Genomic DNA, 57,671 nt, shown 5'->3' on the forward strand with positions numbered 1-57,671 from the left:
CGCCCGCCACCACGATCTTCGCGCTGGTGGTTGAGCGGGCTGCACCGCCGCTAGAGCTTGCGAAGTCCACTGAGCACCCTTTCGAGCAGTGTCACGTCTGGCTGGCCACCGGCGGTCTCGTCGCCGCCGGGCTGATGGATGGCGACAAGTCCGGCCTCCGCCAGGTCGGCTACGAGGATCCGGGCGACGCCCAGAGGGATGGAGAGGAGCGCCGAGATCTCGGCGACCGATTTGATCTCGAAACAGAGCCGGCAGATCCGCTGGTGCTCGGGCAACTGCCCATGGAGCTGGGACGGATCGGCCGTCGTGCTGACCAGTGCCTCGATGGCGAGCTGGTACCGCGGCCTCGTCCGGCCGCCGGTCATGGCGTACGGACGGACCAACGGGTTGTGCGTATTCATGGCGGGAGCGGGCTGCTCCTGGCCGTGCCGCGGCGGTACCGGCTGGATACGGGGCCGCCGCGGCCGCTCGTACGGCTGCCGCTGAGGCGGTTCGTACGGCTGCTGCTGGGAATGGTAAGGCTGCTGCGGGCGTCCCGCGCCCTGCCCGGATACCTGACCGCTCGGCGCGGAGGGGAAGTTGAAGCGGTTCCGCGCATGCTCGCCCGGGGACCGCTGCACACCGTCGTAGTCATAGGGATGTCCGTCCGGGGGTGTAGCCACGTTTCCTCCTCCGACTGCCGGTCGCCGGGCCGATGCTGACGGGCCTGTGGGGCCGCGCCACCGCACCTTAATGGTGCGGTGGCGAGCAGCGCACTGTCTGTCAGTTGAGCAGACTTCCCTGGAGCTCGGCCCTCAGATCCGGGGTGAGGACCGTACCCGCCCGGTCGACCAGAAGGGCCATCTCGTATCCCACCAGGCCGATGTCGGCCTCCGGGTGGGCCAGGACGGCCAGGGAGGAACCGTCCGAGATGGACATGATGAAGAGGAAGCCCCGCTCCATCTCGACGACGGTCTGGTTGACCGCACCGCCTTCGAAGATCCGGGACGCCCCCGCGGTCAGCGAGGTCAGACCGGACGCCACGGCCGCGAGCTGATCGGCGCGGTCACGCGGGAAACCTTCGGACATGGCCAGCAGGAGTCCGTCGGCGGAGACCACCACCGTGTGGGACACCCCGGGGGTGTTGTCCACAAAGTTGGTGATCAACCAGTTCAGATTCTGCGCCGCCTGGCTCATCGGGCTCACACTAACGCTCCTGGTTGTAGGTACTACCCGGGCCATGGCCCGGTCCGTTCGTGTCCGCTCCCGCCTTGCGGCCCCGCTGGACGCCCTGCCGCAGGTTGCTCAACCTGCCGCGGATGTCCTCGGGGGCCCGGGAGACCTGGGTGCCGCCCTGCGGGGTCTGCTCGGCCGCTCCCTCGATCAGATTGGCCTTGGGTACCCGGCGGGGGAGACCGGACGAGGTGATTCCGCCCGCCTTGGGCTCACGGAGCTTCTCCGCCCGGTGCCAGCGCTCGTCGTTCCTCGAACGCCAGTCGTCCGAACCGGCCGCCTCGCTCCGCCCGTTGCCCTGAGCACCGCTGGGCCCGCCGCCAAGGCCGTCGCCGGGACCGTTCGACGGAGTCGGGGTGGCCGCCGGTGCGGACGGTCCGGCGTCCTGCCCCGTCGGCTGCCACTGCTGCTGTGGCGGCTGGCTGCCGCCCCGGCGCGGCAGACCCGCGTCCGTCAGTGTGTGACTGCTGCTCGGGGACGGGCCCGGACGGTCGAAGCCTACGCGGTCCTGAGCGATCTCGGGAGCGTCGGCGACAGATTCCGCTTCCGTTCGCCGCTCGGTCCCGTAGGTGTCCTGATACGTGCTCTGACCGGCCCACTCGTCCTGATGGGGCTGCGGGGCGAAGGCGTTCTCGTAGGACGCCTCGGGGCTCGGCGGCTCCGGGTGGACGGCCTCCGCGTACGGCTGGCCCTGGGGCTGCTGGTACGCGCCGTAGCCGGAGTCGGGTCCCGGGTATCCGGCGGCGGGGTCGACGGGCTGCTGGGGCGCGTACCCCTGCTCGTACGACGCCTCCTGGGGCACGTACTGGCCGTCGACCTCCTCGCGGTAGTGGCTGTCGGCCCTCTCGCCGAAGACGGGCTGTCCGTCGTCCGCGGGGCCGCCCAGGGCCGCCCGCCGCTCCTCACGCCTGAGTGTGCGGTTGACGGGGTCGAGGGCGCGGTCGCCGTCGGCCGGCCGGCCGGTCTGGTCCTCGTACCGCGAGTCGTCGAAGCCCAGTTCCGCGGCGGTCAGCATCGGGGCGGCGCTCTGGAAGACCGGCTCCTCGGCCGGGGCCCGCTGGTCCGGGATGAGCTGCGAGACGGTGAAGTCGTCGGCCGGAAGCGGTTCGCCGCCACCGCCGTGGGTGATCGCGTCCGGGAGCATCACCAGCGAGGTCGTACCCGCCTGCTCGCCCGAGGGGCGGAGCTGGACCCGGATACCGTGCCGGTCGGCGAGACGGCCGACCACGAAGAGCCCCATGCGCTGGGAGACGGTGGCGTCCACGGTCGGCGGGTTGGCCAGCTTGTGGTTGATGTCCGCGAAGTCCTCGGCGGTGAGGCCGATGCCCTTGTCGTGGATCTCGATCATCACCCGGCCGTCGGGCAGCCGGGTCGCGGTCACCCGGACCTTGGTCTGCGGCGAGGAGAACGTGGTGGCGTTCTCCAGCAGCTCGGCGAGCAGATGCACCAGGTCGGTCACCGACTGGCCGTGGATCTCGGTCTCGGGGACACCGGTCAGCTCGATACGCGCGTACGACTCCACCTCGGAGGAGGCGGCGCGGAGCACATCCACCAGCGGCACCGGCTGGTTCCAGCGGCGGCCCGGCTCCTCGCCCGCGAGGACGAGGAGGTTCTCGCCGTTGCGGCGCATACGGGTCGCGAGATGGTCCAGCCGGAAGAGACTCTCCAGCTGGTCCGGATCGCCCTCGCTGTTCTCCAGCTCGGAGATGAGGGTCAACTGCCCCTCGATCAGCGACTGGTTGCGGCGGGAGAGATTGGTGAAGATCGCATTGACGTTTCCGCGGAGCATCGCCTGCTCGGCGGCGAGCCGGACCGCCTCGCGGTGGACCTGGTCGAAGGCGCGGGCGACCTCGCCGATCTCGTCGCGGGAGTCGATCGGGATCGGCTGCACCCGGGTGTCGACCCGGCCGGGCTCGGCGCGGGAGAGCTGGTCGACCAGCATCGGCAGCCGCTGCTCGGCGATGCCGAAGGCGGCGGTGCGCAGCTCCCGCATCGAGCGGCTCATCTGCCGGGCCATCATCCCGGCCAGGACGAAGGCGGCCAGCAGGGCGATCACCACGATGGCGCCGTTGGTGACCGCGTCGTTCCTGGCGTTGTCCGAGATCTGGGCCGCGTCGGCCACGGCCTTGTCGACGAGGTCCTTCTCCAGGACCGTGTAGCCGTCGAACTTGGCGGTGGAGGCGGCCATCCAGGCCTGCGGCGTGACCCCGCGCTGCGCGAGCCGCTCGGGGCTGTCCCCGGTGGCGATCGCCGCCACCATGCCGTCCAGGACGGAGCCCTCCTGGCTCGGCGGGGCGGTGAAGTCCTCGCCCGCGGCGGCGGCCTGCTGCTGGGCCGCCGCGAGCTTCCTGGCTCCCTCGGCCGCCTTCTGCGTCATCACGTCCTGGAGCCTGACGGTGTCCTCCGCCGTGCCGCCGGAGACGTACTCGCCGACGGCGATGTCCTCCAGATAGGCGTACGAGGAGAACGCGACCGTCTGGCCGTTCCTGACGTCCTCCTTCTGGCTGGGCCGGACCAGGAGGTGCATCCCGATGGAGCGCTGGAGCGACTCGGCGGCCTTCGCGAGCTGGATCGCGTAGACGGTACGTCCGTAGCTGGTGATGTTGCCGGTGCCGAGCCCCAGCTCGTTGGCGAACTCCATGAGGGAGTGCTGCACCAGCACATAGCCCTCCTCGGTCGCCACGGGACCGCCCTTGCCACCGCTCTTGTCGGCGGTCTCGACGGCCTCGATGTACGCGCTCTTCCTGATGGCCACGAGCTTCGGCTCCTCGGCCCTGAACAGGCTGAGACGGCGCTCCAGACCCTGCTTGGCGGGCATGTCCCGGACCGCCACGTCGAACTTCTTCTTCGCGGCGTCGGTGGCGGCGCGGGCCTGGACGACGACCGGTGCCTCGCTGTCGCCGGTCAGCAGCGGCTGAGCGGTGAGATCACGCTCGTCGAGCAGCGCCTGGCCGTACTCCGAGGCGGCCCGCACGACCAGCGCCGTGCGCTCGGCGTCCTGCGCCTCCTGCCAGGTGTCGATGGAGGCCTTGACCTGGAAGCCGCCCATCACGAGACCGACCAGCACGGGGATGAGGAGAATGGCGTTCAGCCGGGTGGGCACCCGCCAGTTCCGTGGCGAGAGCGGGCTGGTGCTGCCGGTGCTGCTGCCTGTGCTGCCGGGTGCCGGCGGTGAGCCGGTGGTGGCGGCGGCAGGCGGCACCGCTGCGCGCGGCGGCGGGGTGAAGTTGCCCCGCGCCTGCTGCTCCGCGGAGCTCGTCTTGCTTCGCCTCACTCGACCAACAACCTCTCGGCGTCGGCACCTACGTTTGTGCCGTGTTCTGTTCAGGGCCGTACTTCGGGAGTTGTCGAATTGCAGCACGAGGACAGGTCCCATTCCAAACAGCAGGAATCAGCCATTCCGAGTGGTCCAAGCCTCACGTAAAACGGGCATAAAGAACGAGCCCCGCCAAAAGACGGGGCTGACGTGAGCGCAGCGGCACCGGGCGAGTGCGTCGGGTGTCCGGAGTCCGTGAATTCTCTGTCGAAATGTTATGAACATGGAGGCGGGCTGTGTCGAAGGACATAGCCCGCCTCCAGTGGTTCCTACGGCAACTGCCGTACGCGGACGTCTACTTGAGTCGTGCCATGAGGGCGTGTTCGACGAGGGTGATGAGTCCGCTTTTGGCGTCGGCGCGGTGGCGTGCGTCGGTGGTGATGATGGGGGTGTCGGGGCCGATCTGGAGTGCTTCGCGTACTTCGTCGGGGGTGTAGGGCTGGTGTCCGTCGAAGCCGTTGAGGGCGATGACGAAGGGGAGTCCTGAGTTTTCGAAGTAGTCGACGGCGGGGAAGCAGTCGGCGAGGCGGCGGGTGTCGACGAGGACGACGGCGCCGATGGCGCCGCGGACGAGGTCGTCCCACATGAACCAGAAGCGGTCCTGTCCGGGGGTGCCGAAGAGGTAGAGGATGAGGTCTTGGTCGAGGGTGATGCGTCCGAAGTCCATGGCCACGGTGGTGGTGGTCTTGTCTCCGGTGTGGGTGAGGTCGTCGATGCCTGCGGAGGCGCTGGTCATGACGGCTTCGGTACGCAGCGGGTTGATCTCCGAGACGGCGCCGACGAACGTGGTCTTGCCCACGCCGAAGCCGCCCGCCACCACGATCTTCGCGCTGGTGGTTGAGCGGGCTGCACCGCCGCTAGAGCTTGCGAAGTCCACTGAGCACCCTTTCGAGCAGTGTCACATCCGGCGTGCCGCCGGCCTCTCCATTGCCCGGCTGATGGATCGCCACCATGCCGGCCTCCGCCAGGTCGGCCACGAGAATGCGGGCGACGCCGAGCGGCATCGTCAGCAGGGCCGACACCTCCGCCACCGACTTGACCTCACGGCACAGGTGGCAGATCCGCTGGTGCTCGGGGAGCAGGGTGGCGAGATGCGCCGGGTCTGCTGTCGTACTGACCAGCGCCTCGATGGCGAGCTGGTACCGCGGCCTCGTCCGGCCGCCGGTCATGGCGTACGGACGGACCAGCGGCTGATCGCCCTCAGATCCGTACGACGCGTCCATTGAGGCGCCGTACGGATCGTGAGAGGCGGGTGGCGGGGTCATGAATCCTCCGGGCGTGACAGCAAGATGTCTGCGTGCCGTCTGACTTGGCCGGTGGGGGGCCGGTTTGGCGGCCTGACGGTGATGGAGCTGGGGCGGTGCCTGGGGAGCCTCAGTGCAGCAGGCTTCCCTGGAGCTCGGCGCGCAGGTCCGGCGTGAGGACCGTACCGGCGCGATCGACCAGGAGGGCCATCTCATACCCCACCAGGCCGATGTCGCACTCGGGGTGGGCGAGCACGGCCAGGGAGGAACCGTCCGAGACGGACATGAGGAAGAGGAAACCACGCTCCATCTCGACGACGGTCTGGTTGACCGGGCCGCCTTCGAAGATCCGGGACGCCCCCGCGGTCAGCGAGGTCAGACCGGACGCCACGGCCGCGAGCTGATCGGCGCGGTCACGGGGGAAGCCCTCGGACATGGCCAGCAGAAGTCCGTCCGCGGAGACCACCACCGTGTGGGACACCCCGGGGGTGTTGTCCACGAAGTTGGTGATCAACCAGTTCAGATTCTGCGCAGCCTGACTCATCGGACTCAACTAACGCTCCTGCTGGTGAGAGGTGCCGAGGTTGAAGCTGCCGGTCGCCGGGCCGGTGTTGCCCGCCTGACGACCCTGCTGAATACCCCGACGGAGATTGGTCAGCCGGCCGCGTACGTCAGCGGGCGCACGCGAGACCTGCGGACCGGCCTGGTTGTTCTGTTCCTGCGCGGTACCGGGCACCAGGTTGGCACGCGGCACCCGGCGCGGCAGGCCGGAGGTGGTGATACCGCCGGCCTGGGGCTTCTTGACCCGCTCGGCCTGGCGTACCAGCTCGTCGTTGGGTGACGTGCGCCAGGACGAGGTGACGCCCGCGCCGCCCCCGCCCGAACCGTTGGCACCGTCGAGACCGGGGAAGCCCGAACCGTTGGTGCCTGAGCCCTGGGAGGGCTCGCGCCGCGGGATCGGATCCCGCCGCGACTGCTGAGGCTGCTGTGCGTGGGGCTGCTGCTGTGTGTGCGGTGCCTGGTACTGCTGGCCGCCGCCCTGCTGCGAACCGTGACCGTGGAACCAGTTGGTCTCCAGGTTGTCGTACAGCGGGGTGCGGCCGTCACCGGGACCGGCCGGCGGCAGCGCCTCGGGCTGCGGCTGCGGCGGCAGACCCGGCGGACGGTAACCGCCCTGCGGGGCGGACGCCGGGGGCCGCGGAGCGTTGAAGTCCTGCTGACCGTTGTAGTCCCGCTGCGGAGCGTTGTACTCCGGCGGGGTACGGAAGTCGGACTGGGCGCCGTAGTTCTGCGGGGAGTTGTACCCCGCCGGGGCGTTGAAGTCCGGACGGGGGAACTGGGCCGTGGCCGCCGCGTCCTGCGGGCCGCCGCGTCCGGTGTTCAGGTCGGGCCGGGGCCCGTCGAAGTCCGGGCGCTGGAACTCGGCCGTGGAGCCGGGTCCCTGCTGCTGCTCGCCCGGCGGCCGGACGTACAGACCGGAGGAGTCGTGCTCCTCGTGGCCGCGCGGGACGTCCAGCGAGGGACGCTGACCGGACTGCTGGTCACTGCCCCAGCTGGTGGTCTGCGGGCGCTGCGGCTGCGGGTTGCCACCGGGCAGTTCGGCGCGCGGTCCGCCGGGCGGCGGGAGCTGCCGGCCGCGGTCGGGGGCGCCGCCCTGCTGGAAGGCGTTCTGGGCACGTCCGCTGAAGCCGTTCTGGCCACCGCCCTGACCGGACCTGGCGCCCGGTGCGGGCTGGCCGTTCTGGCCGGCCGGGGCGCCGGGGTGGTCCGCCCAGCCCTGGCCCTGGTTGCCCTGAGCCTGACCGCCGCCCTGGCCCTGGGCGCCGCCCTGGCCCTGACCCTGGCCCTGGGACGGACCGTTGAACGCGTTCTGGCTGAAAATGCTGGACTGTCCCGAGCCCTGTCCCTGTCCCTGGCCTTGCCGCTGCGGGTCCTGCGGTCCGCCCTGCGGGCCGCCCGAGCCGTCACGGGACGGCAGCGCCGCACGCGGGCTCGCGCCCGTGAGCAGACCGGCGCCACCGCCGGGGCCCGCGGCGATACCGGGACGGGCGCCACCGGCCGCACCGGGACCGCCGGTCAGCTGGCCGCCCGCGGCGGGGGCCTGGCCCGCGCCGTTCTGGCCGCCGGGACCGCCGACCGCTCCGGGCCTGCCCGCGGGCGCCTTCTTGCCGCCGTGCGCGACATCGACCGGCAGCATGACCAGGGCGGTCGTACCACCGGAGTCGGAGGGGCGGAGCTGAATCCTGATGCCGTGGCGCAGGGACAGCCGGCCGACCACGAACAGACCCATGCGGCGCGACACCGAGACATCCACGGTGGGCGGCGACGCGAGCCGCTCGTTGATCGCCGCGAGATCCTCGGGCGACAGGCCGATACCGGTGTCGTGGATCTCGACGAGCACCCGTCCGTCGGGCAGGGCGTGACCGGTGACCCGGACCTTCGTCTGCGGCGAGGAGAACGACGTCGCGTTCTCCAGCAGCTCGGCGAGCAGGTGCACGAGGTCGTTGACGACACGTCCGGCGACCTCGGTCGCGGGGACCGAGGCCAGTTCGATGCGCTCGTACTGCTCCACCTCGGAGGCGGCGGCACGGAGGACGTCGACCAGCGGGACGGGCCTGGTCCACCGGCGGCCCGGCTCCTCACCCGCGAGGACGAGGAGGTTCTCGCCGTTACGGCGCATACGGGTCGCGAGGTGGTCCAGCTTGAACAGCGAGGAGAGCTGGTCCGGGTCGGCCTCACGGGACTCGAGTTCCGAGATCAGGGAGAGCTGACGCTGGATGAGGCCCTGGCTGCGGCGTGAGAGGTTGGTGAACATCGCGTTGACGTTGCCCCGCAGCAGAGCCTGCTCGGCGGCGAGGCGGACCGCCTCGCGGTGCACGTCGTCGAAGGCCGCGGCGACCTTTCCGATCTCGTCCCTGGAGTGCACACCGACCGACTCGACGGAGGTGTCGACATCCTGCGGGTCCGACTCGGAGAGCTGCTTGACCAGCTCGGGCAGCCGGTCCTGGGCGACCCTGGTCGCCGTGTCCTGGAGCCGGCGCAGCGAGCGGATCATGGACCGGGCCACCACGAAGGCGCCGACCAGCGAGACACCCAGCACCAGCAGGATGACCGCACCGTTGATGAACGCGTCGCGCTGCGACTGGTCACGCAGTTCGCGGGCCTTGCCCTCCATCTCGCCCAGCAGCGTGGCCTCGATGGTCTTCATCGCGTTGATCCGGGTGGACGCCTGGTCGGTCCAGTCCAGATACGAGCGGTTGGGCTGCTGCGCCATACCGTCCGGAGTGCCCAGCACCCGCTCGGCGTACTTCTTGGCCTGCGCGATCTCGGGGTTGCCGTTGCCGTTGAGCGGAGCCATCAGCTCCTCGGCGTCGCCGCCCATGGACTCGTACAGCGAGCTGAACGAGGTGAGGGCGTTCTGCTCCTTGGTCGCCGCGGCCAGACCGTAGAGGCGGTCGCTGTCGGTGAGCTTGCCCTTGGTCCGCAGATCGGCCGGCAGCGCGGCGGCGATGATCGCCCGCTGGATGGAGGCGTACTCCTTGGCGGACGAGAAGGCGGCCAGCGCACGGGTCCGCTTGATCATGTCCGGGTTGCTGGTTGCCTGTGCCATGTCCTGGGAGAGGCTCAGCAGCGAGTCGATCAGTCCGCTGTACGCGTCGACGGTCAGCGAGTCCGACGCCGACGTGTACGCGCCCTTGCGGATGTCGTTGATCTTGTTGACCTGGGTGGCGATCTGGTTGACGTTGGAGCGGATGCTCTCCAGCGCCTCGTCGCCGTCGGTGTTGCCGATGGCGACCGTGGCGTCGAGGAAGGCCTCCTTCGCGCGGTTGGTCTTGGCGCGGCGGTCCTTGACCTTGTACTCGCTGGGCGATGTGCCGTTGGTGAGCGGACCTGCCGACTCGTCACGTTCCGCCTGGAGCGCGGCGGCGAGGCTGGTCGCCTCCTTGGTCATCTTCGTCAGCAGCTGCATGTGTTCCAGCTGCTGCATGTCGTTCAGCGACTGGTTGATACGGAGCCCGCCCAGCGAGGTCGCGGCGACCACCGGCAGGGTCAGCAGCGCCACCAGGCGAGTGCTGATGCGCCAGTTGCGCAGCGCCATCCGTGATCCGACGTCGCCCGGCACCGAGTTGGACAGGGCCGGGGGCACGGCCGAAGCCCCGCCACCACCGCCCCCTGCCGTTCCCGTGGACCCGCCTCTGCCGCCACTCTCCCCCGAGGGTGCCGGGCCCGGGTTCTGGGTGTGCTGGGGCGAGGAGCCGCGGTCGGTTCCGCCGCGGGGCTCCTGCTCCGCCGCGGCACTGCTATCCCTCTTGAAACGTCCCTGCACTAGCGTCGCAACCTCTGGACCAGGCGCCCCTCCGCGAACGGCGGGGCGGTGTCGGCGTCTTGGGGGCAGAACGCTCCCCATGGTGGTCGTGAGTGACCGGCGCTGCTCCCCTTCCCCGCCGCCACTCGGCGCTGCGTTGCGCCCCTGTGCGCCGGCTTGTAAACCCGCGGCGGTGGGGGGAATTCCAGCACAGTGCAGGATCTCCAACAAGGGCCGTGGGGTGGCGAGTGGCTTGAATGACGCGGTGTGAGCGCCGTATCACCAGCCGTAGAAATGGTTCACGGAGGAAACGGACTTTTATTGACGAGCCGCTTACGGGTGGGGGGTGTCCCAGTCCGGATGATCAGGAGCGGAATGTAACGTTCAGTAACGCAATGTCCGTTTCCATGACCATCATATGATCGTCGATCGCTGACCGTAATGGGGGAAATGCCCGGCGAGTCGTGAGCAAACTCACATGGAGATCGCTGATGGATCCCGGCTTCGGCGGGGAATCGGATGTTTAGCCTGGCGCTTTACAGAGACGGCACATCCGACAAGTGGCGCCCCGGCGCCCGTACTCCCGACAAGGTCTGACACCACAGATGAAGACGACGATGATGTTCCGCACCACCGCCAACCCCCGGCGCACCACGCTGGCGCATCTGAAGGACGCCGAGGAACTGGCTCCCGCGGAACGGCAGGAACACCCCGTCGCCCTGCCGAACCGGACCGCCAACCCCCGTCGTACGACTCTCATGGACGCACCCATCGCGCCGTAGGTTCCCGAGCGGCGCGATCATTGATCCACTTCTGCCCGCACTGTAGTACGTGAGGTGGCCGCCCCCGGTACACGAGGCGGCCACCTCACGCGTGAGAGGGCCGGCGGCCGTCGCGGGACGGCCACCACGCGCCCCGCGCTAGCCTGGAGCGTCAGTCTCCAGCAGTACGAGCAAGCAAGCAGAGGGGCGGCAGCATCCCGTGCGCATCGCCAGATTCTCCATCGACGGCAATGTCGCCTTCGGCGCGGTCGAGGGCGAAGGCAGCGACCCCGCCGGCCTTGTCCTCGACATCATCAAGGGCATCCCGTACGCCGACTTCGAACTCTCCGGCACCAAGGTCCCGCTGAGCAAGGTGCGCCTCCTGCCGCCCGTGATCGGCAACAAGATCCTGGGCCTCGGCCGCAACTACGCGGACCACGCCAAGGAACTGGGCAACGCGGTCCCCGAGGTCCCCGTGGTCTTCCTCAAGCCCACCACCTCGCTGATCGGCACCGGCGACGCGATCGAGTACCCCGCCTTCTCCGACGAGGTGCACTACGAGGCCGAACTGGCCGTCGTCATCGGCCGGATGTGCCGCGAGGTCCCGCGCGACCGCGTCAAGGACGTGATCTTCGGCTACACCTGCGCCAATGACGTCACGGCCCGCGACGCCCAGCGCGCCGAGAACCAGTGGGCGCGGGCCAAGGGCTTCGACACCTCGTGCCCGCTCGGCCCCTGGGTGGAGACCGAGCTCGATCCCTCGGACCTCACCATCCAGTGCACCGTCAACGGCGAACAGCGCCAACTCGGCCGGACGAGCGACATGATCCGCTCCGTCGAGGACATGATCGTGCACATCACCGAGGCCATGACGCTGCTCCCGGGCGATGTCATCCTCACGGGCACCCCCGCCGGGGTCGGCCCCCTCAGCGTCGGCGACGAGGTCGCCGTCACCATCGAAGGCATCGGCACTCTCACCAACAAGGTGATCAAGCGTGGCTAACGGACCCGTCCGTGTACGTTTCTGTCCCTCGCCGACCGGCAACCCCCATGTGGGCCTGGTCCGCACCGCGCTGTTCAACTGGGCGTTCGCCCGGCACAGCGGCGGCACCCTGGTCTTCCGTATCGAGGACACCGACGCGGCGCGCGACTCCGAGGAGTCGTACGGGCAGCTCCTCGACTCGCTGCGCTGGCTCGGGCTCGACTGGGACGAGGGCCCCGAGGTGGGCGGGCCGCACGCGCCGTACCGGCAGTCGCAGCGGATGGATCTCTACCGCGACACCGCGGAGAAGCTGCTCGCGGCGGGGCACGCGTACCACTGCTACTGCACCACCGAGGAGCTGGACGCCCGCCGCGACGCGGCCCGCGCGGCCGGCCGCCCTTCGGGGTACGACGGCCACTGCCGCGATCTGACCGAGGAGCGGAAGGCGGCGTACGAGGCGGAGGGGCGCACCTCCATCGTCCGCTTCCGGATGCCCGACGAGCCGGTCACCTTCACGGACCTGGTCCGCGGCGAGCTGACCTTCACCCCGGAGAACGTCCCGGACTACGGCATCGTCCGCGCCAACGGCGCCCCGCTCTACACGCTCGTCAACCCGGTCGACGACGCGCTGATGGAGATCACCCACGTCCTGCGCGGTGAGGACCTGCTCTCCTCCACCCCGCGCCAGATCGCGCTCTACAAGGCGCTGATCGAGCTGGGCATCGCCAAGGACATCCCGGCGTTCGGGCATCTCCCCTATGTGATGGGCGAGGGCAACAAGAAGCTTTCCAAGCGTGACCCGCAGTCGTCGCTGAACCTCTACCGGGAGCGCGGGTTCCTCCCCGAGGGGCTGCTCAACTACCTGTCCCTGCTGGGCTGGTCGCTCGCCGCGGACCGCGACATCTTCACGATGGACGAGATGGTCGCCGCGTTCGACATCGCGGACGTCAACGCCAATCCGGCCCGCTTCGACCTGAAGAAGGCCGAGGCGATCAACGCGGACCACATCCGGCTGCTGGACGTGAAGACGTTCACCGAGGCGTGCGGACCCTGGCTGAGGGCGCCGTACGCGCCGTGGCCGCCGGAGTCCTTCGACGCGGCGGCCTTCGAGGCGCTGGCCCCGCTGGCCCAGACCCGGCTCACGGTGCTCTCGGACATCACCGCCAATGTCGACTTCCTCTTCCTGGCCGAGCCGGTGGCGGACGAGGCGTCCTGGGCGAAGGCGATGAAGCCGGGCACGGACGCCCTGCTGGAGACCGCCCGTACGAAGATCGCCGAGGCGGAGTGGAACACGGAGTCCCTCAAGAACGCGGTGCTCGCGGCCGGTGAGGAGCACGGCCTCAAACTGGGCAAGGCCCAGGCCCCGGTCCGGGTCGCGGTCACGGGCCGCACGGTGGGCCTGCCGCTCTTCGAGTCGCTGGAACTCCTCGGCCGCGACCGCACCCTGTCCCGTATCGACACGGCCCTGGCGAAACTGCGGGCCTGACGGCCGGGGGCCGGGGGCGAGGACGCCCCGGGCCCCCCGGCCCGCGGCCGGCGCGGGTACCGTCTGCGGTATGCCTATTCGTGCCGTGGTCTGGGACATCGACGACACGCTCTTCGACTACACCGGCGCGGACCGCGTCGCCCTGCGGAGCCATCTCGCCGCCGAGGGGCTGGGCGACCGCTACGGCTCCGTCGACCAGGCACTCGCGCGCTGGCGGGAGATCACCGATCAGCACTGGGGGCGGTTCGCCGCGGGGGAGACGGACTTCCAGGGGCAGCGGCGCGACCGGGTCCGTTCCTTTCTCGGCGCGGAGGTGGGCGACACCGAGGCGGACGGCTGGTTCGAGCGGTACGCCGTTCATTTCGAAGCCGCCTGGACGCTGTTTCCCGACAGTGTCGCCGTGCTCGACCGGCTCGCGCCCGACTACCGGCAGGCCGTCCTGTCGAATTCCAGCCTCCGCAACCAGGACCGGAAGCTGCGTGCCCTGGGGGTGCGCGATCACTTCGAGACCGTCCTCTGCGCCGCTGAGCTGGGCGTTTCCAAGCCCGACGCCGCGGCCTTCCATGCCGCCTGCGACGCCCTCGCGCTGGATCCGCACGAAGTGGCGTACGTGGGCAATGAGCCGGACATCGACGCGGGCGGCGCCGTCGCCGCGGGACTCGCCGGGGTCTGGCTGGACCGGGACGGGCGCGGGGGGCGTCCTGAGCTGGTACGGATCACCGATCTCGGCCAGCTTCCGGGCCTGCTGCGCGGCGATACCCGTTTTGGAGCCGTGTCCGCGATCGGGTAATGTTCTTCCTGCGCCGCCCGGGAGGGCCGAGAGGTCCGGCCGGAGAGCGCAAGCCAAATAAGCCCCCGTATGGGGGTTGAGTTTTGGTGGGCTATGGTGTAATTGGCAGCACGACGGTTTCTGGTTCCGTTAGTCTAGGTTCGAGTCCTGGTAGCCCAGCGCAGATGTTCTCTGCAACGCCCCCGTTGTGTAGCGGCCTAGCACGCTGCCCTCTCACGGCAGTAGCGCCGGTTCGAATCCGGTCGGGGGTACAGATCCTTCTCTCCGATGTCTTCGGGTCGCACCCGGACACGTCGATGCAGGATCGCTAGGGCCCCCGTTGTGTAGCGGCCTAGCACGCTGCCCTCTCACGGCAGTAGCGCCGGTTCGAATCCGGTCGGGGGTACGGGTCCGAGAGGACTGAACCACCATGGGCTATGGTGTAATTGGCAACACGACGGTTTCTGGTTCCGTTGTTCTAGGTTCGAGTCCTGGTAGCCCAGCGCAGGATTGTCTGCAATGCCCCCGTTGTGTAGCGGCCTAGCACGCTGCCCTCTCACGGCAGTAGCGCCGGTTCGAATCCGGTCGGGGGTACACACAAGGAAGGCCCTTCGTACGCGAAGGGCCTTCCGGCGTTCTCCCCCTCGACCGCCGCGATCGATCAACCGCCGCCGTCGAAGGGCCTGTTGGACTCCTCCGTCCCGCCTGTGCCACCGCCGCCGCCTCGGTCCGTCCGTTCCCTTCCCGGCTCGAACCGCTCCACCATGTCCAGGTCCTCGACGCCGAGTTCACCGGCGGCACGGGATCCGGCGCCCGGCCCGGACGCGGGGAGGGGGCCTCAGCCCGTGCGGCGCAGCGCCTCGCTCAGCCGGCCCGCGGCGTCGATGACGGCCTGGGCGTGCATACGGCCCGGATGCCGGGTGAGCCGCTCGATCGGTCCGGATACGGACACGGCCGCGACCACGCGGTTCGACGGACCGCGCACGGGCGCCGAGACCGAGGCCACGCCCGGCTCGCGCTCACCGATCGACTGGGCCCAGCCCCTGCGCCGTACGCCCGAGAGCGCCGTCGCCGTGAAGCGGGCCCCCTGGAGACCGCGGTGCAACCGCTCCGGTTCTTCCCAGGCCATCAGGATCTGGGCGGAGGAACCCGCCTTCATCGTCAGGGTGGAGCCGACCGGGACCGTGTCCCGCAGCCCCGAGAGCCGCTCGGCGGCGGCCACGCATATCCGCATGTCACCCTGCCTGCGGTAGAGCTGCGCGCTCTCGCCGGTCACATCCCGTAGATGGGTGAGTACAGGTCCCGCCGTGGCCAGCAGCCGGTCCTCGCCGGCGGCGGCGGCCAGCTCCGCCAGCCGCGGGCCCAGAATGAACCTGCCCTGCATGTCCCTCGCCACCATCCGGTGGTGTTCCAGTGCCACGGCCAGCCGGTGGGCCGTGGGACGTGCGAGCCCGGTCGCCGCGACCAGTCCGGCGAGGGTGGCCGGACCGGACTCCAGAGCGCTCAGTACCAGAGCAGCCTTGTCGAGAACGCCGACGCCGCTAGAGTTGTCCATGAAACGATACTTGCGTCTCACTCTGTGAAACGCAAGTTCAATTTCCGGGGGAACTTGCCAACCTGTATGTACGGCCCGCGGACCACGGGTCTTCAGCCGGCGTCCGGATATGTGGGGACCGGACGCGGGCCGACATATCTCTAGGAGCGCCGGACACGACGGACCGGCCGGAGGGAAAGCGATGGGTAGGACACTCGCGGAGAAGGTCTGGGACGACCATGTCGTCCGGCGCGCAGAGGGCGAGCCCGACCTCCTCTTCATCGATCTGCACCTGCTGCACGAGGTGACCAGTCCCCAGGCGTTCGACGGCCTCCGGAAGAGCGGCCGGCCGGTCCGGCGGCTCGACCTCACCATCGCGACCGAGGACCACAACACCCCGACCATCGACATCGACAAGCCCATCGCCGACCCGGTCTCGCGGGTCCAGCTGGAGACGCTCCGCAGGAACTGCGCCGACTTCGGCGTGCGGCTGCACCCGCTGGGCGATGTCGAGCAGGGCGTCGTCCATGTCGTGGGTCCGCAGCTCGGGCTGACCCAGCCCGGCACCACCGTCGTCTGCGGTGACAGCCACACCTCCACGCACGGCGCCTTCGGCGCCCTGGCGTTCGGGATCGGCACCAGCCAGGTCGAGCATGTCCTGGCCACCCAGACCCTGCCGCTGGCCCGCCCCAGGACCATGGCCATCACGATCGAGGGCGAACTCCCCGACGGCGTCACCGCCAAGGACCTGATCCTCGCCATCATCGCCAGGATCGGCACCGGCGGCGGCCAGGGCTACATCCTCGAATACCGCGGCTCCGCCGTCGAGAAGCTCTCGATGGAGGCCCGGATGACCATCTGCAACATGTCCATCGAGGCCGGGGCACGGGCGGGCATGATCGCCCCCGACGAGACCACCTTCGCCTATCTCAAGGGCCGCGACCACGCGCCCGAGGGCGAGGACTGGGACGCGGCGGTCGCGTACTGGACGACGCTGCGCACCGACGACGACGCGGTCTTCGACGCCGAGGTCTTCATCGAGGCCGCGGAACTGGCCCCCTTCGTCACTTGGGGCACCAACCCGGGCCAGGGCGCGCCGCTCTCCGCACAGGTCCCCGACCCGGCTTCGTACGAGGACGCCTCGGAGCGCCACGCCGCGGAAAGGGCCCTGGAGTACATGGGGTTGACCGCGGGACAGGCGCTGCGCGACATCAATGTCGACACCGTCTTCGTAGGTTCCTGCACCAACGGGCGTATCGAGGACCTGCGGTCGGCGGCCTCGGTGCTGGGCGGCCGCAAAGTCGCCGACGGCGTACGGATGCTGGTGGTCCCCGGTTCGGTACGGGTCGCCCTCCAGGCCGTCGAGGAGGGCCTGGACAAGGTCTTCACCGCCGCCGGCGCGGAGTGGCGGCACGCGGGCTGCTCGATGTGCCTGGGTATGAACCCCGACCAACTCGCACCTGGCGAGCGCTCGGCGTCCACCTCCAACCGCAACTTCGAGGGCAGGCAGGGCAAGGGCGGGCGTACCCATCTGGTCTCCCCCCAGGTCGCCGCCGCCACCGCCGTGCTGGGCCATCTCGCCTCGCCGGCCGATCTGTCCGACGCCGATGCCGGCGCCCGCACGCCCGCTGGAGCGCGATAACCATGGAAGCCTTCACCACCCACACCGGCCGCGCCGTACCGCTGCGCCGCGGCAATGTCGACACCGACCAGATCATCCCGGCGCACTGGCTCAAGAAGGTCACCCGCGACGGGTTCGAGGACGGGCTGTTCGAGGCCTGGCGCAAGGACCCGGCGTTCGTCCTCAACCAGTCCGTGTACACCGGAGCGACCGTGCTGGTCGCGGGCCCCGACTTCGGTACCGGGTCCTCCCGTGAACACGCCGTCTGGGCGCTCCAGAACTACGGTTTCAAGGCCGTGATCTCCTCCCGGTTCGCCGATATCTTCCGCGGCAACTCGCTCAAGAACGGCCTGCTGACCGTGGTTCTGGAGCAGCCGGTCGTCGACGCCCTCTGGGAGATCGCGGAGAGCGACCCCGAGGCCGAGATCACCGTGGATCTCCAGACACGCCAGGTCAGGGCCCCCGGTCCCGACGGGGCCGGGCTGACGGCCGATTTCGAGCTGGACGAGAACGCCCGCTGGCGGCTGCTGAACGGTCTCGACGACATCAGTCTCACCCTTCAGAACGAAGCGGACATCGCCGCCTACGAGGCCGCCAGGCCGTCCTTCAAACCACGCACAATTACCGCCTGAGCAGCGCTTTTCCCCTACTGCACCCCCTGCCTCCCGGCAGGGGGTGCAGTTGCTTGTTGAGCCCCCCTCGGGCGACAACTCGCCCCAGATGGCACAATCGGTGCATGGAACGCGACAGCCAACTCAAGCTCTACGGGTTAGTCGCCGAACAACTGAAGGAAGCGCACACAAGGGTGCGCGCGCTGCAAGTCCCGGAGGGCGTACGGATGGCGCTCTCGCGGAAGCTGCTGGTCATCACGGCCGCGGCGAAACACGATCTCCCGGACGCGGCAAGGCGTCTGGAGCGCTTGATGAAGGACCTCGACGAGGGTCGTTTCCCCGAAGGTGAGTGACCTCCGCGGATCTCCGCCAGGTCGACTTCGTTGCGGCACTAGGGTGATTAGCCCGTTTCGTGTTTGATTTGCGGTATATATCTGCCTAACGTGCGAAAAAGCTTGAACACTTTCGTTCTGGCAATGTCTCCGAAGGGGAAGACGTGAACAAGGCGCAGCTCGTAGAAGCGATTGCGGACAAGGTCGGCGGCCGTCAGCAGGCCGCGGACGCGGTCGACGCGGTACTGGACGCCATCGTCCGCGCGGTCGTCGCAGGCGACCGGGTCTCGGTCACCGGGTTCGGCTCGTTCGAGAAGGTCGACCGCCCGGCGCGCTACGCCCGTAACCCGCAGACGGGTGAGCGCGTGCGGGTCAAGAAGACCTCGGTGCCGCGCTTCCGCGCCGGTCAGGGCTTCAAGGACCTGGTCAGCGGCTCGAAGAAGCTTCCCAAGAACGACGTGGCCGTCAAGAAGGCCCCCAAGGGCAGCCTCTCGGGCGGTGTTTCCGCCCGGACGACCGTGAAGGCCGCGGCCAAGAAGGCCACCGCCAAGACGGCCGCCGCCCGCAAGACCGCGGTCAAGAAGACCGCGGCGGTGAAGAAGACGGCCGCGAAGAAGACCACGGCCGCCAAGAAGACGGCCGCGAAGAAGACCACGGCGGCGAAGAAGACCGCCAAGAAGGCCACGGCCACGGCCAAGAAGGCCACCGCGAAGAAGACCGCGCCGGCCAAGAAGGCGACGGCCAAGAAGGCCCCCGCCAGGAAGGCCGCCTCGCGGACCACCACCGCGAAGAAGACCGTCGCCAGGGGGCAGTGAGCGGTACAGGGCCACACGCGCCGGGCCGGGCTCCTTCCGGGGAGCCCGGCCCGCGGCGTTGTGCGAGATCACTGAGATGTACGGGCCGTTCAGGACCCGGGCGGAACGAGTCCCGGCCGGGGCTCAGAACGTGTACAGCGTCACCAGCGTGACGCGGCGGTCGGCGCCCTTGCCCTCGGTCTCGATCCGCACGCGCTGACCGGCACGGAGCAACCGCAGCCCGCCCGCGTCGAACGCCGAGGAGCCGAACTCCAGCGGGGTGCCGTCGTCCAGCAGCACGCTCCCGCTGCGGGTTTCGGGGTCGTAGGTGTACGAAGTGGCCTGCATGGCGGCAGCGTATCGGTCGCCGGCGCGGCTCAATGCCCCGGCCGCCGCGCGGGGAGCGGCCCGTGCGCCGCGTACCGCGGGGCCGTGTACGGGCCGAGCCCCAGCTCCGCGGCCACCCGCAGATCGGCACCCGTATCCACATCCCGCCGTACGGAATCCACCCCGGCCAGGACAATTTCCACCGCCCCCGAGGACAAATGCCGGAGCCGGGACGGACCGCCGAAAGCCGGATTCAATTCCGTGCCCGGCGCCGCCGCCAGCAATGTCGTACCGATTTCGGCGGCATCCGTCAGAAAAGCACGTGGAAATGGTTCCGCCGCCGCCAGTACCCGGGCCAGCTCCGCGGGCCGCAGCGCCGGCAGATCCGCGTTGAGCGCGGCCACCGCGGCCCGGGGACGGTGTGTCCTGACCACCCGCGCGCCATGCGCCAGCGCCGCGTTGAGACCGTCCCCCGGCGCATCCGGCACGATGCGCGCTCCCAGCGCTCCCAGCTCGGCCGCCGCCGTGGGATCGTCCGTGACGACCGCCACATCCCGGACGGCGGTGCAGGCCAGCGCCGCGGCCACGGTGTCCTGCGCGAAGGCGAGAGCGAGCCGGGGCCGCAGCACGTCGCCCGCGGTTCCGGCGAGCCTGCTCTTGGCCAGCCGCAGCGGTTTCAGCGGAACGACCAGCGACCAGCGCCCGGTCGGGTCGGTGTCCGTGGCGAAGTCTCCGTCCATGTGTATCGGCCCTCTATTGTGGCCCGGCACCGTGACGACCCGCAGGGCCGCTCCAGGAACCGGGGCGTACGGTGTTCTCGACAGAGCAGGGGCCCGGGGCGACACTTGACCCCCGGCAGCCGGGCAAAGAGCCGGGCGCGAAAAGGAAGGTGTCCGAGTGTCCCGCCGCAGAATCGGCTTCTGGTACCGCCTGGCGGCCGTCATCGCAAAACCGCCGCTGGTCGTTCTGTTCAAGCGGGACTGGCAGGGCCTGGAGCACATTCCGGCCGACGGTGGATTCATCACCGCGGTCAACCACAACTCCTATCTGGACCCCCTCTCCTACGCGCACTTCCAGTACAACACCGGACGCGTCCCACGATTCCTGGCCAAGGCGGGCCTCTTCCAGGGCTCCTTTGTCGGCATGATGCTCCGCGGCACCGGACAGATTCCCGTCTACCGCGAGACGACCGACGCGATGAACGCCTTCCGGGCCGCCGTCGCCGCCATCGAGCGCGGCGAATGCGTCGCCTTCTACCCCGAGGGCACCCTCACCCGTGACCCCGACATGTGGCCGATGACCGGCAAGACCGGTGCCGCCCGCGTCGCGCTGCTCACCAAGGCTCCCGTCATTCCCGTCGCCCAGTGGGGCGCCAATCTGGCGATGCCGCCGTACGCCAAGGAGAACCGCCTCCGGCTCTTTCCGCGCAAGACGCTGAAGGTGCTGGCCGGACCGCCGGTGGATCTCTCCCGGTTCGACGGCCAGGAGCCCACCCCTGAACTGCTCCGTGAGGCGACCGAGGTCATCATGGCCGCCATCACGGAACTGCTCTCCGAGGTACGCGGAGAGCCGGTGCCCACGGCCCTGTACGACCATCGCAGGGTCAGGGCGGAACAGCGGCGCAAGGCCGCGGAAGAGGGGTCCAAGTGACGCGGGTCGCGGTCTTCGCAGCGGGTTCATGGGGTACGGCGTTCGCCATGATCCTCGCCGACGCGGGATGCGAGGTGACGCTCTGGGGGCGCCGCCGTGAAGTCGTGGACGCGATCAACACCACCCGGACCAACCCCGACTATCTGCCGGGCTTCGAACTCCCCGCCGGGGTACGGGCGACGACCGACCCCGCGGAGGCCGCCGACGGCGCCGAGTTCACGGTACTCACCGTGCCCTCGCAGACACTGCGCGGAAATCTCGCCGTGTGGGCGCCCGTCCTGCCCTCGGACACCGTGCTCGTCTCCCTGATGAAGGGGGTCGAACTCGGCACGGCGAAGCGGATGAGCGAGGTGATCGAAGAGGTCGCCAAGGCGCCCGCCGAGCGGGTCGCGGTGGTCACGGGCCCCAATCTCGCCAAGGAGATCGCCGGCCGCATGCCGGCCGCCGCCGTTGTCGCCTGCCAGGACGAGAGCGTCGCCCAGCGGCTCCAGGCCGCCTGCCACACCCCGTACTTCCGCCCGTACACCAACACCGATGTCGTCGGCTGCGAACTCGGCGGAGCGGTCAAGAACGTGATCGGGCTCGCCGTCGGGATCGCCGACGGCATGGGCCTCGGCGACAACACCAAGGCCTCCCTGATGACCCGGGGGCTCGCCGAGACCACCCGGCTCGGTCTCGCCATGGGCGCCGACCCGCACACCTTCTCCGGTCTGGCCGGCATGGGCGACCTGATCGCCACCTGCTCCTCGCCGCTCTCCCGCAACCACACCTTCGGCACCAATCTCGGCCGGGGGATGACCCTCCAGGAGACCATCGCGGTCACCAAGCAGACCGCGGAGGGCGTCAAGTCCTGCGAGTCCGTGCTCGATCTGGCCCGGCGCCACGCCGTCGACATGCCGCTCACGGAAACGGTCGTGGACATCGTCCACAACGGGAAACCGCCGCTTGTCGCGCTGAAGGAGCTGATGTCGCGCAGCGCCAAGCCCGAGCGGCTCTGACTCGGCCGCGACCCACGCTGACTCGGGCGCTACCAACAGGTACGCTCATCGCGATATGAGCAGCGAGAACTCCTCCCAGAGCCCTGAGCAGCAGCTCCGCAAGCCGCGCGTGGCCGTCGTCTTCGGCGGCCGTAGCTCCGAGCACGCCATTTCGGTGGTCACGGCCGGAGCCGTACTGCGGTCCATCGACCGTACGAAGTACGACGTCCTGCCCATCGGTATCACCACCGACGGGCGCTGGGCGCTGACCGCCGACGACCCCGAGCGGATGGCCATCGCCGACCGGACGCTGCCGAGCGTCGACCAGATCGCCGAATCCACGGACGGCGGTGTCGTCCTCTCCGTCGACCCGGGCAACCGCGAGGTCGTCTACAGCGAGCCGGGCTCCGTGCCCAAGGCGCTGGGCGAGGTCGATGTCGTCTTCCCCGTACTGCACGGTCCCTACGGTGAGGACGGCACCCTCCAGGGTCTGCTGGAACTCTCCGGTGTGCCGTATGTCGGCGCGGGTGTGCTCGCCTCGGCCGTCGGACAGGACAAGGAGTACATGAAGCGGGTGTTCACCTCGTTCGGGCTGCCCGTCGGCCCGTATCTGGTGATCAGGCCCCGCGAATGGGAGCAGGTCTCCGGCGACGGAACCGCCGCCAGGGGCGCCGCCGCCCGCGCGAAGATCGTGGACTTCGCCGCCGAGCACGGCTGGCCGCTCTTCGTGAAGCCCGCCCGCGCCGGCTCCTCCATGGGCATCACCAAGGTCGACGACCCCTCGGGTCTCGACGAGGCGATCGCCGAGGCGCGGCGCCACGACCCCAAGATCCTGGTCGAGTCGCTGCTGCGCGGGCGCGAGATCGAGTGCGGGGTGCTGGAGTTCGAGGACGGGCCGCGGGCCAGCGTGCCCGCTGAGATCCCGCCGGTCACGGCGCACGACTTCTACGACTTCGAGGCCAAGTACATCGACTCGGCCACCGGACTGGTGCCCGCGCCGCTCACCGAGGAGCAGACGGCCGAGGTGCGGCGGCTCGCGGTCGAGGCGTTCGAGGCCGCGTCCTGCGAGGGGCTGGTCCGCGCGGACTTCTTCCTCACCGAGGACGGCGAGTTCGTCATCAACGAGATCAACACGATGCCCGGCTTCACACCGATCTCCATGTACCCGCGGATGTGGCAGGAGAGCGGTGTGGGCTACCCGGAGCTGATCGACCGGCTGATCCAGGCGGCCCTGCGCCGTCCGACGGGTCTGCGCTGAGCACCGTCTCTCTCCGCGCCCGCTCCGTTACGCCCGGCTCCGGATCCTGTCTCCCGCCGTCCGCCCAGTGGACGGACGGCGGGAGACAGGATTTACGCGTCTAGAGACTTGACGGGATCGTCTTCGCGACCGGTGCGGCGAGCCGGGCGAGCGGGGTGGAGTCATGCGCGAACCGCGCGTCCAGGGTGACTTCCACATAGGTGTCGCGGTACGTGGTGGTGAAGCGCGGTCCCGAGTCGCGTTCCTCCAGCATCCAGTTGACGCCGTCCGCCTCCACCGCCTTCGCCTGGGGATCACTCATCGCGTCGGGCCGGGGGACGCCGCAGCGCATGACGATCGCGGCGTCCCCCCACCCGGCGGTCAGTTCGGAACGCGGCTCGGGATCGTTCCTGTCGAGGTCACCGATGCTCTCCGGCAGCTCCTTGTGCAGCGCACGGCACAGCACGGCCTCTCCCGGGGACGGGGTGGGGACCGCGACCGACACCGCCGCGTTCGTGGCGGAACAGCCCGCCGCTGCCGACAACAGGACGACGGCGGACGCGCGGGCGAGCAGACGGCCGGATAGCCTGCGGCGGGAACGTATCACCGGCCAAGGGTAAACGGGGGGCAGGGTCTTTCGTTTGGATCTGGCTGGGTGAGGGAGCGGGGGCTGGTGCCGTGGATCGCAAGGCGGAGGAGGGAGCCCACGCGGAGCGTAGGCGACCGACGACAACGCGGCGAGGCGCGGTGCCAGCCCCCGCGAGCCCCAGCAAGATCCAAACGAGAGGCCCTAGAGATGCACGACCGGGCAGGTCAGGGTGCGGGTGATGCCGTCCACTTGCTGGATCTTGGCCACCACCATGCGGCCCAGCTCATCGACGGTGTCCGCCTGAGCGCGCACGATCACATCGTAGGGACCGGTGACGTCCTCGGCCTGGGTCACTCCCGGAATCTTGGCGATGGTCTCGGCGACGGTCGTCGCCTTGCCCACCTCGGTCTGAATAAGGATGTACGCCTGTACCACGGAACCTCCAGGGCGGCCACGAGGATCATGTGGGGAGAAGAGACGCCACGGTATCGCGTCGTCGCGGGCCACGGGGAGACCTGGGCGTCCGGCGGCGCGCGGGGGGTGGCGCGCGGCAGACAGAAGTTGACGTATCTCATGACGCCAAGGACAGCAGTGGACCGCGAGCGCAGACGCGGCCCGACGACGAGAGGGGAGTCCCGGTGAAGGGAACCGTGGGCGAGTTGGGGGAGTTCGGACTCATCAGAGAGCTCACGTCCCGGCTCACCACCACCCCGGCGGTCCGGCTCGGGCCGGGCGACGACGCCGCGGTCGTGGCCGCGCCCGACCGCAGAGTGGTGGCGAGTACGGACCTGCTGCTGGAGGGGCGGCACTTCCGCCGTGACTGGTCGACGGCGTACGACGTGGGCCGTAAGGCCGCCGCGCAGAACCTCGCCGACATCGCCGCGATGGGCGCGGTCCCCACCGCGCTGTTGCTCGGTCTGGTCGTCCCGGCCGAACTCCCGGTCACCTGGCCCACCGAGCTGATGGACGGTATCCGTGACGAGTGCCAGGTCGCGGGCGCGGCCGTGGTCGGCGGCGATGTCGTACGCGGTGACACCATCACCATCGCCATCACCGCCCTCGGTGATCTGCGCAACCACGAGCCCGTGACCAGATCCGGCGCCAGGCCCGGCGATGTCGTCGCCTACACCGGCTGGTTGGGCTGGTCGGCGGCCGGACACGCGGTGCTCTCCCGGGGCTTCCGCTCACCGCGCGCCTTTGTCGAGGCACACCGCAGACCGGAGCCGCCGTATCACGCGGGCCCCGCGGCGGCCGGGCTCGGCGCCACCGCCATGACCGACGTCAGTGACGGACTCGTCGCCGACCTCGGGCATATCGCGGACGCCAGCAAGGTCCGTATCGATCTGCGCTCCGGACTGATCGACATCCCCTCGCAGATGAACGACATCGGCCAGGCGGTCGGGATCGATCCGCTCCAGTGGGTGCTGACCGGGGGCGAGGACCACGCGATCGTCGCCGCCTTCCCGCCCGACACGAAGCTGCCGGCCCGCTGGAAGGTGATCGGCGAGGTCCTCGGTCTCTCGGCGCTTCCCCAGGTGACGGTCGACGGGGCGCCCTGGACCAGCAAGGGCGGCTGGGACCACTTCGGCGACATCGAGGATCACCAGTAGCGGCGCCCCGCGGCGGATCCGGGTCCCACCAGTAGATTCGGGTCATGGCGATATCCGAATCCCGGCCCGTGTCCCCGCCCGCGCCCGTGCCTCCCCGAGTGCTGACCGTCGCCGGATCCGACTCCGGCGGCGGGGCCGGTATCCAGGCGGATCTGAAGACCATGCTGGCGTTCGGTGTCCACGGTATGAGTGTGATCACCGCCGTCACCGCGCAGAACTCGCTCGGTGTGCGGGGTGCCTGGGAACTGCCCGTCGAGGCGGTACGGGCCCAGTACCGCGCGGTGGTCGACGACATCGGTGTGCGGGCCGTGAAGACCGGCATGCTCTCCTCCGCCGGACTGGTCGAGGCCGTCGCCGGGCTGCTCGCGGACACCGACGCCCCCGTGGTGGTCGACCCGGTCGGGGTCTCCAAGCACGGCGATCCGCTGCTGGCCGCCTCCGCGCTGGACGGCGTACGGAACCGGCTGCTGCCGGTGGCGACCGTCGCCACCCCCAATCTGGACGAGGTGGCCCAGCTCACCGGCGTACGGGTGGAGGACGAGACGGGTCTGCGGCGCGCGGCCGACGCCGTTCTCGCGTTCGGGCCCGGCTGGGCGCTGATCAAGGGCGGACATCTGCCGGGTGACGCGGTGGATCTGCTGACCGACGGCCGCGAGGAGCACTGGCTGCGGGCACCGCGCCAGGACAACCGGCATACCCATGGGACGGGCTGCACCCTCGCTTCGGCGATCGCCGCGGGGCTCGCGGGCGGGCAGGGCGTGGTGGAGGCCGTCGTGGCGGCCAAGGAGTATGTGACGGGTGCGATCGGGCACGGCTTCCCGCTGGGCGCGGGCATCGGTCCGGTGGACCACGCCTGGCGCTTCCGCCCGACGCTGACCAGGCCGACGGGGCCGACCGGACCGACCGGGGGGTGATGCCGCCGGTGCGGGATGTCGCCGGTACGGGCGGCGGCAGGGACGGCAAAAGCCGGTCCACCGAGGTGGACCGGCTTTCAAGGCAACCGCAGGGGCTGCGCTACGACGCAGGCGTCAGCGCGAGACCTTGCCGGCCTTGATGCACGAGGTGCAGACGTTGAGCCGCTTCGGCGTCCGACCGACCACTGCACGCACGCGCTGGATGTTCGGGTTCCAGCGACGGGACGTACGGCGGTGCGAGTGCGAAATGTTGTTGCCGAAGCCCGGCCCCTTGCCGCAGACGTCGCAGTTGGCAGCCACGGGTCACTCCAAAGACTTCAGATGCACGTACAGAGATATCCGGCGTGCCGGAATCAGTGACTGATGTGGCGTTGCCGGGGGAATGGCCCGACTCTCATCGGGCAACCGCAGCAGCATACAACGCCTGCCTCGGTACAACGAAACTACCATGAGCGGGACCGGCCTCCGCCCGGCCCCGGCCCCACGGCCGTCCCACGGCTGCCGCGCCGCCCGCCCGTGGCACGCGGGCTACCCTGCGTGCAGCCCGCTTCCAGGCCGCTCAAGGAGGAGCATCAGGTGCCGCAGACCCTCGACGCCGCAGAGGTGCGGAACTGGTGCTCACTGGCGCTGGAGGCCCTCGGCCGCGAGCGTGAGGAGATCGACGCGATCAATGTCTATCCGGTCGCGGACGGTGACACCGGTACCAATCTCTATCTGACCGTGGAGTCCGCGGCGCAGGCGGTCGAGGCGGTCTTCGCCGCGCATGAGACCGGTACGTCCGAGCCCGGCCCGGCCGACGCCGTACGGGCCATGGCGCACGGCGCGCTGCTCGGCGCCCGGGGGAACTCGGGCACGATCCTGGCGCAGCTGCTGCGCGGGATGGCCGAGGTACTGGCCGCTCCGGCGCCCGGCGGCGGGACGCGTGACGGCGGGAAGGGCGGCGGGGAGAAGGGCGGCGACGGCGGCGGGGACCGGCTCGCACCGGCGCTGCGGCGGGCCGCCGCGCTGGCCAGGGAGGCCGTCGCCCACCCCGTCGAGGGCACCATCCTCAGTGTGGCGTCCGCCGCGGCGGACGCGGCGGAGCGAGCCGCGTCCGACGGCGCGGGCGACGACCGCGCGGCCACCGTACGAGCCGCGTACGCCGGAGCGCGCGCCGCGCTCGACGCGACCCCGGGCCAGCTCGCCGTACTGGGCCGGGCGGGGGTCGTGGACGCCGGCGGGCGCGGACTGCTCGCGGTCCTCGGCGCCCTCGCGCAGTCCCTCACGGGTGAGGCCCCGGCCGCCTACCCCGTGCGCCCCCGCCGATACGAAGAGCCCGCGGCGCACGCGGCACCAGCGGCGCACGCACCGTCCGCCACGGCCGCCTCGGCAGGGTCCTGCGCCGTCGAGGACGGGCCCGCCTTCGAGGTGATCTATCTGCTGGAGGCGGACGACACCGCCGTGGCCCGGCTGCGGAAGCGGCTCGACCGGCTGGGAGACTCCCTGGTCGTCGTCGGGGGCGACGGGCTGTGGAACGTCCACGTACATGTCGACGACGCGGGCGCCGCCGTCGAGGCCGGGGTCGAGGCGGGACGTCCGTACCGGATCCGTATCAGCCACTTCGGCGCCGCCGAGGAGCGGCCCGAGCGGATCCAGCGGGCCGTCGTCGCGGTGGTGCCCGGCGAAGGGCTCGCGGGACTGTGCGCCGAGGCCGGCGCGACGACCGTGCTCGCGCGCCCCGGGGAGCCGCCCGCCAGCGGTGAGCTGGTCGAGGCGATCCGGCGGGCGCACGCCCGTGAGGTGGTGCTGCTGCCGAACGACTCGGAGCTGCGCCACACCGCTGCCGCCGCCGCGGAACAGGCGCGTACCGAAGGGGTACGGGTCGCCCTCATCCCGACCCGGGCCGCCGTCCAGGGCCTCGCCGCGCTCGCCGTCCACCAGCCCGACCGCCGTTTCGACGAGGACGTGGTCGCGATGACCACGGCGGCCGGCGCCACCCGCTACGCCGAACTGGCCTTCGCCGAGCGGCAGTCCTGGACCATGGCCGGGATCTGCCAGGCCGGCGACGTTCTCGGGCTGATCGACGGGGATGTGGCGGTGATCGGCGCCGATCTCGCCGCGACGGCCGAGGCGGTGCTCTCCCGGATGCTGGCGGCCGGCGGCGAACTGGTGACCCTGGTGCTCGGCGAGGATGTGCCCGGCACCCTCGCCGACCGTCTGGAGAGATACGTACGGGAGGGACACCTCGCCGTCGACACGGTGGTCTACCGGGGCGGCAGGCAGTCCGCGCCGCTGCTGGTGGGGGTGGAGTAGCCGCGCCCTCGGCACGGCCACGACCTGCGCGAACGCCGGGGTGCGCGACGTGTGTCAGTGGTTTGGTGTGCAATGGATCGCGTGTCCGCGCTGGATGAACCCCTCAAGAAGACGCTCGGCCCCGCCACCGCGAAGGTGATGGCCGAACAGCTCGACCTGCACACGGTCGGTGATCTCCTGCACCACTACCCCCGGCGGTACGAGGAGCGGGGGCAGCTCACCACGCTCGCCGATCTGCCGCTGGACGAGGACGTCACGGTCGTCGCCCAGGTCGCCGACTCCCGGATCCTGACGTTCAACCACGGCAAGGGCCAGCGTCTGGAGATCACCCTCACCGACGGCAGCGGCCGGCTCCAACTGGTCTTCTTCGGCAGGGGCATCCACAAGCCGCACAAGGAACTGCCGCCGGGCAGCCGCGGGATGTTCGCCGGCAAGGTGTCCGTCTTCAACCGCAAACTCCAGCTCGCGCACCCCACCTATGTGCCGCTGGGCAGGGAGGGCGGCGAGTCCGTGGAGGACGCGGCGAGCGCCGTGGACGGGTTCGCGGGCAAGCTGATCCCCATCTATCCGGCCTGCAAGGGTCTGGAGTCCTGGAAGATCACCAAAGCGGTCGACGCGGTGCTGCCGAGGGCCGTGGAGGCCGTCGATCCGCTGCCGCCCGCGCTGCGGGAGGGCCGCGGCTTCGTCCCGCTGCCCGAGGCGCTGTACAAGGTCCACCGGCCCGAGACCAAGGCGGACATCGAGGACGCCCGGCAGCGGCTGAAGTGGGACGAGGCCTTCGTCCTCCAGGTCGCCCTCGCCCGGCGGCGGTACGCCGACGCGCAACTGCCCGCCGTGGCGCGTAAGCCCGTGGCGGACGGTGTGCTCGACGCCTTCGACGCGAAGCTGCCCTTCACCCTCACCGACGGCCAGCGGAAGGTCACCGCCGAGATCTTCGCGGATCTCGCCACCGAACACCCCATGCACCGGCTGCTCCAGGGAGAGGTCGGCTCGGGCAAGACACTGGTCGCGCTGCGGGCGATGCTCACGGTCGTCGACGCGGGCGGGCAGGCCGCCATGCTGGCGCCCACCGAGGTGCTCGCCCAGCAGCACCACCGCTCGGTCACCGAGATGATGGGTGAGCTCGCCCAGGGCGGGATGCTGGGCGGCGCGGAGCACGGCACCAAGGTCGTGCTGCTCACCGGCTCCATGGGCGCCGCCGCGCGCCGTCAGGCGCTGCTCGACCTGGTCACCGGCGAGGCCGGGATCGTGATCGGTACGCATGCCCTGATCGAGGACAAGGTGCGCTTCCACGATCTTGGTCTGGTCGTCGTGGACGAGCAGCACCGCTTCGGGGTGGAGCAGCGCGACGCGCTCCGCTCCAAGGGCAAGCAGCCGCCGCATCTGCTGGTCATGACCGCCACGCCCATTCCCCGCACGGTCGCGATGACCGTCTTCGGCGATCTGGAGACCTCCGTCCTGGACCAGCTCCCGGCCGGGCGCTCGCCGATCGCCAGCCATGTCGTACCCGCCCAGGACAAGCCGCATTTCCTCGCCCGCGCCTGGGAGCGGGTGCGCGAGGAGGTCGGCAAGGGCCATCAGGCGTATGTCGTCTGTCCGCGGATCGGCGATGACGACGACGATGCCGGGAAGGGCAAGCAGAAGTCCGCTCCGGGGAAGGACGCCGACGACGCGGAGAAGCGCCCGCCGCTGGCCGTGGTCGAGGTCGCCGAGCAGCTCACCCGGGGGCCGCTGGCCGGGCTGCGTATCGAGGTCCTGCACGGGCGGATGCAGCCGGACGACAAGGACGCCGTGATGCGCCGCTTCACCGCGGGCGAGGTGGATGTGCTGGTCGCGACCACGGTCATCGAGGTCGGGGTGAACGTGCCCAATGCCACCGCGATGGTGATCATGGACGCGGACCGGTTCGGTGTCTCCCAGCTCCATCAGCTCCGCGGGCGGGTCGGCCGCGGCTCGGCGCCCGGTCTCTGTCTACTGGTGACCGACATGCCGGAGGCGAGCCCCGCCAGGGCCAGGCTCGGCGCGGTCGCCGCCACCCTCGACGGCTTCGAGCTGTCCCGTATCGACCTCGAACAGCGCCGTGAGGGCGATGTCCTCGGCCAGGCCCAGTCCGGGGCGCGCTCCTCGCTGCGGATGCTCGCGGTCATCGAGGACGAGGAGGTCATCGTGGCGGCGCGCGAGGAGGCCGTCGCGGTGGTCGCCCGGGACCCGGAGCTGGTGGGCTCGCCCGAGCTGCGTACGGCGCTGGACGCGCTGCTGGACACCGAACGCGAGCAGTACCTCGACAAGGGCTGACGAGAGCTGACGGGGACCGACGAGGACCGACGAGGACCGACGAGTGACGGCGAGGGCCGACGACGGGCCGGCGAGCGCCGGGACGGCCGTCGGCCGGAGCCGTCCGGGGCGGACGGGCCGGGGGCACCGGCCGGGCCCGTCCGGGGCGTACGCCATATCGTGGGGGCAGAGCCGCCCCCTGCGCACCACCCCGGCCCCGAGGACCTCCGTACCCCCGCACCTCCGTGCCGCCCCGGAACCGCCCGCCCACGACCCGAGGACCCGACACCCATGACCCGCGTGATCGCCGGTGCCGCCGGCGGACGCCGCCTCGCCGTCCCGCCCGGCCACGGCACCCGCCCCACCTCCGACCGTGCGCGTGAAGGCCTCTTCTCCAGCTGGCAGTCGCTCCTCGGCACCGTCGACGGCATCCGGATCGCCGATCTGTACGCCGGCTCCGGCGCCGTCGGCCTGGAGGCGCTCTCGCGCGGCGCCGCGCACGCCCTGCTGGTCGAGGCCGACAGCCGCGCCGTCCGTACCGTCCGCGAGAATGTGGCGGCGCTCGGTCTGCCCGGCGCGGAGGTCCGGCTGGGCAAGGCCGAGCAGATCGTGCGGGGACCGGCCCCCGACACGCCGTACGACCTGGTGTTCCTCGATCCGCCCTACGCCGTCACGGATGGCGATCTTCGGGAGATTCTGCTCACACTCCGGGCCAATGGCTGGCTCAGCGGCGATGCCGTCGCCACCGTGGAACGCAGCACTCGGGGTGGGGAGTTCGGCTGGCCGGAGGGTTTCGCGCCACTGCGGTCCCGTCGCTACGGCGAGGGAACGCTTTGGTACGGTCGCGCCGCCTCTACGTGCGAAGACACACCATGACCGGACCGGAGAGCGAGGGAGTTCAGTTGCGCCGCGCCGTCTGTCCGGGGTCCTTCGACCCCATCACCAATGGACATCTCGACATCATCGCCCGAGCTTCCAAACTGTACGACGTCGTACATGTCGCGGTAATGATCAATCAGTCCAAAAAAGGACTGTTCGCCATCGAGGAGCGGATCGAGCTGATCCGTGAGGTAACCGCCGAGTTCGGCAATGTCGAGGTCGAGTCCTTCCACGGTCTGCTCGTCGACTTCTGCAAGCAGCGCGACATCCCCGCCATCGTGAAGGGCCTGCGAGCCGTGAGCGACTTCGACTACGAGTTGCAGATGGCCCAGATGAACAACGGCCTCTCGGGTGTCGAGACCCTGTTCGTCCCCACCAACCCCACCTACAGCTTTCTCTCGTCCTCCCTGGTCAAAGAGGTCGCGACCTGGGGCGGAGACGTCTCCCACCTGCTGCCTCCCGCTGTCCACACGGCCCTGATGGAACGCCTCGGCGAGAGCTGACGTACCGGCTGCCCGTCATCCGGTGTCGGACCGGCTCGCGGTGGCCTTACAGTCGTTGCGTCCGTCTTCCAACCAGTCTGAGAGAGTGGCGAGCACCGGTGGACGTGCAGAAGAAGCTCGACGAGATCGTCGACACGGTGGGCAGTGCCCGCTCCATGCCCATGTCGGCTTCCTGCGTGGTGAACCGCGCCGAGCTGCTCGCGATGCTCGAAGAGGTACGGGACGCGCTTCCCGGCTCGCTGGCACAGGCCCAGGAAATGCTCGGCGGCCATGAACAGCTCGCCGAGCAGGCCCGCCAGGAGGCCGAGCGCATCATCGCGACGGCCCATGCCCAGCGCACCACGCTGATCTCCGACACCGCGGTCGCCCGCCAGTCCCAGGACGAGGCCGCCCGTATCCTCGACGAGGCCCGCAGGGAGGCCGAGGAGATCCGCGCCGAGGCGGACGACTACGTCGACTCCAAGCTCGCCAACTTCGAGGTCGTCCTCACCAAGACCATCGGCTCCGTCGACCGCGGCAGGGAGAAGCTGCTCGGCCGCGGACCCGGCGCCGACGGGTACGGCGCCGGTGAGGGCGACGACACCGACGACGCCCCCGAGTACAGCGCCGATCCCGACACCCTGATCAGGCGTGCCGACGACTATGTGGACGCCAAGCTCGGCGCCTTCGAAGCCGTACTGTCCAAGACCCTCGAAGCCGTCGGACGCGGCCGGCAGAAGCTCCACGGCCGTATCGCCTCGGACGATCTCGGGGCGCACATGGCGGCCCAGGACGCGGCGGGACCGCAGGGGCGCAGCAGCGACGCGGACTATCTGGCGGACCTCGCGGAGACACCACGGGCCCCCGTGGAGCCGCCCGTACCGGCCCAGCGGCCGTACGCCGATCCCGTACCCGTTGCCCTTCCCGAACCCGCCTACGCCCAGCCCGCCGACCCGTACGCCGCCACCGGCTACCAGGACCCGGCGTACGCCACCGACGGCGCCTACGGCGGCTACCAGCAGCAGGACGCGTACGCCTATCAGCAGGACCCGTACGCGTACCAGCAGCAGGACTACGGCCAGGGGCAGCAGCAGGGATACGACCCGAACTACGTCTGGCAGCAGCCGCCCGCGCCCCAGGCCCAGCTTCCGGCGCTGCCCGCACTGCCCGCGGCCCCCGAGCAGCAGAGCGCGCTGGACGAGACCAGCCTCTTCGACACCAGCATGATCGACATGGATCAGCTGCGCCGCTACGAACAGGGACGCTGACCCCGGGACCGGCCCCGGACCCCCGGCGGACCGCGCCGTACGGCCCGGGACGTACCGGATTGGGTCTGACGCGGCCGGTCCAGTACCCTGGCTCTTCGGCCGCGTGTATGTCCGCGGTCCCGGCTGCCCGCTTCGCTCGCGCGACGGTGGCGGCCCCCACACGATCCGAAAGCGGGAAAAGCCCTGAACGCGCGTCTCGACCACCGCAACCCCCTCGTGTTCGACACGCACGAGCTGGGGCGGCGCCCTGGTGCGCTCCAGAGGCTGACCCGCTCGGTGCCCGCTCCCAAGGACCTCGGTATCGGGGGAGTGATCGGAGCGCCCGAGGGCGCTCCGGTGGAGCTGGACCTCCGCCTCGAATCGGTCATGGAAGGGGTGCTCGTCACGGGCACCTCCCGTGCCGTGGCCGAGGGGGAGTGCGTAAGGTGTCTGGAGCCGCTGCGCCAAGAGGTGACGGCGGACTTCCAGGAGCTGTTCTCGTACCACGACGCCGATGACCGGGGCCGCTTCCACGCGGAGCCGGACGACGACGCCGAGGACGCCGAGGACAGGCTCTACATCGAGGACGGACTCTTCGACCTCGAACCCGTGCTGCGTGACGCGGTGGTGCTCGCACTTCCGATGCAGCCGGTGTGCCGGGAGAACTGTGCCGGTCTGTGTGCCGAATGCGGGATCAGACTGGACGGGGACCCGGACCACCACCATGACGCCGTCGACATCCGTTGGGCGGCACTGCAGGGACTCGCCGAGACCGTCAAGGACGGCGAGAAGGACAACATGGGCGGCGCCGATGCGGGCGTCGACGAGAAGCAGGAGAAGTAGCCGTGGCTGTTCCGAAGCGGAAGATGTCGCGCAGCAACACGCGCCACCGCCGGTCGCAGTGGAAGGCTGCGGTCCCCACCCTGGTTGCGTGCGAGCGCTGCCAGGAGCCGAAGCTCCAGCACATCGCGTGCCCGAGCTGCGGCACCTATAACAAGCGCCAGGTCCTCGAGGTCTGAGCGGCTGGTGAGAGGCTCGATGTCTGAACTGTCCCCTGACAAGAAGCAACCAGACAATGGCAGTTCGGCCTCGTCCCACACGCTTCTGGAAGGGCGGCTCGGGTATCAGCTCGAGACCGCCCTTCTGGTGCGTGCGCTGACCCATCGTTCGTACGCGTACGAGAACGGCGGTCTGCCCACCAACGAGCGGCTCGAATTCCTCGGGGATTCGGTGCTCGGTCTGGTGGTCACGGACACGCTGTACCGCACCCACCCCGATCTGCCCGAAGGCCAACTGGCCAAATTGCGGGCCGCGGTGGTCAACTCGCGCGCACTGGCGGAAGTGGGCCGTGGCCTCGAACTCGGCTCCTTCATCCGGCTCGGCCGGGGTGAAGAGGGCACGGGTGGCCGGGACAAGGCGTCCATCCTCGCCGACACCCTTGAAGCGGTGATCGGCGCGGTCTATCTCGACCAGGGCCTCGGCGTGGCGTCGGAGCTGGTGCACCGGCTCTTCGACCCGCTGATCGAGAAGTCCTCCAACCTCGGGGCCGGCCTGGACTGGAAGACCAGTCTCCAGGAGCTGACCGCGGCGGAGAGTCTCGGGGTTCCCGAGTATCTCGTCACGGAAACGGGTCCCGATCACGAGAAGACCTTCACTGCTGCCGCCCGCGTCGGTGGTGTCTCGTACGGCACCGGCACCGGCCGCAGCAAGAAGGAGGCGGAGCAGCAGGCGGCGGAGTCCGCGTGGCGGGCCATCAAGGCCGCGGCGGAGGAACGGGTGACGGCGGAGCGTACAGCCGTCGGCGCTCCGGACGAAGCCGACGCCGAAGCTGGCGCGGAAGCCGTGGCCGAAGCCGGCGCGGAAGCCGTGGCCCAGGTCCGGGCTCAGGCCGACAGCGAGACCGCGGCCGGGGCGGAACCCGGCGTCGACGGTGCGGCCGATGGTGAAGGGGCCACCGACAGCCCCTCTGCCTCGCCACCGTCCTCGCCGGCCGCCCCGGCACCGGAGGAGCGGCCACCCGGCGAACCGGCCGGCGCCTGACCGTCCGCACTCCCCTTCCGGTACGCCCCTCCCGCCGCAGTCGGTGTGAGGGGCGTACACCGTTCCGCCGTTTGTCCGCTCGTCTGTCCGTCTGTCCGTCCGTTTTCCGTGGAGGAGTCCCGTGCCCGAGCTTCCCGAGGTCGAGGTCGTCCGGCGTGGACTCGAACGCTGGGTGAGCGGCAGGACGGTCGCCGGGACCGAGGTGCTGCACCAGCGCGCGGTACGGCGGCATCTCGCCGGCGCCGAGGACTTCGCGGCCCGTCTCAAGGGACACACCATCGGTACGGCCCGCCGTCGTGGCAAGTATCTGTGGCTGCCGCTCGACGCGACGGACACCGCGGTCCTCGGCCATCTCGGGATGAGCGGCCAGCTGCTCGTCCGGCCCGAGGACGCGCCCGACGAGAAGCATCTGCGGATCCGTGTCCGCTTCGCCGACACGCTCGGCACGGAGCTGCGCTTCGTCGACCAGCGGACCTTCGGCGGTCTCTCCCTCCACGAGACCACCCCCGACGGACTGCCGGACGTCATCTCGCACATCGCCAGGGACCCGCTCGACCCCGCCTTCGTCGACGGCGACTTCCACACCGCGCTGAGGCTGCGCCGTACCACGGTCAAGCGCGCCCTGCTCGACCAGTCACTGATCAGCGGGGTCGGCAACATCTACGCCGACGAGGCGCTCTGGCGTGCCAAGGTCCACTACGAACGGCCCACCGCGACTCTCACCCGGCCGCGCTCCGCCGAGCTGCTCGGTCATGTACGGGACGTGATGAACGCGGCGCTCGCGGTCGGCGGCACCAGCTTCGACAGTCTGTACGTCAATGTGAACGGCGAATCGGGCTACTTCGACCGCTCGCTGGACGCGTACGGACGTGAGGCCGAGCCGTGCGGGCGCTGCGGGACCCCGATCCGCCGCCGGCCGTGGATGAACCGTTCCAGCTACTTCTGTCCGCGCTGCCAGCGACCGCCGCGCGGCGCCTCGTAACGCTCCCGGGACGGGGCCGGTGGCTTCCTCAGAAGCCGAAGTCCTGCGTCCACCAAGGACCGCCGGAGCCGGTGTGGACACCGACGCCGAGCCGGGTGTAGTCGCAGTTCAGTATGTTCGCGCGATGGCCCTCGCTGTTCATCCAGGAGTCCATCACCGCCTGGGCGGTGGCCTGCCCGCGGGCTATGTTCTCGCCGCCGAGACCCTGCACGCCCGCCGCTTCCGCGCGGTCCCAGGGAGTCCTGCCGTCGGGGTCGGTGTGGTCGAAGAAATCGCGCGCCGCCATGTCCTCGCTGAAATCCTGGGCCAGGGCGCCCAGAGCGGCATCGGCCCGCACCGGAGCGCATCCCGCCTTCGCGCGCTCCTCGTTGACCAGGCTGAGCACGGCAGCCGCCGTGGCGCCCGTCGCCGCGGGCGTCTCGACGGCACGGGTCGCGGTCTGCTCGGGGGCCGGGGTCCGGCTGACGAACGGGGACGCGCTCTGTTTCTCGGGCTCCGCCCTGGGCTTCGGCGGGGCCGGTACGGCGGCCTTGGTCCGCTGCGAGGGAATCCCGGACGGCTTCGCGGCGCCGGTGGGAGAAGCCTTCTGCGAGGCGGACCGCGGCTGTCCGGCGGACGCGGCCGGGGACGCCGGGGTCTCGCGGGTCGGCTCGGCGGACGAGCCGCCCTGCTCCTCCAGCTCCGGGGCGCCCTCGGTGCGTATCTGTCCGTCGGGGGTGCCGCCGCCCACGGTGTACTCGCCGCCGCCGGGCAGCAGACCCGAGGCCACGGCGACCGCGCCCACGGCCATCGCCGCGGAGGCGCCCAGCAGGCCCGTACGGAGGGGAGCGACGACCCGTCCCTTCCTGCGCGGAGCGCCCCGGTGCCGGGCCGCCGTACCGTCGTACTCCTCGGCGGCGGGCCCGCCCGCTGCTGCGGGTGCGGCGGCGCGTCGATGGCGTCCCATCTGCTTGCCTTCCTCATGCTTCTCGACGGCAACGTGTCTCACCCGTTCGAGTGAGGCTCATTGCGACGGGACTGTACGGCATGGCGTGTGGGGCCGCCGGGGCCACTGAGTAATTGGCTGGTTGGCTTACGCCTATGACAGAACGCGTGACAGAGGACGCACGACTCACGGTCTGGGTGCGCGGCCGGGTACAGGGAGTGGGTTTCCGCTGGTTCACCAGGGCGAACGCGCTGGAGATCGGTGGTCTCAAGGGTTTCGCCGTGAATCTGGACGACGGCAGGGTGCAGATCGTCGCCGAGGGGCCACGTGAGAATTGCCACCGTCTCCTGGAGTGGCTGCGCTCGCCCGACACACCCGGGCGCGTAGACGGAGTGACTGAGATCTGGGACACCCCGCGCGGCGGCTACGAGAGCTTCGCGATCCGCTGAACGTCCCTCGCCGAGGGGCCGCCCGACGAGCCGTGCTCATGCCCGGGGCACATGCCCAGGCCCGCGATGACCTGGTGGTTGCCAAGAACGGCCGACCGTGCCAGGCTGCCCGGTTAACGAAGATCTGGACGCCCTCCGGGCCCCGCGGGAGAGCCGGTACCGCGCATGCCGCGACCGTGCGCCCCGGGCGGTCCGTCGGCACGGGCTGTGATCGTGTTGACCGTCAAACTTTTTGGTGAGAGTCTGGAATCCCCGCGCACCTTAGCTGTTTGGCAGTAAAGAACCGCAGTGATTAACAAGCACTGCCAGGCACCGCGGGTGCGATTTCCCTCACGACCCACACCGCATCCGGTCGGTCACTCAGTGTGGAGGACCATCCATCATGGCAAAGGCGCTTCTCGGTTATGTCGGCGGCTCCGACCCGCGACTCCTCGCCGAGATGCGACGGCTTCAGCAGCGCGTCCAGGACCTCGAATCCGAACTCGTACGGATTCAGTCCGAGAACGACGCGTTGAACGCCGCCGTCGCACAGCACCCTGGAGAGTCGCTGCTCGACAGCATCGACATCGATGTTCACCAGGCGGAGCCTGCGCTCACCTGACGACAGCCCCCCTCGGGGTCGGGTGAGAAACACTCTCGCAAGAATATGCAAGGGACGCTTCGGCGTCCCTTCTTTCTTTCCATCTTCCGCCGTATGAACCATTGTTGGCGCCGCAACGACTTTCTTAACGTCTGATGTGCCCTGCGCGTTCGGCGGTGAAACCGACAGCGGACTATCGGGGCGGGGTAGAGTCCGGCGGCGTGCATCTCAAGGCCATGACCCTGCGCGGGTTCAAATCCTTCGCCTCCGCCACGACGCTGCGCTTCGAGCCCGGAATCACCTGTGTCGTCGGGCCGAACGGCTCCGGCAAGTCCAATGTGGTGGACGCGCTCTCCTGGGTCATGGGCGAGCAGGGGGCCAAGTCGCTGCGCGGCGGCAAGATGGAGGACGTGATCTTCGCCGGGACGACCGGCCGCCCGCCGCTCGGGCGTGCGGAGGTCTCGCTCACCATCGACAATTCCGACGGTGCGCTGCCGATCGACTACGCGGAAGTCACGATCACCCGGATCATGTTCCGCAACGGGGGCAGTGAGTACCAGCTCAACGGCGACACGTGCAGACTGCTCGACATCCAGGAACTGCTCTCCGACTCCGGTATCGGCCGCGAGATGCATGTCATCGTCGGACAGGGCCAGCTCGACTCCGTACTGCACGCCGATCCGACCGGGCGCCGGGCCTTTATCGAGGAGGCGGCGGGCGTTCTGAAGCACCGCAAGCGCAAGGAGAAGGCGCTGCGGAAGCTGGACGCGATGCAGGCGAATCTCGCCAGGGTCCAGGACCTCACCGACGAGCTGCGCCGTCAGCTCAAACCGCTCGGGCGGCAGGCCGCGGTCGCCCGGCGGGCCGCCGTCATACAGGCCGATCTGCGCGACGCGCGGCTGCGGCTGCTCGCCGACGATCTGGTGCGGCTGCGCGAGGCACTCCGTACGGAGATCGCGGACGAGGCCGAGCTGAAGCAGCGCAAGGAGGACGCGGAGCGCCGGCTCAGGGCGGCGCTCACGCGGGAGGCGGAGCTGGAGGACGAGGTCCGGCGGCTGGCACCGCGGCTCCAGCGGGCCCAGCAGACCTGGTACGAGCTGTCCCAGCTCGCGGAGCGCGTGCGCGGTACGGTCTCACTGGCCGACGCCCGGGTGAAGAGCGCGACCGCGGCGCCCACCGAGGAGCCCCGGGGACGCGATCCCGAGGACATGGAGCGTGAGGCCGCGCGGATCCGTGAGCAGGAGGCGGAGCTGGAGGCCGCGCTGGAGGCGGCGGAGCACGCGCGGGAGGACACCGTCGCGCACCGCGCCGAGCTGGAACGGCAACTGGCCGCGGAGGAGCGCGGACTCAAGGACGCCGCGCGGGCCATCGCCGACCGGCGCGAGGGCCTGGCCCGGCTGACCGGCCAGGTCAACGCGGCCCGCAGCAGGGCCGCCTCGGCCCAGGCGGAGATCGGCCGGCTCGCGGCGGCCCGGGACGAGGCGCGGGAGCGCGCCGCCGCCGCGCAGGAGGAGTACGAGCGGCTCAAGGCCGAGGTGGACGGACTGGACGCCGACGACCATGAACTGGCCGGGCGGTACGAGGCGGCCCGGGGCGCGCTGGCCGGGGCGGAGGCCGCGCTGACGGCGGCGCGCGAGGCCGCCACCACGGCGGAGCGCACCCGCGCGGCCGTCGCCGCCCGCCATGACGCGCTCGCCCTCGGGCTGCGGCGCAAGGACGGCACCGGCGCCCTGCTCGCCGCCCGTGACCGTCTCTCCGGACTGCTCGGCCCGGCCGCCGAACTGCTCACCGTCACCCCGGGCTACGAGATCCCGGTGGCCGCGGCCCTCGGCGCCGCCGCCGACGCGATCGCGGTCGCCGGTCCCGGCGCGGCGGCGGAGGCGATCCGTCTTCTGCGCGAACAGGACGCGGGCCGCGCCTCCCTGCTGCTGGCGAGCACGGCCGGGCCCGAGCCGTACCCCGGGACGCATGACGCGGCGGCCGCCGTCCCCGGCCAGGCGGGCGGTCCGGCGGGCGGTCCGGTGGGCGGTCCGGTGGGCGGACCGGTGGCGCGGCGCGTTGAGACATGGGCGGAGCCCCGGACCGGGACGGCCGCGAGCGTGCCCGGCCAGTCGGGTGACGGCGGCGAGACACCTGCCGGCCTGACCGGTACGGCCGGTACGGCTCCTGGGGTGCCCGGTCAGGCGGCGGCCGGTCCGGGCGGTGGACCGGGCGGGACCGTCGGTGCGGACGGCACGCGGAGCACGGCCCGCTCCGACCCGCCCGTCCGTACAGCCGTCGCCGCGGGCGGACCGTATGCCGTCGATCTCGTACGGGGCCCCGCCGCGCTGATGGAGGCCGTACGGCACCTCGTACGGAACACCGTTGTCGTCGGCACGCTCGAAGAGGCCGAGGACCTGGTCGCCGCGCGGCCCGGTCTGACCGCCGTGACCGCCGAGGGCGATGTCCTCGGGGCGCACTTCGCCCAGGGCGGGTCCGCGGGGGCGCCCAGCCTGCTGGAGGTGCGGGCGTCCGTCGACGAGGCCGCCGCCGAGCTGGCGGAGCTGGCCGTACGGTGCGGGGAACTGGCCGAGGAGCAGCTGCTCGCCGTCGAGCGGCGGGCCGGGTGCGCCGCGCTGGTGGAGGAGCTGGGGGAGCGGCGCCGGGCCGCCGACCGGGAGAAGTCCGCCGTGTCCGGGCGGCTCGGCCGGCTCTCCGGGCAGGCCAGGGGCGCCGCGGGCGAGGCCGAGCGGACCGCCGCCGCCGTCGCCAAGGCCCAGGACGCGCTGGAGCGCGCCACCGCCGAGGTGGAGGAGCTGGCGGAGCGGCTGCTCGTCGCCGAGGAGGCCCCGGTGGAGGAGGAGCCCGACACCTCCGTACGGGACCGGCTCGCCGCAGACGGCGCCAACGCCCGCCAGACCGAGATGGAGGCCCGGCTTCAGGTCCGTACCCACGAGGAGCGGGTGAAGGGGCTCGCGGGCCGGGCCGACGCACTCGACCGGGGGGCGCGCGCCGAGCGTGCCGCGCGGGCGCGCGCCGAGGAGCGGCGCGCACGGCTGCGCCATGAGGCCGAGGTGGCCGGCGCGGTCGCGGCCGGCGCCCGGCAGCTTCTGGCCCATGTGGAGGTGTCGGTCGTACGGGCCGAGGCCGAGCGCGCCGCGGCCGAGGCGGCCAAGGCCGAGCGCGAGAGGGAGCTGACCGCCGAGCGGAACCAGGGCCGCGACCTCAAGGGCGAACTGGACAAGCTCACCGACTCGGTCCACCGCGGCGAGGTGCTCGGCGCCGAGAAGCGGCTGCGGATCGAGCAGCTGGAGACCAGGGCGCTGGAGGAGCTGGGTGTCGAACCGGCCGGGCTGATCGCGGAGTACGGCCCCGACCAGCTCGTCCCCCCGTCGCCGCCTGCCGAGGGCGAGGAGCTTCCCGACGATCCCGCACATCCGCGCAATCAGCCGAAGCCCTACGCACGGGCGGAGCAGGAGAAGCGGCTCAGGGCGGCCGAACGGGCCCATCAGCAGCTCGGAAAGGTCAATCCGCTCGCCCTTGAGGAGTTCGCGGCGCTGGAGGAGCGGCACAAGTTCCTCTCCGAGCAGCTCGAAGACCTCAAGAAGACCCGGGCCGATCTGCTGCTCGTGGTGAAACAGGTCGACGAGCGGGTCGAGCAGGTCTTCACCGAGGCCTACCGGGACACCGCCCTTCAGTTCGAGGGTGTTTTCTCCCGGCTCTTCCCCGGCGGCGAGGGACGGCTGATCCTCACCGACCCGGAGAACATGCTGACCACCGGTGTGGATGTGGAGGCCAGGCCCCCGGGCAAGAAGGTCAAACGGCTCTCCCTGCTCTCCGGCGGTGAACGGTCGCTGACGGCCGTGGCGTTGCTCGTATCGATCTTCAAGGCCCGGCCGAGTCCGTTCTATGTGATGGACGAGGTCGAGGCGGCGCTCGACGACACCAATCTCCAGCGGCTGATCCGGATCATGCAGGAGCTCCAGGAGAGCTCCCAGCTCATCGTGATCACGCATCAGAAGCGGACGATGGAGGTCGCGGACGCGCTGTACGGGGTCTCCATGCAGGGCGACGGTGTCTCCAAGGTGATCAGTCAGCGGCTGCGCTGACACCTTCGCGCGCCCTCTGCGCGCCCTCCCCACTGGCCTCCCCGTGCCTCCTCACCGATCTCCGAGGTCACCGGACCGGGGCGCGGACCGCGCTGTTTCCCTCTCCAGGTGGTGGGCAGCCGGGAGTTGTGCCCCACTGGAGGGGCTTGCCACATCCCCCACGCCCGGTGACGCGGCCGGGCGGCCCCAGGAGATCATGTGACCAGCACCGCGAAGCTGCCGCCGCCGACCGGGGACCGGGCCCCTCACCCGGAGCACCTCAGCCACCTCGTCTTCATCACGGCGGCGGCCGCGATGGGCGGCTTCCTCTTCGGCTACGACAGTTCGGTGATCAACGGCGCTGTCGAGGCCATCCGCAGCCGGTACGACATCGGCTCCGCGGCCCTCGCCCAGGTCATCGCCGTCGCGCTGATCGGCTGTGCGATCGGCGCGGCGACGGCGGGCCGGATCGCCGACCGGATCGGCCGTATCCGCTGTATGCGGATCTCCGCGGCCCTCTTCACCATCAGCGCGGTCGGCTCGGCGCTGCCCTTCGACATCTACGACCTCGCGGTCTGGCGGATCATCGGCGGCTTCGCGATCGGTATGGCGTCGGTGATCGGCCCCGCGTACATCGCCGAGGTCTCCCCGGCCGCCTACCGCGGACGGCTCGGCTCCTTCCAGCAGGCGGCGATCGTCATCGGTATCGCCCTCTCCCAGCTGGTGAACTTCGGCATCCTCCAGCTCGCGGACGGCGACCAGCGCGGCCGGCTCCTGGGTCTGGAGGCCTGGCAGTGGATGCTCGGTGTGATGGTCGTCCCCGCGCTGCTGTACGGGCTGCTCACCCTCGCCATCCCCGAGTCGCCGCGCTATCTGATCTCCGTGGGCCGCACCCGGCGGGCCAAGGAGGTGCTGGCCGAGGTCGAGAACAAGGACGTCGACCTGGACGCCCGGGTCGCCGAGATCGAGCAGGCGATGCGCCGTGAGCACAAGTCGGCCTTCCGGGATCTGCGGGGCGGCCGGTTCTCCTTCCTGCCCATCGTGTGGGTGGGTATCGGGCTCTCGATGTTCCAGCAGCTCGTCGGGATCAATGTCGCCTTCTACTACTCGGCGACGCTCTGGCAGTCCGTCGGCGTCGACCCGTCCAGCTCGTTCTTCTACTCGTTCACGACGTCGATCGTGAACATCATCGGCACGGTGATCGCGATGGTGCTGGTGGACCGGGTCGGCCGCAAGCCGCTGGCGCTCATCGGCTCGGCCGGCATGGCGCTCGCGCTCGCCTTCGAGGCCTGGGCGTTCTCCGCCCCCCTCGTCAACGGCCAGCTGCCGGCCACCGAGGGTGCCGTCGCGCTGGTCGCGGCCCATGTGTTCGTGCTCTTCTTCGCGCTCTCCTGGGGTGTCGTCGTCTGGGTCTTCCTCGGCGAGATGTTCCCGAACCGGATCCGGGCGGCGGCGCTCGGTGTCGCCGCGGCGGCCCAGTGGATCGCCAACTGGGCGATCACGGCGAGCTTCCCGAGTCTGTCCGACTGGAATCTCTCGGGCACATATGTCATCTACACCTGCTTCGCGGTGCTCTCCATCCCCTTCGTGCTGGTGTTCGTCAAGGAGACCAGGGGCAAGACGCTGGAGGAGATGGGCTGATCCGGCGGGCACCGTCACGGCAAAGGCTCCGCGTCGTGGCTGGGGTCCCTGTGCGATCCTCTGAGCTCGGGGCCGGGACCGGCCGTGGCTGATACTGGGAGCGTTATGGAACTCGTCATCCTTGTTGTAGTCATCGCCCTGGTCGCGGTCGGCGCGATCGGCGCGCTCGTGGTCGGCAGCCGCAGAAGGAAGAAGCCGCCGCCCTCGCCACCGTCGAGTACGCCGACCATCACAGCCCCGCCCGCCGAACCGCATGTCGGGGACGAGGCCGAGGAATCGCGCGAGGAGCCGCGCCGCACGATCGAGGAGGTCGGTCTCCCCGACGCGGCCGGCACCCGGGTCGTCATCGAGGAACCGGCCGCCGCCGAGCCCCTCGTTCCGGCGATCGAGATCCCCGAGCCGACGGCGGGCCGGCTGATCCGGCTGCGCGCCCGGCTCGCGCGCTCGCAGAACTCCCTCGGCAAGGGGCTGCTGACGCTGCTGTCCCGCGAGCACCTGGACGAGGAGACGTGGGAGGAGATCGAGGACACCCTCCTCACCGCGGACGTCGGTGTCGCGCCCACACAGGAACTGGTCGGGCGGCTGCGGGAGCGGGTACGGGTACTCGGCACGCGGACTCCGGACGAGCTCCGCACCCTGCTCAGGGAGGAGCTGGTCCAGCTTCTCGGTACGGATTTCGACCGCGCGGTGAAGACCGAGAGCGGGCTCGACACCCCGGCCGTCGTGATGGTCGTCGGTGTCAACGGCACCGGCAAGACCACGACGACCGGCAAGCTGGCGCGGGTGCTGGTCGCGGACGGGCGGTCGGTGGTGCTCGGCGCGGCGGACACGTTCCGCGCCGCGGCGGCCGATCAGCTCCAGACCTGGGGGGAGCGGGTCGGCGCCCGTACCGTACGCGGTCCCGAGGGCGGCGACCCGGCGTCGATCGCCTTCGACGCGGTCAAGGAGGGCATCGCGGAGGGCGCGGATGTCGTCCTGATCGACACCGCGGGCCGGCTGCACACCAAGACCGGGCTGATGGACGAGCTGGGCAAGGTGAAGCGGGTCGTGGAGAAGCACGGGCCGCTGGACGAGGTGCTGCTCGTCCTGGACGCGACGACCGGGCAGAACGGGCTGGTGCAGGCGCGGGTGTTCGCGGAGGTCGTGGATGTCACCGGCATCGTGCTGACGAAGCTGGACGGCACGGCGAAGGGCGGCATCGTGATCGCGGTGCAGCGGGAGCTGGGCGTACCGGTGAAGCTGGTGGGGCTGGGCGAGGGCGCCGACGACCTGGCGCCGTTCGAGCCCGAGGCGTTCGTGGACGCGCTGATCGGGGACTGACCGCTCGGTGCGGTAGGGCGCCGGGAGCGGGAGGCCGGGGAGGCCGCGATGGCTGCCCCACCTCCCGCTCGCGCTTCAGGACGTCGACGAGCGATGGCAGATATACGCCAGGGTGCCCAGCAGCAGCCGGGCCTGGGGCGGATCGGCCGCGTTGTCCAGCGACGGGGGACGCAGCCAGCGGACCGGGCCCAGCCCCGGCACCTCCGAGGGCGGGGCCATGACATGGCTGCCCGGTCCCAGACCGCGCAGATCCAGATCGGCGTCGTCCCAGCCCATCCGGTAGAGCAGCTCGGGCAGTTCGGCCGCGGCGCCCGGCGCGACGAAGAAGTGGGCGCGGCCCGCCGGGGTCGCCATGACCGGGCCCAGCGGCAGGCCCATCCGTTCCAGCCGCACCAGCGCGCGGCTGCCCGCGGGCTCCGCCACCTCGATGATGTCGAAACCGCGGCCCACCTGGAGCAGCACCGCCGCGCCCGGCACCTCCGACCAGAGCCGGACGACCTCGTCGAGCGTGGCGCCCGCCGGCACCTCGGGGCGGAAGTCCAGCGGATGGGCGCCCGGCGACGCGCAGTCCGCCGAGCCGCAGGAGCACACTCCGCCCGCGGCCCGCGCGCCGGGGACGACGTCCCAGCCCCAGAGTCCTGTGTACTCCGCCACCGCGGTGCACTCTGTCGTCCGGCCGCGGCGCCGTGAGCCGGACCGCATCTCCCGGATGCCGCCGATCGTGAAGCCCATGCCCCCTCCAACGGGTTGAACTCGCCGGTGGTTACGTCTCGCAGTCTGCCCGTGACACTCCGTCGCCACCGGGGCGGTAAAGGCGGCGCGAAGTGGCACTTGGGGTAGTGCGACCCGATGTGCGCGCCCGGGGGCGCAGTGCTCCGCGGGCCGCTGATCAATGTGTGTCAAGTCAATCGCGCCCCGTGGGAGGCGAGTTCATTCGAAGGGGTGGCGAATGGTGGCGTTTGTGGAATCACCCTCGCTGGACGGGTGATCGTAGGATTACTTTCAGTGCACGGACCGTGGGGAAAAGCACACGCGTGGGTATGCCGGGGGCAACTCGGTTTCCTGTTCGAAGGGGCGCAACCTCAGGACAGGCGGCCACCATTGACGGCATTCTGGTACCGGTTCGCGCGACAGGGCTTCAGCGGATGGGGGCGTTCCAGTGGGCGGCAGCGGCGCAGGCGGTACGAATACCGGCAAGCGTCCGAATGAGCGACTCGGTTCGTGGTTCTTGCGCAGCGGCTGGTCGAAAGGCGAACTGGCACGTCAGGTCAACCGCAGGGCGCGGCAGATGGGCGCGCACCACATCAGCACGGACACCTCGCGCGTGCGCCGCTGGCTCGACGGCGAGCAGCCGCGCGAACCGATCCCGCGTATTCTCTCCGAGCTCTTCTCCGAGCGCTTCGGCACCGTCGTCGGCATCGAGGAACTGGGACTGCGCACCGCGCATCAGTCGCCCTCGGCGTCCGGTGTCGATCTGCCCTGGGCCGGACCGCAGACGGTGGCCCTGATCAGTGAATTCTCGCGGAGCGATCTGATGCTGGCGCGGCGCGGTTTTCTCGGCACCTCGTTGGGGCTCGCCGCGGGTCCCGCCCTGGTCGAGCCCATGCAGCGCTGGCTGGTGCCCATTCCGACGGGAGATCCGGGCGGACCCGAGATCGAGTCCGTCCCCTCGCACCGGCCGTCCAAGCTCTCCGGGGCCGAGCTGGAGCTGCTGGAGTCGACCACCGCGATGTTCCGCCAGTGGGACGCGCAGTGCGGCGGCGGCCTGCGGCGCAAGGCGGTGGTCGGTCAGCTCCACGAGGTGACCGATCTGCTCCAGGAGCCGCAGCCCGAGGCCACCGCCCTTCGGCTTTTCCGCTGCGCGGCCGAGCTGGCCGAGCTGGCCGGCTGGATGAGTTATGACGTGGGCCTCCAGCCCAATGCCCAGAAATACTTCGTACTCGCCCTGCACGCGGCCAAGGAGGCCGGCGACAAACCGCTCGGCTCGTACATCCTTTCCTCGATGAGCCGTCAGATGATTCATCTGGGCCGGCCCGATGACGCGCTGGAGCTGATCCATCTCGCGCAGTACGGCAGCCGTGACTGCGCCACCCCCCGGACCCAGGCGATGCTGTATGCGATGGAGGCACGCGCGTACGCAAACATGGGACAGCCGAGCAAGTGCAAGCGGGCCGCCAGAATGGCCGAGGACACCTTCTCCGACGCCGGGCTCGACGGTGAGCCCGAGCCCGACTGGATCCGCTTCTTCTCCGAGGCCGAACTCAACGCGGAGAACGCCCACTCGTACCGCGATCTCGCCTATGTCGCCGGCCGCAGCCCCACCTACGCCTCCCTCGCCGAACCCCTCATGCGGCGCGCCGTCGACCTCTTCGGGAAGGACGACGTGCACCAGCGTTCGTACGCGCTGAACCTGATCGGCATGGCCACCGTCCACCTCCTCAAGAAGGAGCCCGAGCAGTCCACCGCCCTGGCCCAGCAGGCCCTGAAGGTGGCGCGCAGGGTGCGCTCCGAGCGCGTCAACACCCGGCTGCGCAAGACCGTGGACACCGCGGCCAGGGACTTCGCCGATGTCACGGAGGTCACCGATCTCACCGATCTGCTCACGGCCCAGTTACCCGAGTCCGCCGAGGCCGTCTGAAGCGGCCGGCACGCGCGGCGGACATCGAAGCCCCGGCCGCGGCACCCACCCCGTACCGCCCGACACGGCTCCCCCGCCGCCAGGTCAGCAGGGTGGGGCCGCGGCCGGTTTCCGATGTCCGCAGAGGGTATCCGGGACGGCTGCGAGGTTCCGCCGGTTCATCGGCTCGTAACACGCAGGTAGCCTTCGTCACGGGTGTGAAACATCGAGCGGCACTGACGGAAACCGCGTTGCGCCAATCTCCTCAGCACAAGTCGGCCCATACCTTGAGCATCCGCACGGGCCGTTCCGACCGCGAGGAGACGCTGGCCTTGAATGGCGCAGATACCGCATTCGTACTGATCAGTGCCGCGCTCGTCATGCTGATGACGCCCGGCCTGGCATTTTTCTACGGCGGCATGGTGCGGGTGAAGAGCGCCCTCAACATGCTCATGATGTCCTTGATCTCGCTCGGTATCGTCAGTGTGCTGTGGGTGCTGTACGGCTACTCACTCACCTTTGGTGACGACATCGGCGGCGGGCTCCTGGGCAACTTCGACCACATCGGTCTGAAGGGAATTTCGGCGGAGACGCTGACCGGGGGCAAGGAAGGCATTCCCGTCTTCGCCTTCGCCCTCTTCCAGCTCATGTTCGCCGTGCTCACTCCCGCGCTGATAAGTGGTGCACTGGCCGACCGGGTGAAGTTCAGCGCCTGGGCACTGTTCATCACCCTCTGGGTCTCCGTGGTGTACTTCCCGATCGCCCACTGGGTCTGGCAGTCCGACGGCTGGCTCTTCAAGCTCGGCGTCATCGACTTCGCCGGTGGTACCGCGGTCCATATCAACGCAGGTGTCGGAGCGCTCGCGGCCGTTCTCGTCGTCGGCAAGCGGATCGGATTCAAGAAGGACCCGATGCGGCCGCACAACCTGCCGCTCGTCGTCCTCGGCGCCGCTCTGCTGTGGTTCGGCTGGTTCGGCTTCAACGCCGGTTCGGCGCTGGCCGCCAACGGCACCGCCGCCCTGATGGCCTTCAACACCCAGATCGCCACCGGCGCCGCGATGCTCGGCTGGCTGATCTACGAGCGCATCCGCCACGGCGCGTTCACCACCCTGGGTGCCGCCTCCGGCGCCGTCGCCGGCCTGGTCGCCATCACCCCGTCCGGTGCCGCGGTCAACCCCTTCGGCGCCCTGCTCATCGGTGTCGTGGCCGGTGCGGTCTGCTCCTGGGCCGTCAGCCTCAAGTTCAAGCTGGGCTACGACGACTCCCTCGACGTGGTCGGCGTCCACCTCGTCGGCGGTGTGATCGGCACCCTGCTCGTCGGTGTCCTCGCGATCGACGGCGTCGGCGGCGGTTCGCAGCTCGGCAAGCAGGCCGTCGGTGCGTTCTCGGTGATGGCCTACTCCTTCGTGGTCTCCTGGATCCTCGCGAAGATCGTCGACGCCACCATCGGCTTCCGCGCCTCCGAGGACGACGAGACCAGCGGTGTCGACATGGCCTTCCACGCCGAGACCGCGTACGACTACAGCGCGGTGGGAGGGTCTCCGTCGGGCCGTAGTAGCGTGCCCGCCGCCAACCAGGACGGGATCGCCGCGGCGACGAACAAGAAGGTGGACGCATGAAGCTCATCACCGCAGTCGTGAAGCCACACCGGCTGGACGAGATCAAGGAGGCGCTCCAGGCCTTCGGTGTCCACGGGCTCACGGTCACGGAGGCCAGCGGATACGGCCGGCAGCGCGGTCACACCGAGGTCTACCGGGGTGCGGAGTACACCGTCGACCTCGTACCGAAGATCCGCATAGAGGTGCTGGTCGAGGACGGGGACGCGGAAGAGCTCATCGATGTGGTGGTGAAGGCCGCCCGCACCGGCAAGATCGGTGACGGGAAGGTATGGAGCGTGCCGGTCGACACGGCGGTACGGGTACGGACCGGCGAGCGCGGTCCGGACGCCCTCTAGAGACGGGAACGACTGGGTGACGAGCCTCGAAGAGACGACCGGACAGACAGACTCGGGACCCAGCGGCTATGCGGCGGCCCGGCTGCGCCTTCTCCAGGAGAAGACGCGGCCAGGGCCGCCGCGCCGCGCCGCCCTGGCCCGGCTGACCGACGACTGGCTGAACGCGCTATTCACCACCGCCGCCCAGGAGGCCGGAGTGCGCGGCGCGGCCCTCGTGGCCGTCGGCGGCTACGGACGGGGCGAACTGTCCCCGCGCAGCGACCTCGATCTGCTCCTGCTGCACGACGGCAAATCCGGTCCCGGCGCCATCGCCGCCCTCGCCGACCGGGTCTGGTACCCGGTCTGGGACCTCGGACTCGCCCTCGACCACTCCGTACGCACTCCCGGCGAGGCCCGCAGGACCGCGGCCGAGGACCTCAAGGTGCAGCTCGGACTCCTCGACGCCCGGCATGTCGCGGGCGATCTGGGCCTGGTCACCGGGGTACGGACCGCGATCCTCGCCGACTGGCGCAACACCGCCGTCAAGCGACTCCCCGCCCTGGACGAACTGTGCCGGGAGCGGGCCGAGCGCCACGGCGAACTGCAATTCCTGCTGGAGCCCGACCTCAAGGAGGCCAGGGGCGGTCTGCGCGACGCCACCGCGCTGCGCGCCGTCGCCGCGTCCTGGCTCGCGGACGCGCCCCGCGAAGGGCTCGCCGACGCCCGCCGCGCGCTCCTCGACGTACGGGACGCCCTCCATCTCACGACGGGACGCGCCACCGAGCGGCTCGCCCTCCAGGAACAGGATCCCGTCGCCGCGGAACTCGGCCTGCTCGACGCCGATGTCCTGCTGCGGCAGGTCTACGAGGCCGCGCGCACGGTCTCGTACGCCTCCGACGTCACCTGGCGCGAGGTCAACCGGGTGCTGCGCTCCCGGTCCGTACGCCCCCGGCTGCGGGCCATGCTCGGCAGCAAACCCGCCCCCGAACGCACCCCGCTCGCCGACGGTGTCGTGGAGATGGACGGTGAGGCGGTACTGGCCCGTGCCGCGCGCCCCGAACGGGACCCCGTACTGCCCCTGCGCGCCGCGGCCGCCGCCGCCCAGGCCGGACTGCCGATCTCGCTGCACGCCGTACGGCTCCTGGCCACCACCGCGAAACCGCTGCCGGTGCCCTGGCCGGCCGAGGCCCGCGAGGAACTCGTCACCCTGCTCGGCGCCGGTGAGTCCACCGTGCCGGTCTGGGAGGCGCTGGAGGCCGAGGGCCTGATCACCCAGCTGCTGCCGGACTGGGAGCGGGTCCGCTGCCGGCCCCAGCGCAACGCCGTCCACACCTGGACCGTCGACCGCCATCTCGTGGAGACCGCCGTCCAGGCCTCTTCGCTCACCCGCCGGGTGAGCCGTCCCGACCTGCTGCTCGTCTGCGCGCTGCTGCACGACATCGGCAAGGGCTGGCCCGGCGACCACTCCGTGGCCGGTGAGGTCATCGCCCGGGACGTGGCCGCCCGGATCGGCTTCGACCAGGAGGACATGGGCGTCATCGCCACGGTCGTACGCCACCATCTCCTGCTCATCGACACCGCGACCCGGCGCGATCTGGACGACCCCGCGACCGTCGCCTCGGTCGCCGCCCGTATCGGCTCCGTCAGCACGCTGGAACTGCTGCACGCCCTCACCGAGGCCGACGCGCTCGCCACCGGACCCGCGGCCTGGTCGTCCTGGCGCGCCTCGCTCGTCGACGATCTCGTCGCACGGGTCGCCGCGGTCCTCGCGGGCGACGCGCCCGCCGAGCCGGAGCCCACCGCGCCCAGCGCCGAACAGGAACGGCTGGCCGTCGAGGCGCTGCGCACCGGCGATCCGGTGCTCTCGCTGCGCGCCCAGGCCGAGACCCGGCAGGAGGAGGACGCCACACCGGAGCCCGTGGGTGTCGAACTGCTCATCGCCCTGCCCGACCAGCCGGGCGTCCTGCCCGCCGCGGCCGGGGTGCTGGCCCTGCACCGGCTCACCGTACGGGCGGCCGATCTGCGCGCCATCGAACTGCCCACGGAGCTGGGCGGGACCGGGGGACCGGGCGGCGGCACCACGGAGGTGCTGCTGCTGAGCTGGCGGGTCGCGGCCGAGTACGGCTCGCTCCCGCAGGCCGTCAGGCTCCGCGCCGATCTCGTACGGGCCCTGGACGGTTCACTTGACATCCCCGCCAGGCTCGCCGAGCGCGAGGCGGCCTATCCGCGCCGCCGGGGTGTGCAGGCGCCGCCGCCACGGGTGACGGTCGCGCCGACGGCCTCGCAGCTCGCGACGGTCATCGAGGTCCGCGCCCAGGACGCGCCGGGGCTGCTGCACCGTATCGGCCGGGCCCTGGAGGAGGCGGCGGTACGGGTGCGCAGCGCCCATGTCTCGACACTGGGCGCGAACGCGGTGGACACGGTCTATGTCACGCGCGCGGACGGTTCCCCGCTCCCGGAGGCGGACGCGGTGGACCTGGCGAAGCGACTGGAGGCGGCCCTGAGCTGACGCCCACGGTGACGGGCGCGGTGACGGGCACCGGCTCATGACGACGGGTTCGTGGCGACGGGCCCCGGGGCATCGGCCGTACGGTGGAGCGTGCCACCCGTACGGCCGTGCCCGCCGCGGGGCAGACCTCATCGCACGCGGCCGGATACCCTGGGGGACGGTCTGTCCTTCACCGCGCGGGGACGGCCCCCTCATCCGCTCCCGACCTGAGGATCCGCGACCACCGTGTTCGACACTCTCTCCGACCGCCTCTCAGCGACGTTCAAGACCCTTCGCGGCAAGGGGCGGCTGTCCGAGGCGGACATCGACGCCACCGCGCGCGAGATCCGTATCGCGCTCCTCGAAGCGGATGTCGCACTGCCCGTCGTCCGCGCCTTCATCGCGAATCTCAAGGAACGGGCCCGCGGCGCCGAGGTGTCCCAGGCGCTGAATCCGGCCCAGCAGGTCCTCAAGATCGTCAACGAGGAACTGGTCGGTATCCTCGGCGGTGAGACCCGGGTCCTGCGCTTCGCCAAGCAGCCGCCGACCGTGATCATGCTCGCGGGCCTCCAGGGCGCCGGTAAGACCACCCTGGCCGGAAAGCTCGGTCTCTGGCTCAAGAGCCAGGGCCACACCCCGCTGCTCGTCGCCTGTGACCTCCAGCGCCCCAACGCCGTCAACCAGCTCTCGGTCGTCGCGGACCGCGCGGGTGTCGCGGTGTACGCGCCGGAGCCGGGCAACGGCGTCGGCGACCCGGTCAAGGTCGCCAGGGACTCCATCGGCTACGCGAAGACCAAGCAGTACGACGTCGTCGTCGTCGACACCGCGGGCCGCCTCGGTATCGACCAGGAGATGATGAAGCAGGCCGCGGACATCCGCGACGCCGTCAGCCCCGACGAGACGCTCTTCGTCGTCGACGCGATGATCGGCCAGGACGCGGTCAACACCGCCGAGGCCTTCCGTGACGGCGTCGGCTTCGACGGTGTCGTGCTCTCCAAGCTGGACGGCGACGCCCGTGGTGGCGCGGCCCTCTCCGTCGCGCATGTCACGGGCAAGCAGATCATGTTCGCGTCGAACGGCGAGAAGCTGGAGGACTTCGACGCCTTCCACCCGGACCGTATGGCGTCCCGCATCCTCGACATGGGTGACCTGCTCACCCTGATCGAGCAGGCGGAGAAGACGTTCAGCCAGGCCGAGGCCGAGAAGATGGCCTCCAAGCTGGCGAGCAGCAAGGGCGGCAAGGACTTCACGCTGGACGACTTCCTGGCCCAGATGGAACAGGTCAGGAAGATGGGCAGCATCAGCAAGCTGCTCGGGATGCTGCCCGGTATGGGGCAGATCAAGGACCAGATCAACAACATCGACGAGCGGGACGTGGACCGTACCGCCGCGATCATCAAGTCGATGACCCCGGGCGAGCGCCATGACCCGGTCATCATCAACGGCTCGCGCCGGGCCCGTATCGCACGGGGCTCCGGGGTCGAGGTCAGCGCGGTGAAGAACCTCGTGGAGCGGTTCTTCGAGGCCCGCAAGATGATGTCGAGGATGGCGCAGGGCGGCGGGATGCCGGGAATGCCGGGCATGCCGGGGATGGGCGGCGGACCCGGGCGTGCGAAGAAGAAGCAGAAGCAGGCCAAGGGCAAGCAGCGCTCGGGCAACCCGATGAAGCGGAAGGCCGAGGAGCAGGCCGCGGTCGCACGGCGCGAGGAGGCCGCCGCGCAGCCGGGCGGTGCGTTCGGTCTGCCGGCCGGGGACCAGGACAAGAACTTCGAACTGCCCGACGAGTTCAAGAAGTTCATGGGCTGACGCCCGTCGCGGCTCAGGGCGTACGTGCTCAGGGCGTACGGGCGATCAGATAGCGGAAGACATTCGGCATCCACACCGTGCCGTCGCGCCGCAGATGCGGCTGGAGCGCCTCGCCGATCTCCTTCTCCACCCGCTGCCGGTCCGTCGCCCGGACCGCCCCGTCGAACACGCCGGTCGACAGCAGTCCGCGGACCGCGCTCTCCGTGTCCGCGTAGCCGAACGGGCAGGCCACCCGGCCCGAGCCGTCCGGTTCCAGCCCGGCCCGCGCCGCCACGTCCTCCAGATCGTCCCGCCGCGGCGGGCGCGGGGAGCCCTCGCGCGGCCCGCCGACCGGCCCGTCCGCGGACCGCAGCACGGCGTATGTGGCGCAGCGCTCCGGAGGACCCCAGCCCGCGAGCACCACCGGAGCGCCCCGTTCCACCAGCGGTATCGCCGATTCGAGGGCGGGCGCCAGCCCCTGCGCGTCGCCCGCCACGGTGCCGATCGGCTGGAAGGCGGTGATCAGGTCGTACGGCGGCCGGCCGGGCTCCGCGGTGATGTCGGCGGCTTCGGTGATCCGGTCCGCGGGCAGGACCGTTCCGGTGCCGGCGGGCGGGCCCTCACCGCCCCGCTCCCGGTCGGCGAGCAGTCGCTCACGGGCCAGCGCCAGCCGCTCCCGGTCGGTGTCGACTCCCGTCACCCGCGCGCCCCGCGCGGCGGCGAGCAGCAGCGCGAGCCCCGAGCCGCAGCCCAGACCGAGCACCCGTGTCCCGGCGCGGACCTCCAGCCGTTCGTACACCGCTTCGTAGAGGGGCACCAGCATCCGTTCCTGGATCTCGGCCCAGTCGCGGGCACGCGCGCCCGCGCCCGTCCGCGTGTCCACGCGCCCCGCCGGGCCCACGGGTCCGTTTCCGGTGCCCGGAGCGGGCGGGCCCGCATGAGGAGGAAGCCGATGCCGGCCGAGCGTACGTGCCATGGATAGCGCCCCAATCCGCCGAGGTCCTCGATGCCCCCTGTGGGGCAGCCCCCCCATATACGTGCGCGTGAAACCCCCGGATGCCAGGGAACTCCCGATCCGTGCCCGCGTCCAGTGGGTGATGGGCAAAGCGTGGATGCCCCGGGCGTGCGCCCCCGCGCACATGGCTCGATCCGGCCGCCCGTACGGTGCCTGGTCACCGAGGACGGGTCGGTGCCCGGGGCGGACGGCATCCCCGGTACTGTCGCCGTCGGGACCGCGCCCACTGACGCCCACCGACCGAGGGCGCCGCTCCGGCGCCGTCCGGCCCGGTACTCCCGCCCGCCGCACACCCGCACGGTGAGCTGGGGAGACGACCGGCAGACGTAGATCGTCTACGCGTCTCTGCGTACGCGGCGCTACGTACCACCTTGAGGCGAGCTGTGAGGCTTCTCCGCAGATCGACGCACCTACCCTCGTCAGGACGCATCAATGGCAACTGACGGGTACGTGCAAATTATTTGGGATGCCCCGTAATGGAACCCACGGGGGCCCAGGCTCGTTGTTCACGACGTGAGCACGACACCACCTGTTCTCGCCGCAGAGCTGGCGCAGGCGTGGGCCGACATTCAGAGGTCCCACCCCGAGCTGCCGGATCTTGCCGCGCCAGAGTCCCTGATCGGAGAGTCCTCGTCCGCCTGCGGCGCGGAGCTCTCCTTCGAACGACTGCTTCATGAAGCGGTCCATGGCATCGCCGCGGCCAGAGGTGTCCGCGACACCTCGCGCGCGGGCCGCTATCACAACCGCCGATTCCTGGCCATCGCCGAGGAGATGGGCCTCGACCATCCCGAGGAGCCGCATCCCAGCAGCGGTTTCTCCCTGGTCTCGCTCAGCCCCGAGGCCAAGCGCCGATATCGCCCCACCATCGAGCGACTCCAGCGCGCGCTGAAGGCGCACACGGTCGCGACGGCCGCCGACACCAAGCGCAGTTTCCGCGGTCCGGCCGCCCGGCACGGCTCGTCCGGCGGCGGCGTGCGCGTCAAGGCGGTCTGCGACTGCGGGCGGAACGTCCGCGTCGTTCCCTCGGTCCTCGCCCAGGCGCCGATCGTCTGCGGCGGCTGCGGGAAGCCCTTCCGTATCCCGGAAGTGGTGGGAGCCGCGAGCTGATCACCCGCCACCCGGGGTGGGACCCGGGGCGGGACAGCGGGGCGGGACAGCGGGCCGCTGACGGGGGGCACGTCCCGGTTCGGGGGTGTGGCAGAATGGCGAGCTGTACTCGACAGTCGCACAGGACCCCTCTCTCCTCCGGCTGACGCGTCCATCGGGCGGATCGGGTACCGCAACCCCACGCGGCATCCCGTTGCGCCCAACCACGTCAAGACCAGGAGACACCACACCAGTGGCAGTCAAGATCAAGCTGAAGCGTCTGGGCAAGATCCGTTCGCCTCACTACCGCATCATCGTCGCCGACTCCCGCACCCGCCGCGACGGCCGGGCCATCGAGGAGATCGGTCTGTACCACCCGGTGCAGAACCCCTCGCGCATCGAGGTCGACTCGGAGCGCGCGCGTTACTGGCTGTCCGTCGGCGCCCAGCCGACCGAGCCGGTTCTCGCGATCCTCAAGCTCACCGGTGACTGGCAGGCACACAAGGGCCTTCCGGCCCCCGCGCCGCTGCTCCAGCCGGAGCCGAAGGCCGACAAGCGCGCCCTCTTCGAGGCCGCCGCCAAGGACGCCGGCGACGAGCCCAAGGGCGAGGCCATCACCCAGAAGGCCAAGAAGTCCGACAAGAAGGCCGACGAAGCCGAATCCTCGGCCGCCGCCGAGTCGACCGAGGCCTGAGCATGCTCGAGGAGGCTCTCGAGCACCTCGTGAAGGGCATCGTCGACAATCCGGACGACGTGCAGGTCGCCTCGCGCAACCTGCGCCGTGGCCGTGTGCTGGAGGTCCGGGTCCACCCCGACGACCTCGGCAAGGTGATCGGCCGCAACGGCCGCACCGCGCGTGCTCTGCGGACCGTCGTGGGCGCCATCGGCGGCCGCGGCATCCGTGTCGACCTCGTCGATGTGGACCAGGTTCGCTGACAGAGCTGGAACACCGGCACGGGCCGGGGAGGGCCACCGCCTTCTCCGGCCTTCGCTGCTTTCCGTCACCGTGTTGCCGCCGTCCGTCGTCGTCCGCCGTCGTCCGTCGTCGTTGTGTATTGCCGTTCCGCCGGAAAAGAAGGTGCCTGTAGTGCAGTTGGTGGTCGGGCGGGTGGGCCGCGCCCATGGGATCAAGGGTGAGGTCACCGTAGAGGTGCGTACGGACGAGCCCGAACTGCGGCTCGGCCCCGGCGCCGTACTCGCCACGGACCCGGCTTCGGCCGGACCGCTGACGATCGGGGAGGGCCGGGTGCACAGCGGCAGACTGCTGCTGCGCTTCGAGGGCGTGCGGGACCGTACG

At 70.6% G+C, this 57,671-nt stretch carries 52 protein-coding genes, 5 tRNA genes and 1 pseudogene (1 of these 58 running past the window's edge); 41 read left to right on the forward strand and 17 right to left on the reverse strand.

Annotated features, from left to right (window positions below):
* From ACWGDX_RS16615 to ACWGDX_RS16650, 8 genes and pseudogenes are all read right to left on the reverse strand, one after another.
* Nucleotides 1–70: pseudogene (locus tag ACWGDX_RS16615) on the reverse strand (ATP-binding protein); the annotation flags it as partial.
* On the reverse strand, nt 51–662 hold the full coding sequence (locus tag ACWGDX_RS16620) for a DUF742 domain-containing protein (RefSeq protein WP_453626201.1): 612 nt from the start codon (nt 660–662) through the stop codon (nt 51–53). The gene ACWGDX_RS16620 and the pseudogene ACWGDX_RS16615, both read right to left, overlap by 20 nt.
* A 100-nt stretch (nt 663–762) precedes the next feature.
* On the reverse strand, nt 763–1,176 hold the full coding sequence (locus ACWGDX_RS16625; RefSeq protein WP_026057603.1) for a roadblock/LC7 domain-containing protein: 414 nt from the start codon (nt 1,174–1,176) through the stop codon (nt 763–765).
* Between the two features lie 10 nt (nt 1,177–1,186).
* The gene (locus ACWGDX_RS16630; protein ID WP_453626203.1) at nt 1,187–4,486 is read right to left on the reverse strand and encodes a nitrate- and nitrite sensing domain-containing protein; all 3,300 of its coding nucleotides are present in this window, start codon (nt 4,484–4,486) and stop codon (nt 1,187–1,189) included.
* A gap of 337 nt (nt 4,487–4,823) precedes the next feature.
* Nucleotides 4,824–5,405, reverse strand: a complete 582-nt coding sequence (locus ACWGDX_RS16635; RefSeq protein ID WP_189282429.1) for a GTP-binding protein — start codon at nt 5,403–5,405, stop codon at nt 4,824–4,826.
* Nucleotides 5,386–5,793: a DUF742 domain-containing protein gene (locus ACWGDX_RS16640; protein ID WP_114621845.1), complete on the reverse strand. Its 408-nt coding sequence runs from the start codon at nt 5,791–5,793 to the stop codon at nt 5,386–5,388. The genes ACWGDX_RS16635 and ACWGDX_RS16640 overlap by 20 nt, the downstream gene beginning before the upstream one ends.
* Nucleotides 5,794–5,902: 109 nt before the next feature.
* Nucleotides 5,903–6,316, reverse strand: a complete 414-nt coding sequence (locus ACWGDX_RS16645) for a roadblock/LC7 domain-containing protein (RefSeq protein WP_030351794.1) — start codon at nt 6,314–6,316, stop codon at nt 5,903–5,905.
* Nucleotides 6,317–6,325: 9 nt separating this feature from the next.
* Entirely contained in the window at nt 6,326–10,099 is a 3,774-nt protein-coding gene (locus tag ACWGDX_RS16650) for a nitrate- and nitrite sensing domain-containing protein (RefSeq protein ID WP_453626206.1), read from the reverse strand.
* A 584-nt stretch (nt 10,100–10,683) separates the two neighbouring features.
* Between ACWGDX_RS16650 and ACWGDX_RS16655 the strand changes: the two genes are divergently transcribed.
* The 9 genes from ACWGDX_RS16655 (at nt 10,684) to ACWGDX_RS16695 (ending at nt 14,670) form a co-directional block, all read left to right on the forward strand.
* Nucleotides 10,684–10,860: a hypothetical protein gene (locus ACWGDX_RS16655; RefSeq protein WP_453626208.1), complete on the forward strand. Its 177-nt coding sequence runs from the start codon at nt 10,684–10,686 to the stop codon at nt 10,858–10,860.
* Between the two features lie 199 nt (nt 10,861–11,059).
* Nucleotides 11,060–11,842 carry a fumarylacetoacetate hydrolase family protein gene (locus tag ACWGDX_RS16660; RefSeq protein ID WP_453626210.1) on the forward strand — a complete coding sequence of 261 codons (783 nt, stop codon included), beginning with the start codon at nt 11,060–11,062 and terminating at the stop codon, nt 11,840–11,842.
* The gene (gltX, locus tag ACWGDX_RS16665; protein WP_453626212.1) at nt 11,835–13,307 is read left to right on the forward strand and encodes a glutamate--tRNA ligase; all 1,473 of its coding nucleotides are present in this window, start codon (nt 11,835–11,837) and stop codon (nt 13,305–13,307) included. Before ACWGDX_RS16660 ends, gltX begins: the two co-directional genes overlap by 8 nt.
* 70 nt (nt 13,308–13,377) lie before the next feature.
* Complete coding sequence (locus tag ACWGDX_RS16670) at nt 13,378–14,097, forward strand: HAD family hydrolase (protein ID WP_453626214.1); 720 nt, start codon at nt 13,378–13,380, stop codon at nt 14,095–14,097.
* An 87-nt stretch (nt 14,098–14,184) separates the two neighbouring features.
* Nucleotides 14,185–14,256 (forward strand) — tRNA-Gln (locus tag ACWGDX_RS16675).
* Nucleotides 14,257–14,275: 19 nt separating this feature from the next.
* Nucleotides 14,276–14,348: transfer RNA gene (locus tag ACWGDX_RS16680), tRNA-Glu, on the forward strand.
* Between the two features lie 61 nt (nt 14,349–14,409).
* A tRNA-Glu gene (locus ACWGDX_RS16685) sits at nt 14,410–14,482 on the forward strand.
* A 25-nt stretch (nt 14,483–14,507) separates the two neighbouring features.
* Nucleotides 14,508–14,579 (forward strand) — tRNA-Gln (locus ACWGDX_RS16690).
* A gap of 18 nt (nt 14,580–14,597) precedes the next feature.
* Nucleotides 14,598–14,670: transfer RNA gene (locus ACWGDX_RS16695), tRNA-Glu, on the forward strand.
* 244 nt (nt 14,671–14,914) lie between these two features.
* Here ACWGDX_RS16695 and ndgR read toward each other — a convergent pair.
* Nucleotides 14,915–15,631 (reverse strand): IclR family transcriptional regulator NdgR, encoded by a 717-nt coding sequence (gene ndgR / locus ACWGDX_RS16700; protein ID WP_010984119.1) that lies wholly within the window; start codon nt 15,629–15,631, stop codon nt 14,915–14,917.
* Nucleotides 15,632–15,812: 181 nt separating this feature from the next.
* On the opposite strand from ndgR, the gene leuC reads away from it, so the two are divergent.
* The 4 genes from leuC to ACWGDX_RS16720 all read left to right on the forward strand — a co-directional run bounded on the left by leuC (nt 15,813) and on the right by ACWGDX_RS16720 (nt 18,989).
* Nucleotides 15,813–17,252 (forward strand): 3-isopropylmalate dehydratase large subunit, encoded by a 1,440-nt coding sequence (gene leuC, locus ACWGDX_RS16705; RefSeq protein WP_453626216.1) that lies wholly within the window; start codon nt 15,813–15,815, stop codon nt 17,250–17,252.
* 2 nt (nt 17,253–17,254) lie between these two features.
* Nucleotides 17,255–17,863, forward strand: coding sequence for a 3-isopropylmalate dehydratase small subunit (leuD, locus tag ACWGDX_RS16710; RefSeq protein WP_453626218.1), 609 nt, complete (start codon nt 17,255–17,257; stop codon nt 17,861–17,863).
* 104 nt (nt 17,864–17,967) lie between these two features.
* Nucleotides 17,968–18,195, forward strand: a complete 228-nt coding sequence (locus ACWGDX_RS16715) for an SCO5555 family protein (protein ID WP_363084574.1) — start codon at nt 17,968–17,970, stop codon at nt 18,193–18,195.
* Between the two features lie 143 nt (nt 18,196–18,338).
* Entirely contained in the window at nt 18,339–18,989 is a 651-nt protein-coding gene (locus tag ACWGDX_RS16720) for an HU family DNA-binding protein (RefSeq protein ID WP_453626220.1), read from the forward strand.
* A gap of 123 nt (nt 18,990–19,112) precedes the next feature.
* On the opposite strand, the gene ACWGDX_RS16725 is transcribed toward ACWGDX_RS16720, so the two are convergent.
* Complete coding sequence (locus ACWGDX_RS16725) at nt 19,113–19,316, reverse strand: hypothetical protein (protein ID WP_453626222.1); 204 nt, start codon at nt 19,314–19,316, stop codon at nt 19,113–19,115.
* Between the two features lie 29 nt (nt 19,317–19,345).
* Nucleotides 19,346–20,035 carry a 2-phospho-L-lactate guanylyltransferase gene (gene cofC, locus ACWGDX_RS16730; RefSeq protein ID WP_453626224.1) on the reverse strand — a complete coding sequence of 230 codons (690 nt, stop codon included), beginning with the start codon at nt 20,033–20,035 and terminating at the stop codon, nt 19,346–19,348.
* A gap of 157 nt (nt 20,036–20,192) precedes the next feature.
* Between cofC and ACWGDX_RS16735 the strand changes: the two genes are divergently transcribed.
* From ACWGDX_RS16735 to ACWGDX_RS16745, 3 genes are read left to right on the forward strand one after another with little or no spacing between them, the layout of a single operon-like run.
* Nucleotides 20,193–20,945, forward strand: a complete 753-nt coding sequence (locus tag ACWGDX_RS16735; protein WP_453626225.1) for a lysophospholipid acyltransferase family protein — start codon at nt 20,193–20,195, stop codon at nt 20,943–20,945.
* A complete protein-coding gene (locus ACWGDX_RS16740; RefSeq protein WP_453626227.1) occupies nt 20,942–21,943 on the forward strand; it encodes an NAD(P)H-dependent glycerol-3-phosphate dehydrogenase in 1,002 nt (333 codons plus the stop codon). The genes ACWGDX_RS16735 and ACWGDX_RS16740 overlap by 4 nt, the downstream gene beginning before the upstream one ends.
* A 55-nt stretch (nt 21,944–21,998) precedes the next feature.
* Nucleotides 21,999–23,180: a D-alanine--D-alanine ligase family protein gene (locus ACWGDX_RS16745; protein WP_453626229.1), complete on the forward strand. Its 1,182-nt coding sequence runs from the start codon at nt 21,999–22,001 to the stop codon at nt 23,178–23,180.
* Between the two features lie 100 nt (nt 23,181–23,280).
* Here ACWGDX_RS16745 and ACWGDX_RS16750 read toward each other — a convergent pair whose 3' ends face one another.
* The gene (locus ACWGDX_RS16750; RefSeq protein ID WP_453626231.1) at nt 23,281–23,766 is read right to left on the reverse strand and encodes a DUF3515 domain-containing protein; all 486 of its coding nucleotides are present in this window, start codon (nt 23,764–23,766) and stop codon (nt 23,281–23,283) included.
* A gap of 183 nt (nt 23,767–23,949) precedes the next feature.
* Entirely contained in the window at nt 23,950–24,183 is a 234-nt protein-coding gene (locus ACWGDX_RS16755) for an Lrp/AsnC family transcriptional regulator (protein WP_046495896.1), read from the reverse strand.
* A 203-nt stretch (nt 24,184–24,386) separates the two neighbouring features.
* Here ACWGDX_RS16755 and ACWGDX_RS16760 point away from each other — a divergent pair, with 203 nt between their 5' ends.
* Together ACWGDX_RS16760 and thiD are read left to right on the forward strand one after the other, a co-directional pair.
* Complete coding sequence (locus ACWGDX_RS16760) at nt 24,387–25,358, forward strand: thiamine-phosphate kinase (RefSeq protein ID WP_363081634.1); 972 nt, start codon at nt 24,387–24,389, stop codon at nt 25,356–25,358.
* 44 nt (nt 25,359–25,402) lie between these two features.
* A complete protein-coding gene (gene thiD, locus ACWGDX_RS16765) occupies nt 25,403–26,272 on the forward strand; it encodes a bifunctional hydroxymethylpyrimidine kinase/phosphomethylpyrimidine kinase (protein WP_453626233.1) in 870 nt (289 codons plus the stop codon).
* 114 nt (nt 26,273–26,386) lie between these two features.
* On the opposite strand, the gene rpmB is transcribed toward thiD, so the two are convergent.
* Entirely contained in the window at nt 26,387–26,572 is a 186-nt protein-coding gene (gene rpmB, locus ACWGDX_RS16770) for a 50S ribosomal protein L28 (RefSeq protein ID WP_003957616.1), read from the reverse strand.
* 276 nt (nt 26,573–26,848) lie between these two features.
* Here rpmB and ACWGDX_RS16775 point away from each other — a divergent pair, with 276 nt between their 5' ends.
* From ACWGDX_RS16775 to mutM, 9 genes are all read left to right on the forward strand, one after another.
* Nucleotides 26,849–28,564 (forward strand): DAK2 domain-containing protein, encoded by a 1,716-nt coding sequence (locus tag ACWGDX_RS16775; RefSeq protein ID WP_453626235.1) that lies wholly within the window; start codon nt 26,849–26,851, stop codon nt 28,562–28,564.
* A gap of 72 nt (nt 28,565–28,636) precedes the next feature.
* Nucleotides 28,637–30,859: an ATP-dependent DNA helicase RecG gene (gene recG, locus ACWGDX_RS16780; RefSeq protein WP_453626237.1), complete on the forward strand. Its 2,223-nt coding sequence runs from the start codon at nt 28,637–28,639 to the stop codon at nt 30,857–30,859.
* A 270-nt stretch (nt 30,860–31,129) separates the two neighbouring features.
* The gene (gene rsmD, locus ACWGDX_RS16785) at nt 31,130–31,714 is read left to right on the forward strand and encodes a 16S rRNA (guanine(966)-N(2))-methyltransferase RsmD (RefSeq protein ID WP_453626239.1); all 585 of its coding nucleotides are present in this window, start codon (nt 31,130–31,132) and stop codon (nt 31,712–31,714) included.
* A gap of 26 nt (nt 31,715–31,740) precedes the next feature.
* Entirely contained in the window at nt 31,741–32,220 is a 480-nt protein-coding gene (gene coaD, locus ACWGDX_RS16790) for a pantetheine-phosphate adenylyltransferase (protein WP_453626337.1), read from the forward strand.
* 98 nt (nt 32,221–32,318) lie between these two features.
* Nucleotides 32,319–33,467, forward strand: a complete 1,149-nt coding sequence (locus ACWGDX_RS16795; RefSeq protein WP_453626241.1) for an ATP synthase F0 subunit B — start codon at nt 32,319–32,321, stop codon at nt 33,465–33,467.
* Nucleotides 33,468–33,590: 123 nt separating this feature from the next.
* The gene (locus ACWGDX_RS16800) at nt 33,591–34,289 is read left to right on the forward strand and encodes a YceD family protein (protein WP_453626339.1); all 699 of its coding nucleotides are present in this window, start codon (nt 33,591–33,593) and stop codon (nt 34,287–34,289) included.
* A 2-nt stretch (nt 34,290–34,291) separates the two neighbouring features.
* The gene (gene rpmF / locus ACWGDX_RS16805; protein ID WP_030753522.1) at nt 34,292–34,465 is read left to right on the forward strand and encodes a 50S ribosomal protein L32; all 174 of its coding nucleotides are present in this window, start codon (nt 34,292–34,294) and stop codon (nt 34,463–34,465) included.
* Between the two features lie 19 nt (nt 34,466–34,484).
* On the forward strand, nt 34,485–35,486 hold the full coding sequence (gene rnc / locus ACWGDX_RS16810; protein WP_453626243.1) for a ribonuclease III: 1,002 nt from the start codon (nt 34,485–34,487) through the stop codon (nt 35,484–35,486).
* A 121-nt stretch (nt 35,487–35,607) separates the two neighbouring features.
* Nucleotides 35,608–36,468: a bifunctional DNA-formamidopyrimidine glycosylase/DNA-(apurinic or apyrimidinic site) lyase gene (mutM, locus tag ACWGDX_RS16815; protein WP_453626245.1), complete on the forward strand. Its 861-nt coding sequence runs from the start codon at nt 35,608–35,610 to the stop codon at nt 36,466–36,468.
* Between the two features lie 28 nt (nt 36,469–36,496).
* On the opposite strand, the gene ACWGDX_RS16820 is transcribed toward mutM, so the two are convergent.
* A complete protein-coding gene (locus ACWGDX_RS16820; protein WP_453626247.1) occupies nt 36,497–37,414 on the reverse strand; it encodes a CAP domain-containing protein in 918 nt (305 codons plus the stop codon).
* Nucleotides 37,415–37,560: 146 nt separating this feature from the next.
* Between ACWGDX_RS16820 and ACWGDX_RS16825 the strand changes: the two genes are divergently transcribed.
* From ACWGDX_RS16825 to ftsY, 5 genes are all read left to right on the forward strand, one after another.
* Nucleotides 37,561–37,842 (forward strand): acylphosphatase, encoded by a 282-nt coding sequence (locus ACWGDX_RS16825; protein ID WP_453626249.1) that lies wholly within the window; start codon nt 37,561–37,563, stop codon nt 37,840–37,842.
* Nucleotides 37,843–38,224: 382 nt separating this feature from the next.
* Nucleotides 38,225–38,443 carry a hypothetical protein gene (locus tag ACWGDX_RS16830; protein ID WP_363081622.1) on the forward strand — a complete coding sequence of 73 codons (219 nt, stop codon included), beginning with the start codon at nt 38,225–38,227 and terminating at the stop codon, nt 38,441–38,443.
* Between the two features lie 200 nt (nt 38,444–38,643).
* Entirely contained in the window at nt 38,644–42,510 is a 3,867-nt protein-coding gene (locus ACWGDX_RS16835; protein ID WP_453626251.1) for an AAA family ATPase, read from the forward strand.
* 198 nt (nt 42,511–42,708) lie between these two features.
* Nucleotides 42,709–44,130 carry a sugar porter family MFS transporter gene (locus tag ACWGDX_RS16840; protein WP_453626253.1) on the forward strand — a complete coding sequence of 474 codons (1,422 nt, stop codon included), beginning with the start codon at nt 42,709–42,711 and terminating at the stop codon, nt 44,128–44,130.
* 105 nt (nt 44,131–44,235) lie between these two features.
* On the forward strand, nt 44,236–45,450 hold the full coding sequence (gene ftsY / locus ACWGDX_RS16845; RefSeq protein WP_453626255.1) for a signal recognition particle-docking protein FtsY: 1,215 nt from the start codon (nt 44,236–44,238) through the stop codon (nt 45,448–45,450).
* 75 nt (nt 45,451–45,525) lie between these two features.
* On the opposite strand, the gene ACWGDX_RS16850 is transcribed toward ftsY, so the two are convergent.
* Complete coding sequence (locus tag ACWGDX_RS16850) at nt 45,526–46,182, reverse strand: bifunctional DNA primase/polymerase (protein WP_453626257.1); 657 nt, start codon at nt 46,180–46,182, stop codon at nt 45,526–45,528.
* A gap of 427 nt (nt 46,183–46,609) precedes the next feature.
* On the opposite strand from ACWGDX_RS16850, the gene nsdA reads away from it, so the two are divergent.
* The 5 genes from nsdA to ffh all read left to right on the forward strand — a co-directional run bounded on the left by nsdA (nt 46,610) and on the right by ffh (nt 54,294).
* A complete protein-coding gene (gene nsdA, locus ACWGDX_RS16855) occupies nt 46,610–48,088 on the forward strand; it encodes a transcriptional repressor NsdA (protein ID WP_453626259.1) in 1,479 nt (492 codons plus the stop codon).
* A gap of 311 nt (nt 48,089–48,399) precedes the next feature.
* Nucleotides 48,400–49,686, forward strand: coding sequence for an ammonium transporter (locus ACWGDX_RS16860; protein ID WP_363081616.1), 1,287 nt, complete (start codon nt 48,400–48,402; stop codon nt 49,684–49,686).
* Nucleotides 49,683–50,021, forward strand: a complete 339-nt coding sequence (locus tag ACWGDX_RS16865) for a P-II family nitrogen regulator (RefSeq protein ID WP_093593309.1) — start codon at nt 49,683–49,685, stop codon at nt 50,019–50,021. The genes ACWGDX_RS16860 and ACWGDX_RS16865 overlap by 4 nt, the downstream gene beginning before the upstream one ends.
* 16 nt (nt 50,022–50,037) lie before the next feature.
* On the forward strand, nt 50,038–52,509 hold the full coding sequence (locus ACWGDX_RS16870) for a [protein-PII] uridylyltransferase (RefSeq protein WP_453626261.1): 2,472 nt from the start codon (nt 50,038–50,040) through the stop codon (nt 52,507–52,509).
* 225 nt (nt 52,510–52,734) lie between these two features.
* Complete coding sequence (ffh, locus tag ACWGDX_RS16875) at nt 52,735–54,294, forward strand: signal recognition particle protein (protein WP_453626263.1); 1,560 nt, start codon at nt 52,735–52,737, stop codon at nt 54,292–54,294.
* 28 nt (nt 54,295–54,322) lie between these two features.
* Here the strand turns inward: ffh and ACWGDX_RS16880 are convergent, their stop codons facing one another.
* Nucleotides 54,323–55,096, reverse strand: coding sequence for a methyltransferase domain-containing protein (locus ACWGDX_RS16880; protein WP_453626340.1), 774 nt, complete (start codon nt 55,094–55,096; stop codon nt 54,323–54,325).
* Between the two features lie 705 nt (nt 55,097–55,801).
* Between ACWGDX_RS16880 and ACWGDX_RS16885 the strand changes: the two genes are divergently transcribed.
* From ACWGDX_RS16885 to rimM, 4 genes are all read left to right on the forward strand, one after another.
* Nucleotides 55,802–56,395: a hypothetical protein gene (locus ACWGDX_RS16885; protein WP_066950741.1), complete on the forward strand. Its 594-nt coding sequence runs from the start codon at nt 55,802–55,804 to the stop codon at nt 56,393–56,395.
* A 232-nt stretch (nt 56,396–56,627) separates the two neighbouring features.
* Nucleotides 56,628–57,068: a 30S ribosomal protein S16 gene (rpsP, locus tag ACWGDX_RS16890; RefSeq protein ID WP_066950739.1), complete on the forward strand. Its 441-nt coding sequence runs from the start codon at nt 56,628–56,630 to the stop codon at nt 57,066–57,068.
* A gap of 2 nt (nt 57,069–57,070) precedes the next feature.
* Nucleotides 57,071–57,310, forward strand: coding sequence for an RNA-binding protein (locus ACWGDX_RS16895; RefSeq protein WP_005311361.1), 240 nt, complete (start codon nt 57,071–57,073; stop codon nt 57,308–57,310).
* A gap of 151 nt (nt 57,311–57,461) precedes the next feature.
* A protein-coding gene (gene rimM, locus ACWGDX_RS16900; protein ID WP_453626266.1) for a ribosome maturation factor RimM crosses the window boundary here: on the forward strand, nt 57,462–57,671 show its beginning. It continues 465 nt past the right edge of the window; the window shows 210 of its 675 coding nt (coding positions 1–210); its start codon is at nt 57,462–57,464; the stop codon falls past the right edge of the window.

This window comes from Streptomyces sp. NPDC055025 (assembly GCF_053608565.1).

Coding starts and splice junctions, on each gene's coding strand:
- ACWGDX_RS16625 (WP_026057603.1), bottom strand. CDS start 1,176: ATGAGCCAGGCGGCGCAGAATCTGAACTGGTTGATCACCAACTTTGTG.
- ACWGDX_RS16640 (WP_114621845.1), bottom strand. CDS start 5,793: ATGACCCCGCCACCCGCCTCTCACGATCCGTACGGCGCCTCAATGGAC.
- ACWGDX_RS16645 (WP_030351794.1), bottom strand. CDS start 6,316: ATGAGTCAGGCTGCGCAGAATCTGAACTGGTTGATCACCAACTTCGTG.
- ACWGDX_RS16655 (WP_453626208.1), top strand. CDS start 10,684: ATGAAGACGACGATGATGTTCCGCACCACCGCCAACCCCCGGCGCACC.
- ACWGDX_RS16670 (WP_453626214.1), top strand. CDS start 13,378: ATGCCTATTCGTGCCGTGGTCTGGGACATCGACGACACGCTCTTCGAC.
- ndgR (WP_010984119.1), bottom strand. CDS start 15,631: ATGGACAACTCTAGCGGCGTCGGCGTTCTCGACAAGGCTGCTCTGGTA.
- leuC (WP_453626216.1), top strand. CDS start 15,813: ATGGGTAGGACACTCGCGGAGAAGGTCTGGGACGACCATGTCGTCCGG.
- leuD (WP_453626218.1), top strand. CDS start 17,255: ATGGAAGCCTTCACCACCCACACCGGCCGCGCCGTACCGCTGCGCCGC.
- ACWGDX_RS16715 (WP_363084574.1), top strand. CDS start 17,968: ATGGAACGCGACAGCCAACTCAAGCTCTACGGGTTAGTCGCCGAACAA.
- ACWGDX_RS16725 (WP_453626222.1), bottom strand. CDS start 19,316: ATGCAGGCCACTTCGTACACCTACGACCCCGAAACCCGCAGCGGGAGC.
- cofC (WP_453626224.1), bottom strand. CDS start 20,035: ATGGACGGAGACTTCGCCACGGACACCGACCCGACCGGGCGCTGGTCG.
- ACWGDX_RS16745 (WP_453626229.1), top strand. CDS start 21,999: ATGAGCAGCGAGAACTCCTCCCAGAGCCCTGAGCAGCAGCTCCGCAAG.
- thiD (WP_453626233.1), top strand. CDS start 25,403: ATGGCGATATCCGAATCCCGGCCCGTGTCCCCGCCCGCGCCCGTGCCT.
- recG (WP_453626237.1), top strand. CDS start 28,637: ATGGATCGCGTGTCCGCGCTGGATGAACCCCTCAAGAAGACGCTCGGC.
- rsmD (WP_453626239.1), top strand. CDS start 31,130: ATGACCCGCGTGATCGCCGGTGCCGCCGGCGGACGCCGCCTCGCCGTC.
- rnc (WP_453626243.1), top strand. CDS start 34,485: ATGTCTGAACTGTCCCCTGACAAGAAGCAACCAGACAATGGCAGTTCG.
- ACWGDX_RS16820 (WP_453626247.1), bottom strand. CDS start 37,414: ATGGGACGCCATCGACGCGCCGCCGCACCCGCAGCAGCGGGCGGGCCC.
- ACWGDX_RS16830 (WP_363081622.1), top strand. CDS start 38,225: ATGGCAAAGGCGCTTCTCGGTTATGTCGGCGGCTCCGACCCGCGACTC.
- ftsY (WP_453626255.1), top strand. CDS start 44,236: ATGGAACTCGTCATCCTTGTTGTAGTCATCGCCCTGGTCGCGGTCGGC.
- ACWGDX_RS16850 (WP_453626257.1), bottom strand. CDS start 46,182: ATGGGCTTCACGATCGGCGGCATCCGGGAGATGCGGTCCGGCTCACGG.
- ACWGDX_RS16865 (WP_093593309.1), top strand. CDS start 49,683: ATGAAGCTCATCACCGCAGTCGTGAAGCCACACCGGCTGGACGAGATC.
- ACWGDX_RS16880 (WP_453626340.1), bottom strand. CDS start 55,096: ATGCTGGTGCCCCTCTACGAAGCGGTGTACGAACGGCTGGAGGTCCGC.
- ACWGDX_RS16895 (WP_005311361.1), top strand. CDS start 57,071: ATGCTCGAGGAGGCTCTCGAGCACCTCGTGAAGGGCATCGTCGACAAT.